The organism is Nocardia nova (assembly GCF_002933465.1).
Lineage (GTDB): Bacteria > Actinomycetota > Actinomycetes > Mycobacteriales > Mycobacteriaceae > Nocardia > Nocardia nova_B.
Window position 1 is genome coordinate 1 of record NZ_PSZE01000037.1, and the last position, 56,217, is coordinate 56,217.

56 protein-coding genes and 3 pseudogenes (1 of these 59 only partly in view) are annotated in these 56,217 nt (G+C 69.0%); 28 read left to right on the forward strand and 31 right to left on the reverse strand.

Annotation, left to right across the window (positions count from 1 at the left end):
• Positions 1-131: 131 nt before the first annotated feature.
• Positions 132-629 (forward strand): annotated as a pseudogene (locus C5E41_RS29500) (YczE/YyaS/YitT family protein); the annotation flags it as partial.
• Positions 630-686: 57 nt separating this feature from the next.
• Here the strand turns inward: C5E41_RS29500 and C5E41_RS34210 are convergent.
• Together C5E41_RS34210 and C5E41_RS29510 are read right to left on the reverse strand one after the other, a co-directional pair.
• On the reverse strand, positions 687-872 hold the full coding sequence (locus C5E41_RS34210) for a hypothetical protein (RefSeq protein WP_181063479.1): 186 nt from the start codon (positions 870-872) through the stop codon (positions 687-689).
• A 408-nt stretch (positions 873-1,280) separates the two neighbouring features.
• A complete protein-coding gene (locus C5E41_RS29510; protein ID WP_258081345.1) occupies positions 1,281-2,171 on the reverse strand; it encodes an SMP-30/gluconolactonase/LRE family protein in 891 nt (296 codons plus the stop codon).
• A gap of 545 nt (positions 2,172-2,716) precedes the next feature.
• Between C5E41_RS29510 and C5E41_RS29515 the strand changes: the two genes are divergently transcribed.
• On the forward strand, positions 2,717-3,145 hold the full coding sequence (locus tag C5E41_RS29515) for an HIT family protein (RefSeq protein ID WP_104378996.1): 429 nt from the start codon (positions 2,717-2,719) through the stop codon (positions 3,143-3,145).
• 577 nt (positions 3,146-3,722) lie between these two features.
• Positions 3,723-3,968, forward strand: coding sequence for a hypothetical protein (locus C5E41_RS29520; RefSeq protein ID WP_104378997.1), 246 nt, complete (start codon positions 3,723-3,725; stop codon positions 3,966-3,968).
• Positions 3,969-4,435: 467 nt separating this feature from the next.
• Here the strand turns inward: C5E41_RS29520 and C5E41_RS35490 are convergent.
• Positions 4,436-4,639: pseudogene (locus tag C5E41_RS35490) on the reverse strand (GDP-mannose 4,6-dehydratase); the annotation flags it as partial.
• Between the two features lie 42 nt (positions 4,640-4,681).
• Between C5E41_RS35490 and C5E41_RS35495 the strand changes: the two are divergent.
• The 6 genes and pseudogenes from C5E41_RS35495 to C5E41_RS35500 all read left to right on the forward strand — a co-directional run bounded on the left by C5E41_RS35495 (position 4,682) and on the right by C5E41_RS35500 (position 8,931).
• Entirely contained in the window at positions 4,682-4,804 is a 123-nt protein-coding gene (locus C5E41_RS35495) for a hypothetical protein (RefSeq protein WP_258081350.1), read from the forward strand.
• A 46-nt stretch (positions 4,805-4,850) separates the two neighbouring features.
• Positions 4,851-5,432 carry a hypothetical protein gene (locus tag C5E41_RS36320; protein WP_146097734.1) on the forward strand — a complete coding sequence of 194 codons (582 nt, stop codon included), beginning with the start codon at positions 4,851-4,853 and terminating at the stop codon, positions 5,430-5,432.
• Between the two features lie 138 nt (positions 5,433-5,570).
• On the forward strand, positions 5,571-6,782 hold the full coding sequence (locus C5E41_RS29530; RefSeq protein ID WP_104378998.1) for a glycosyltransferase: 1,212 nt from the start codon (positions 5,571-5,573) through the stop codon (positions 6,780-6,782).
• Positions 6,783-6,842: 60 nt separating this feature from the next.
• Entirely contained in the window at positions 6,843-7,511 is a 669-nt protein-coding gene (locus C5E41_RS29535) for an SDR family oxidoreductase (RefSeq protein ID WP_104378999.1), read from the forward strand.
• A 41-nt stretch (positions 7,512-7,552) separates the two neighbouring features.
• A pseudogene (locus C5E41_RS34595) lies at positions 7,553-8,002 on the forward strand (glycosyltransferase family 1 protein); the annotation flags it as partial.
• Positions 8,003-8,094: 92 nt separating this feature from the next.
• Positions 8,095-8,931 carry a DUF2795 domain-containing protein gene (locus C5E41_RS35500; protein ID WP_439956554.1) on the forward strand — a complete coding sequence of 279 codons (837 nt, stop codon included), beginning with the start codon at positions 8,095-8,097 and terminating at the stop codon, positions 8,929-8,931.
• 64 nt (positions 8,932-8,995) lie between these two features.
• On the opposite strand, the gene C5E41_RS29550 is transcribed toward C5E41_RS35500, so the two are convergent.
• From C5E41_RS29550 to C5E41_RS29570, 5 genes are all read right to left on the reverse strand, one after another.
• Positions 8,996-9,940, reverse strand: a complete 945-nt coding sequence (locus C5E41_RS29550; RefSeq protein WP_104379001.1) for an MspA family porin — start codon at positions 9,938-9,940, stop codon at positions 8,996-8,998.
• A 124-nt stretch (positions 9,941-10,064) separates the two neighbouring features.
• Positions 10,065-11,114, reverse strand: a complete 1,050-nt coding sequence (locus C5E41_RS29555; protein ID WP_104379002.1) for an ABC transporter ATP-binding protein — start codon at positions 11,112-11,114, stop codon at positions 10,065-10,067.
• Entirely contained in the window at positions 11,111-11,926 is an 816-nt protein-coding gene (gene modB, locus C5E41_RS29560; protein ID WP_258081346.1) for a molybdate ABC transporter permease subunit, read from the reverse strand. The genes C5E41_RS29555 and modB overlap by 4 nt, the downstream gene beginning before the upstream one ends.
• Positions 11,923-12,708: a molybdate ABC transporter substrate-binding protein gene (gene modA / locus C5E41_RS29565; RefSeq protein WP_104379003.1), complete on the reverse strand. Its 786-nt coding sequence runs from the start codon at positions 12,706-12,708 to the stop codon at positions 11,923-11,925. Before modA ends, modB begins: the two co-directional genes overlap by 4 nt.
• 5 nt (positions 12,709-12,713) lie before the next feature.
• Positions 12,714-13,115 carry a TOBE domain-containing protein gene (locus C5E41_RS29570; protein WP_104379004.1) on the reverse strand — a complete coding sequence of 134 codons (402 nt, stop codon included), beginning with the start codon at positions 13,113-13,115 and terminating at the stop codon, positions 12,714-12,716.
• 253 nt (positions 13,116-13,368) lie between these two features.
• On the opposite strand from C5E41_RS29570, the gene C5E41_RS29575 reads away from it, so the two are divergent.
• Positions 13,369-13,797: a GNAT family N-acetyltransferase gene (locus C5E41_RS29575; RefSeq protein WP_181063480.1), complete on the forward strand. Its 429-nt coding sequence runs from the start codon at positions 13,369-13,371 to the stop codon at positions 13,795-13,797.
• Between the two features lie 86 nt (positions 13,798-13,883).
• Positions 13,884-14,786 (forward strand): SDR family oxidoreductase, encoded by a 903-nt coding sequence (locus C5E41_RS29580; protein WP_104379006.1) that lies wholly within the window; start codon positions 13,884-13,886, stop codon positions 14,784-14,786.
• A gap of 34 nt (positions 14,787-14,820) precedes the next feature.
• Here the strand turns inward: C5E41_RS29580 and C5E41_RS29585 are convergent, their stop codons facing one another.
• The 6 genes from C5E41_RS29585 to C5E41_RS34215 all read right to left on the reverse strand — a co-directional run bounded on the left by C5E41_RS29585 (position 14,821) and on the right by C5E41_RS34215 (position 18,658).
• Complete coding sequence (locus tag C5E41_RS29585; RefSeq protein WP_104379007.1) at positions 14,821-15,195, reverse strand: DUF2255 family protein; 375 nt, start codon at positions 15,193-15,195, stop codon at positions 14,821-14,823.
• A gap of 70 nt (positions 15,196-15,265) precedes the next feature.
• Positions 15,266-15,949: a mycofactocin biosynthesis peptidyl-dipeptidase MftE gene (gene mftE / locus C5E41_RS29590; protein WP_104379008.1), complete on the reverse strand. Its 684-nt coding sequence runs from the start codon at positions 15,947-15,949 to the stop codon at positions 15,266-15,268.
• Positions 15,936-17,321: a mycofactocin biosynthesis glycosyltransferase MftF gene (gene mftF / locus C5E41_RS29595; RefSeq protein WP_104379009.1), complete on the reverse strand. Its 1,386-nt coding sequence runs from the start codon at positions 17,319-17,321 to the stop codon at positions 15,936-15,938. The genes mftE and mftF overlap by 14 nt, the downstream gene beginning before the upstream one ends.
• Before the next feature lie 101 nt (positions 17,322-17,422).
• Positions 17,423-17,632 carry a TOBE domain-containing protein gene (locus tag C5E41_RS29600; protein ID WP_104379010.1) on the reverse strand — a complete coding sequence of 70 codons (210 nt, stop codon included), beginning with the start codon at positions 17,630-17,632 and terminating at the stop codon, positions 17,423-17,425.
• A gap of 449 nt (positions 17,633-18,081) precedes the next feature.
• Complete coding sequence (locus tag C5E41_RS29605) at positions 18,082-18,492, reverse strand: hypothetical protein (RefSeq protein WP_104379011.1); 411 nt, start codon at positions 18,490-18,492, stop codon at positions 18,082-18,084.
• Positions 18,493-18,505: 13 nt separating this feature from the next.
• Entirely contained in the window at positions 18,506-18,658 is a 153-nt protein-coding gene (locus C5E41_RS34215) for a hypothetical protein (protein ID WP_181063481.1), read from the reverse strand.
• 384 nt (positions 18,659-19,042) lie between these two features.
• On the opposite strand from C5E41_RS34215, the gene C5E41_RS29615 reads away from it, so the two are divergent.
• The 3 genes from C5E41_RS29615 (at position 19,043) to C5E41_RS29625 (ending at position 22,569) form a co-directional block, all read left to right on the forward strand.
• Positions 19,043-20,272 carry a cysteine desulfurase family protein gene (locus tag C5E41_RS29615; RefSeq protein WP_181063482.1) on the forward strand — a complete coding sequence of 410 codons (1,230 nt, stop codon included), beginning with the start codon at positions 19,043-19,045 and terminating at the stop codon, positions 20,270-20,272.
• Positions 20,269-21,381, forward strand: coding sequence for a tRNA 2-thiouridine(34) synthase MnmA (gene mnmA, locus C5E41_RS29620; RefSeq protein WP_104379013.1), 1,113 nt, complete (start codon positions 20,269-20,271; stop codon positions 21,379-21,381). The genes C5E41_RS29615 and mnmA overlap by 4 nt, the downstream gene beginning before the upstream one ends.
• A 135-nt stretch (positions 21,382-21,516) precedes the next feature.
• Positions 21,517-22,569 (forward strand): methionine synthase, encoded by a 1,053-nt coding sequence (locus C5E41_RS29625; RefSeq protein WP_104379014.1) that lies wholly within the window; start codon positions 21,517-21,519, stop codon positions 22,567-22,569.
• Between the two features lie 30 nt (positions 22,570-22,599).
• Here the strand turns inward: C5E41_RS29625 and C5E41_RS29630 are convergent, their stop codons facing one another.
• From C5E41_RS29630 to C5E41_RS29665, 8 genes are all read right to left on the reverse strand, one after another.
• Positions 22,600-22,953 (reverse strand): hypothetical protein, encoded by a 354-nt coding sequence (locus tag C5E41_RS29630; RefSeq protein ID WP_181063483.1) that lies wholly within the window; start codon positions 22,951-22,953, stop codon positions 22,600-22,602.
• A gap of 70 nt (positions 22,954-23,023) precedes the next feature.
• Positions 23,024-24,271, reverse strand: a complete 1,248-nt coding sequence (locus tag C5E41_RS29635) for an AAA family ATPase (RefSeq protein WP_104379044.1) — start codon at positions 24,269-24,271, stop codon at positions 23,024-23,026.
• A gap of 38 nt (positions 24,272-24,309) precedes the next feature.
• Positions 24,310-24,699, reverse strand: a complete 390-nt coding sequence (locus C5E41_RS29640; RefSeq protein WP_104379015.1) for a hypothetical protein — start codon at positions 24,697-24,699, stop codon at positions 24,310-24,312.
• Positions 24,696-25,598, reverse strand: coding sequence for a metallophosphoesterase family protein (locus C5E41_RS29645; protein WP_030512919.1), 903 nt, complete (start codon positions 25,596-25,598; stop codon positions 24,696-24,698). The genes C5E41_RS29640 and C5E41_RS29645 overlap by 4 nt, the downstream gene beginning before the upstream one ends.
• Positions 25,599-25,642: 44 nt before the next feature.
• Positions 25,643-26,116: a cupredoxin domain-containing protein gene (locus tag C5E41_RS29650; protein WP_104379016.1), complete on the reverse strand. Its 474-nt coding sequence runs from the start codon at positions 26,114-26,116 to the stop codon at positions 25,643-25,645.
• Positions 26,117-26,179: 63 nt separating this feature from the next.
• Entirely contained in the window at positions 26,180-26,752 is a 573-nt protein-coding gene (locus C5E41_RS29655; protein ID WP_104379017.1) for an RNA polymerase sigma factor, read from the reverse strand.
• 86 nt (positions 26,753-26,838) lie between these two features.
• Positions 26,839-27,531: a Rieske (2Fe-2S) protein gene (locus C5E41_RS29660; RefSeq protein WP_104379018.1), complete on the reverse strand. Its 693-nt coding sequence runs from the start codon at positions 27,529-27,531 to the stop codon at positions 26,839-26,841.
• A complete protein-coding gene (locus C5E41_RS29665; RefSeq protein WP_104379019.1) occupies positions 27,528-28,046 on the reverse strand; it encodes an RNA polymerase sigma factor in 519 nt (172 codons plus the stop codon). The genes C5E41_RS29660 and C5E41_RS29665 overlap by 4 nt, the downstream gene beginning before the upstream one ends.
• Positions 28,047-28,263: 217 nt before the next feature.
• On the opposite strand from C5E41_RS29665, the gene C5E41_RS29670 reads away from it, so the two are divergent.
• The 4 genes from C5E41_RS29670 to C5E41_RS29685 all read left to right on the forward strand — a co-directional run bounded on the left by C5E41_RS29670 (position 28,264) and on the right by C5E41_RS29685 (position 32,557).
• Positions 28,264-28,800: a hypothetical protein gene (locus C5E41_RS29670; RefSeq protein ID WP_146097735.1), complete on the forward strand. Its 537-nt coding sequence runs from the start codon at positions 28,264-28,266 to the stop codon at positions 28,798-28,800.
• A 364-nt stretch (positions 28,801-29,164) separates the two neighbouring features.
• Positions 29,165-29,842, forward strand: coding sequence for a hypothetical protein (locus tag C5E41_RS29675; protein WP_104379021.1), 678 nt, complete (start codon positions 29,165-29,167; stop codon positions 29,840-29,842).
• A 28-nt stretch (positions 29,843-29,870) separates the two neighbouring features.
• On the forward strand, positions 29,871-32,039 hold the full coding sequence (gene ligA / locus C5E41_RS29680; protein WP_104379022.1) for an NAD-dependent DNA ligase LigA: 2,169 nt from the start codon (positions 29,871-29,873) through the stop codon (positions 32,037-32,039).
• Positions 32,040-32,041: 2 nt separating this feature from the next.
• Positions 32,042-32,557, forward strand: a complete 516-nt coding sequence (locus C5E41_RS29685) for a GNAT family N-acetyltransferase (protein WP_181063484.1) — start codon at positions 32,042-32,044, stop codon at positions 32,555-32,557.
• An 87-nt stretch (positions 32,558-32,644) separates the two neighbouring features.
• Here the strand turns inward: C5E41_RS29685 and C5E41_RS29690 are convergent, their stop codons facing one another.
• Positions 32,645-33,298 (reverse strand): amino acid-binding protein, encoded by a 654-nt coding sequence (locus tag C5E41_RS29690; RefSeq protein WP_104379023.1) that lies wholly within the window; start codon positions 33,296-33,298, stop codon positions 32,645-32,647.
• A gap of 397 nt (positions 33,299-33,695) precedes the next feature.
• Between C5E41_RS29690 and gatC the strand changes: the two genes are divergently transcribed.
• Together gatC and gatA are read left to right on the forward strand one after the other, a co-directional pair.
• Positions 33,696-33,992, forward strand: a complete 297-nt coding sequence (gatC, locus tag C5E41_RS29695) for an Asp-tRNA(Asn)/Glu-tRNA(Gln) amidotransferase subunit GatC (RefSeq protein WP_104379024.1) — start codon at positions 33,696-33,698, stop codon at positions 33,990-33,992.
• Entirely contained in the window at positions 33,992-35,464 is a 1,473-nt protein-coding gene (gatA, locus tag C5E41_RS29700; RefSeq protein ID WP_104379025.1) for an Asp-tRNA(Asn)/Glu-tRNA(Gln) amidotransferase subunit GatA, read from the forward strand. The genes gatC and gatA overlap by 1 nt, the downstream gene beginning before the upstream one ends.
• Positions 35,465-35,558: 94 nt before the next feature.
• Here gatA and C5E41_RS29705 read toward each other — a convergent pair whose 3' ends face one another.
• On the reverse strand, positions 35,559-36,008 hold the full coding sequence (locus C5E41_RS29705) for a MarR family winged helix-turn-helix transcriptional regulator (RefSeq protein WP_104379026.1): 450 nt from the start codon (positions 36,006-36,008) through the stop codon (positions 35,559-35,561).
• A gap of 127 nt (positions 36,009-36,135) precedes the next feature.
• Positions 36,136-38,805 (reverse strand): alpha/beta hydrolase, encoded by a 2,670-nt coding sequence (locus C5E41_RS35505; protein WP_258081349.1) that lies wholly within the window; start codon positions 38,803-38,805, stop codon positions 36,136-36,138.
• 167 nt (positions 38,806-38,972) lie between these two features.
• On the opposite strand from C5E41_RS35505, the gene C5E41_RS29715 reads away from it, so the two are divergent.
• From C5E41_RS29715 to C5E41_RS29730, 4 genes are read left to right on the forward strand one after another with little or no spacing between them, the layout of a single operon-like run.
• Positions 38,973-40,220 carry a sensor histidine kinase gene (locus C5E41_RS29715; RefSeq protein ID WP_104379027.1) on the forward strand — a complete coding sequence of 416 codons (1,248 nt, stop codon included), beginning with the start codon at positions 38,973-38,975 and terminating at the stop codon, positions 40,218-40,220.
• A 28-nt stretch (positions 40,221-40,248) separates the two neighbouring features.
• On the forward strand, positions 40,249-41,199 hold the full coding sequence (locus C5E41_RS29720) for an undecaprenyl-diphosphate phosphatase (protein WP_104379028.1): 951 nt from the start codon (positions 40,249-40,251) through the stop codon (positions 41,197-41,199).
• A gap of 7 nt (positions 41,200-41,206) precedes the next feature.
• The gene (locus C5E41_RS29725; RefSeq protein ID WP_036503935.1) at positions 41,207-41,866 is read left to right on the forward strand and encodes a response regulator; all 660 of its coding nucleotides are present in this window, start codon (positions 41,207-41,209) and stop codon (positions 41,864-41,866) included.
• 51 nt (positions 41,867-41,917) lie between these two features.
• Entirely contained in the window at positions 41,918-43,723 is a 1,806-nt protein-coding gene (locus C5E41_RS29730; RefSeq protein WP_104379029.1) for a serine/threonine-protein kinase, read from the forward strand.
• A gap of 53 nt (positions 43,724-43,776) precedes the next feature.
• Here the strand turns inward: C5E41_RS29730 and C5E41_RS29735 are convergent, their stop codons facing one another.
• The 6 genes from C5E41_RS29735 to C5E41_RS29760 form a co-directional block, all read right to left on the reverse strand.
• Complete coding sequence (locus tag C5E41_RS29735; protein WP_104379030.1) at positions 43,777-44,808, reverse strand: ATP-dependent 6-phosphofructokinase; 1,032 nt, start codon at positions 44,806-44,808, stop codon at positions 43,777-43,779.
• A gap of 180 nt (positions 44,809-44,988) precedes the next feature.
• The gene (locus tag C5E41_RS29740) at positions 44,989-45,864 is read right to left on the reverse strand and encodes a hypothetical protein (RefSeq protein WP_146097736.1); all 876 of its coding nucleotides are present in this window, start codon (positions 45,862-45,864) and stop codon (positions 44,989-44,991) included.
• Positions 45,865-46,027: 163 nt separating this feature from the next.
• Positions 46,028-46,948, reverse strand: a complete 921-nt coding sequence (locus C5E41_RS29745) for a hypothetical protein (RefSeq protein ID WP_104379032.1) — start codon at positions 46,946-46,948, stop codon at positions 46,028-46,030.
• Positions 46,938-49,568 carry a protein kinase domain-containing protein gene (locus tag C5E41_RS35805; RefSeq protein WP_439956501.1) on the reverse strand — a complete coding sequence of 877 codons (2,631 nt, stop codon included), beginning with the start codon at positions 49,566-49,568 and terminating at the stop codon, positions 46,938-46,940. The genes C5E41_RS29745 and C5E41_RS35805 overlap by 11 nt, the downstream gene beginning before the upstream one ends.
• A 66-nt stretch (positions 49,569-49,634) precedes the next feature.
• Positions 49,635-50,288, reverse strand: a complete 654-nt coding sequence (locus C5E41_RS29755) for a response regulator (RefSeq protein ID WP_063025578.1) — start codon at positions 50,286-50,288, stop codon at positions 49,635-49,637.
• Positions 50,289-50,406: 118 nt separating this feature from the next.
• Complete coding sequence (locus C5E41_RS29760; RefSeq protein ID WP_104379033.1) at positions 50,407-51,750, reverse strand: sensor histidine kinase; 1,344 nt, start codon at positions 51,748-51,750, stop codon at positions 50,407-50,409.
• Positions 51,751-51,934: 184 nt separating this feature from the next.
• Here C5E41_RS29760 and C5E41_RS29765 point away from each other — a divergent pair, with 184 nt between their 5' ends.
• The 4 genes from C5E41_RS29765 to C5E41_RS29780 all read left to right on the forward strand — a co-directional run.
• A complete protein-coding gene (locus C5E41_RS29765) occupies positions 51,935-52,255 on the forward strand; it encodes a hypothetical protein (protein ID WP_104379047.1) in 321 nt (106 codons plus the stop codon).
• Between the two features lie 82 nt (positions 52,256-52,337).
• Positions 52,338-53,060 (forward strand): ABC transporter ATP-binding protein, encoded by a 723-nt coding sequence (locus tag C5E41_RS29770; protein ID WP_104379034.1) that lies wholly within the window; start codon positions 52,338-52,340, stop codon positions 53,058-53,060.
• The gene (locus tag C5E41_RS29775) at positions 53,057-55,549 is read left to right on the forward strand and encodes an FtsX-like permease family protein (protein ID WP_104379035.1); all 2,493 of its coding nucleotides are present in this window, start codon (positions 53,057-53,059) and stop codon (positions 55,547-55,549) included. Before C5E41_RS29770 ends, C5E41_RS29775 begins: the two co-directional genes overlap by 4 nt.
• Positions 55,550-55,652: 103 nt before the next feature.
• Positions 55,653-56,217 carry the 5' portion of a DUF1109 domain-containing protein gene (locus C5E41_RS29780; protein ID WP_104379036.1) on the forward strand. Its footprint extends 53 nt past the window's final position, so only the first 565 of its 618 coding nucleotides appear in the window; the start codon lies at positions 55,653-55,655; its stop codon lies beyond the right edge, outside the window.

Here is a 56,217-nt window from a genome sequence, read left to right on the forward strand (position 1 = left end):
GGCCCGCTCCCGCGGCCTCACCGACCCTACCGACGAACAGGAGGACACCACCACTCCAGCACTGACCGCCTGACCCAACAGGATCACGCGGCAATCACCCCCATACACCACACATTTGGACTTGACCGTCCAGTTTCGGCGCTGTTACGGCGGTTACGGGCATCGCGGTACTGTTGGCCTGGGTTCCGCTGCGGCAACTGCCGGGCCTGGGCACGGTGAGCAATGTCGTGGTGATAGCCGTGTCGGTCGATGCCGGGCTGGCGTGGCTGCCGTCGTGGGACGCGCCGGCGGTGCGGGTCGGCGCCATGGGTGCGGCGGTCGTGCTGAACGCGGTGGCGAGTGTGTTGTACATCGGCGCGGGTATGGGTCCAGGTCCGCGGGATGGCCTGATGACTGGACTGGTTCGGCGCACCGGTCGATCGGTGTGGGTGGTGCGTACGGCGATCGAGGTGGTGGTGTTGGTGACGGGCTTCATCCTCGGCGGCAGCGTCGGTATCGGAACACTGGTGTACGCCTTCGGGATCGGTCCGCTGATCCACCTGATGATCCCTGCGGTGAACCGATTCTTGCCGGGATTCGTGAAGCCGACGCCTGTCGTCGGTGAGGCGGCGGAGGTTCCGGCTGCGTAGCCGGGCAGCCCGACCTCGGTGTGGCATTCGGTCCACCCCTCGCCGTGCGCTAAGGATTCAACTTCGCCACAGCAAGCTCACCCACGCCGCGGAGGCCGGTGCCTCCACCCCGGTGCTGATGGCGTTGTCCGGGCATGCGTCGGTGCGCAGCCCGGCGACGTACACCCGGGTCTCGGCCGAGGCGCTGGGACGGTGGCAGGCCTCGACAGATCCGACTGTCGCCTGCCAGGCTGAAGGGACCACCGGTTTGCGATGAGTATGGGAACGGGGTGGTTCCGGTCGCGGGGCCTGATGTTGATGGTGGCCGAGTATGGGTGGTTGGTCGATCCCGGGCTGGGTGTCAGGGGTGTGGCCAGTCGGTGTCGGGTCCGCCGGGCGGGCAGTACCAGCGTCCGTCGGGAAGGCAGGCTGTTCGCGGCGCCGCACCCTACGGCGACATCGTCGTACTCGTCACCGTTGCGCACACCGACCCCCGGATGCTGCCAGCGGCGCCGTGACGAGCGGCCGCGACAGTGGCGACACCACCGACAGGCCTTTCGCCGACAACGAGATCACGATCTCACGGCCGACTGGAACGACTGTTCGGACTTCTCATCAGTCACAACTGCATCCATCGTCCTCAGGAGTTACACCCGAGAACTACAGACCCGATTACGGGGTGAGTACCGGTTTCAGGTCGGTGTCGGCCGGGGGACGGAGCCGGCGCAGTGTGCCGTCGAATCCGGTCACGTACAGGGCCCAGTGGTCACCGTCGGGGGCGATCCGTACCGAGCTGGGGCCGTCCCATCCTGCTGGTAGTCCGGTATCGATCGTGCACATGGTTGCGGTGTCGGGGTCGACCCGGTAGATGAGGCCGGCCAGGTGCGCGGCGGCGTAGAGGTCGCCTGAGCGTGACATGGTCAGGTCGTCGAGGCCTGGCGGTCCGCCAGGGATTGTCGCGGCGACGGTCCATCGGTCGGGTGAGGCGAGGGGGATGTGGATGATCTGGCCGGTGAAAAGGTCGTCGGTGTAGACGAATTGGTGGTCGGGGCTCAGGGCCAGCCCTTCCGACCGTGGGACCGGTGACCAGTTCGGCTCCACGGTGGCGGTGTCGTGGTGGTAGCGCGAGACACCTGTGTCGGGGACGCCGATGTCGGTGCCGACCCATGTGGTGAGGATGTCGCCGTCGGGCAGGCGCAGCAACCCGTTCGGGACGGTCATCGTGGCGAGTGTGGTGATGTGACCGGTGGGGATGTCGTACCGGGAGACCGCGCCGTCGCGGCCGGTTGCCAGGTAGAGGTCGGTGCCGTCGACCTGCAGGCCGCGCGGCACCGGCAGGTCATCGAGGACCGTGCGGACCTGTCCGGCCTCGTCGATGTGGTAGAGGCGTGATTCGCCGGAGACGTAGAAGCCGCGGTGACCGTCGGGTGCCAGGTTTTCCAGTTGTTGCAGGCCTGAGGCGACGGTATCGGCTTGCCACCCACCACAGTTCGAGGCCGGCACGGCCTGTGCTGCAGGGGCCGTCGAGCAGAGGCCCGCAACGATCGCGGCAGCTGCGCACATGTTTCGTAGTTTGTTTCTCCCCACCTTCGTCATCGGCTCAACCTACGCCAGGCCGGTTCTGGTGAGCGAGTCGCCGCGTCCAGGTCGATCCGGGGGGGCACTCACCGGCTGGCGGGACGTCTCCGGTGACGATGACGAGCTCATGGACGTGTTGTCTCCGGTGAGGTGTTCGGCGTAAACCTCTGCGGGGCTTCGGTAGCCGTGCCGCCGGTCTGTCCGAGGAAACGCCGCACATGCTGCTGCGGCATTCCAAGGCCCCTGGCGATTCCACCGATCGACTCACCAGCCCGCCACCGTCTCCACAACTTGTCCCGACGAGTCCTCACGGCCACACGGCGGGCGACACTGTCGCGGGCGTTCTGATCATCGAGTCCATACCAAGGCGCAAGAGTGCACCGTCCGCGAACGAGGCCCGCTGTGAACTGGGGACTGTCATCGTCGGGACGGGCCTCAGCAGCGTGGCTGGTGTGCCCGCGGCGCCGTCGAGTCCACGCTGGCCGAAATAGCTTCTCGGCGTTTGTGATTTGCGATTAAGGTCGAGCCTCATGAGCGATCACTGTTTGTTCTGCGGCATGGTTGCCGGTACGGTTCCGTGTGCTCGGGTTGCCGAGGACGACAGAACCCTCGCTTTCATGGATATCAACCCGGCGTCGGACGGGCATCTTCTGGTCATCCCCAAACGGCACAGCAGAGACCTTCTAGAGATCCCCCCTGAGGATCTGGCTGCGGTGACATTGGCCACGCAGAGGATCGCCAGGGCTGCGGCGGAGGTGCTGGACGTCGACGGTTTGAATCTGTTGAATTGTTGCGGTGCTGATGCGTGGCAGACGGTGTTCCACTTCCATCTGCACCTCGTACCCCGGTATCTCGACAAGTCCAGGGACCGGCTGGTTCTCCCATGGCAGCCCGGAGTCCGGGGTGACGCCGACGCGATCAACGCCAGCGCAGCCAAGCTCAGTGCGGTTCTGGATTGAGATTCGGGGCACTGCAAATTGTGAGCGACATACGGCTGTGAGACGCCAGGGAATTGCGGTCCCGAACTGGCAGGTCGTGCCTTTGATCACATGACACGCTGCGCCCTGCTCGGGCAGGGCGCAGCGCATGTTCGTCTGTACGCCTATGCGCGGTGACCTGACTACCGCAGCATTCCTTCAGGTTCACCTCGCGCACCGCGTCCACCGGCGGGTTGCATCCACTGGCGGGCTGGTTGTTCACGGTGGTGTCGGGCGGGCGGCCCGTGACCCACTTATTGGGTGAAACGCACTGCACCGCGTGGCCATGTCGCCGTGTGGCTGAAATTTCCCGGAAAGAAGCTGGGGATTCAACGCAGCCGGCAGCACGTTCTTTCCACCCAATTCTGCCGATGGCGGGGGCGACGACGCTCTGCCCGGGGCTGAACATGCAGTGGCCGGCGGTGAGCGCTACCGCGTTGCCCGCCGCGTCGTGTCCGGCCGCGGTGATCACGTTAGGGTCTTCGGTCACGTGCCGAGGAATAGTCGCGATCGACTCGGGTAGTGCGGGAGACAAACGCGTCCGAACAGGAGGATCACGATGGGTAAAGAGAAGGAAACCGGGCAGATCACGGGCACCTTGGACAAGGACTACAACCTGGTCTGGTACACCGAACAGTGCATGAGCAACGCGCTGCGGATGGAGGTCTACAGTCGCGATGCCGAACGAGCCGGCGATGCCGAACTCGCCGACTTCTTCCGGCGCGCACAGGCCGAGAGCCGCAAGGGTGCGGATATGGGCAAAGAGCTCCTGGCGCAGCGACTCGCGGGAGCGGGCGCGCACTGAGGCGCTGCCGGTAGCAGTGCGGGGGAATCGGTGTCGTGGCCCGGGTGATCTCGTGGGTGAGCACCGGCCGCGAACGCCGCAGCCGGGCGCACGAAGGTGCGGGAGAGCGCCGTCGTGCTGCCCGGACCCGTCGTTCTCGGGACCGGCCGGAGCCGGGTCGTCGGATCCTGCCGGTTGAGCGATCGGGATATCAAGAGCTGGAACGATTTTCACTCGGTGTCGCGGGCGGAGTGCTCGCTCGCCGATGTTCGCCGCATGGCGCTGTCGATAGCCACGCGACCGTTTGTCGCCGTATCGGGCGGGTATCGGCTCGGTGACCGAGCGGTTCGGCGTACAGCGGCAGGAGGTCGGGAGAATGACGGACGGACGGGCAGGCCGGCCGGGCAATGGCGGCGAAACTCACCAGGAGGCGATCATCCCGGAGGAGGAAGTGCCGGTGCGCCCGGTCGGCAAGCCGGTGCTGAACCATCGGCGTACCGCTTCGCCTCGTCGTACACACTGCGCGGTCCGACGGGATTGACGTTGCCCCAATATGTCTCGCGCTGCGGATGTTCGGCCGGGTCACCATAGACCTCGCTGCTCGAGGCCAGCAGCAGCCGCGCTCCGCGACGATCCGCCAGGTCGAGCGCCGCCGCGGTGCCGTCCGCACCGGCCCGCAGCGTCTGCACTCCGAGGCCTTGGTGACCGCCTATCACCGCGACCGCGGGACCGATGTGGCGATCGCCCGCATCTTCAATACCTACGGGCCGGGCATGCGTGCCGACGACGGCCGGATGGTCCCAGCCTTCATCGAGCAGGCTGGCCGGGGAACCGCTCACCATCGCCGGCGACGGTGAACAGACGCGCTCGATCGCGCTGGCGGAGTCCGGCCATCGAGGTCCGGTGAACATCGGCAATCCGCAGGAGATGACGGTCAACGAGATCGTGGCGCTGATTCAGCGGCTCGGTGGCGGTCACTCGCCGATCCGATCGGTCGACATGCCGCTCGACGATCCGCGACGGCGGTGTCCCGATCGGTTCGGCCCGTGCGTTGCTCGGCTGGGACCCCACCGTCTCGCCGGAGGAGGGTTTGCGCTGGACACTGGCCTGGTTCGCGCAGCGGCGGGCGCGGACGCGGTTTATCCCATCACAGGCCGGGTAGTTCGCCGCCACAAGCCTTGCGACACCTGTGGGAGGTGTTCGATGCGCGTTCTGGGAATCAATGCGATATTTCATGATTCGGCGGCGGCATTGGTCGTGGACGGCCAAATAGTCATTGGTCGTGGACGGCCAAATAGTCGCGGCCGCCGAGGAGGAACGGTTCACCACGCCGCCGTGCTGACGCTGGACGGCCGTGGTGAGTCCATGTCGATGCTCGCGGGCGAGTATCGCAACGGCAAGCTGGATATTCTTGCGACGCAAGAGCTTCCGCATTCGCCGGGCCTGATGTACGAGGTGCGACCGGCTCGATCGTTCGACTTCTGAACCGGTTCGTGGTCGTCATGCCCGCGCGGAAGCGATGCAAACCGAGTGAATCGCAAACATTCGTGGCACGGCTCCGGCCGGCCATGGCGCTGTTCGAGAGCGCGGGATCCACCGGCGGTAACGCGGATCGGAGGAAGCGTGAAGATTGCGATGGTGTCCGAGCACGCCAGCCCCTTGGCTCCCCTGGGTGGTGTGGACGCGGGCGGGCAGAACGTGCATGTGGCCGAGCTCGCCGCGGGACTGGTCCGGTTGGGGCACGACGTGCGGGTCTACACCCGCCGGGACGACCCCGATATTCCCACCGAGGTGCTGGTGGGGGCGGGATACCGCGTGATCCGCGTGCCGGCCGGCCCGCCGCGGCACATCCCGAAGGACGATATCCTGCCGTTCCTCACCGAGTTCGCGGCATTCCTGCGACAGCGGTGGAGTGCCGAGACGCCGGATGTCGTGCACGCCCACTTCTGGATGTCGGGTATCGCCGCCGAACGCGCCGCGCGCGATCTCGCCGTCCCGGTGGTGATGACCTTCCACGCCTTGGGCACCGTGAAGCGGCGCTATCAAGGGCTCGCCGACACCAGCCCGCGCTCCCGCATCCAGTCGGAGCGCCGGGTGGCCGCCGGAGCGACACATATCGTGGCGACCTGTTCCGACGAGGTCCGGGAGCTGGGCAAGATGGGTGTGCCGCGCGAGCGGACGTCGGTGGTGCCCTGCGGTGTGGACCTGTCGCTGTTCACTCCCGACGGTCCCGCCGAGGAACCCGATCTCCCGCGGCGGATCGTCTCGGTCGGGCGCATGGTGCCGAGGAAGGGATTCGACACCGCGATCGCGGCATTGTCGGAGGTTCCCGATACCGAATTGGTGATCGCGGGTGGCTCGGACAGTGCCGAGGATGCGGCCGAGCAGGCGCGATTGCGTGCCGTCGCCGCGGAATACGGTGTGGCGCACCGGGTCCGGCTGCGCGGGCCGGTGCCGCGCGCGCAGATGCCGGTGCTGATGCGCTCGGCCGACGCTGTGGTGTGCACGCCGTGGTACGAGCCGTTCGGCATCGTGGCGCTCGAAGCGATGTCGTGCGCGAAGCCCGTGGTCGCCACGGCGGTCGGCGGAATGCTCGACACCGTCCTCGACGGCGTGACCGGACGCCTGGTCCCCTCGCGTGACCCCGTGGCTCTGGCCGAGGTCCTGTCCGGCTTGCTCGATACCCGCCAGGCGCGTCGAGCGATGGGGGAGGCGGGTCTGCAACGAGCCCGCGGACGTTATTCATGGGATCGGATCTCCAGAGATACCTCGGCGGCCTATCGACGGACCGCCGCCACGGCCGCCGCGGGCGACGTCGCGTCGTCCGCTCGCTGACATCAGGAGGAACTCGCGGACGAATCAACCGATTCGCCCCCTGGCAATGGAACTCGGCCGCTGGGCAATGTCATCATCACCGGTGGTGCGTCCGGCCTGGGCGCGGCGACGGTGAACGCGGTCCGCGCCGCCGGTGGCGTTCCGCTGGTCATCGATCGCGACCGCCCCGACATCGAAGTCGATTGGGAGCAAGCAGATCTCGCCGATTCGGCCGCGGCCGAGGAGGCGACGCGAGCCCTCGCCGACCGGGCCGGGGGCCGCATCGACGGGGTGTTCACCGCCGCCGGCATCGACGCCTGCGGCCCACTGGAGAAGGTCGACGCGGCCGCCTGGGAGCGAGTGGTGCGAGTGAATCTGCTCGGTACGGCGGCGGTGATCCGCGCCGCGCCGCCGGCGCTGCGCGCGTCGCGTGGACACGTCGTGACCTGTGCCTCGACCTTGGGTATGCGGGCGCTGCCCGATGCCACGGCGTATTGCGCGTCGAATTTCGGGGTCGTGGGATTCACCCGGGCACTGGCCGGCGAGATCGGCCTGACGCTGTTGATTCCAGGCGGGATGGACACGCACTTCTTCGACGACCGCCCGGAGCAGCACGTCCCCGGGCCCGACGTGCGGCTCGAACGCCCCGAAAACGTCGCCGACGCAGTCGTTTTCGCCCTTACCCGGCCCGCCGGATCAAAGGTGCGGGAAATGCTGGTCTGTGCTTCCATCGAATCGTCGTGGCCATGACCGCTGCCGCCGTACCGGTTCTGGATTCGCTGCGCGTGCTGGTGTGGCATGTGCACGGGTCGTGGATGACCTCCTTCGTCCACGGGCGTCATCGTTATCTGGTTCCGTCCGATCCCCAGCGGGGGCAGTGGGCCCTGGGCCGGTGCGGCCGTCCCTGGCCCGATGCCGCCGTGGAGGTCGCGCCGACCGACCTGGCCGACGAGCCGGTCGACGTCGTGGTCCTGCAGCGCCCGGAGGAATTCGACCTGGTGCGCGACTGGCTCGGCCGGGTGCCCGGCCCGGAGGTGCCGGTGATCTACGTCGAGCACAACACCCCACGCGAGCATGCGGCCACCAGCCGGCATCCGATGGCCGACCGCAGCGACGTGACACTCGTCCACGTCACCGGATTCAACCGGCTGATGTGGGACAACGGGCGCTGCCGGACGGAGGTGATCCCGCACGGCGTCGTCGATCCGGGATATCGGTACACCGGGGAACTAGAGCGCGTGGTCTGGCCCGCCTGGACAGTGCGGGCGATGTACTGCTGACGTGGCCGGCCGAGCGGGCGGTCGCCGCGCAGTTGCTGCCCGGCGTGCGTCGGGTGCTCGAATTCCGTGCCGGCTGGGTCGATTTCGATGCCCCGCCAGTCGATGCCGAATCGATTGCCGAACTGGTGAAGCTCGTCGAGACCCAGCAGCCGGACGAGGTGATCATCTTCACCTCCTTCCATCAGTCGCCGCTGCCGCTGGCGCTCGTGCTGCGAATGGCGGGAGTGGCCCGCATCTCCGCGATCAGTCCCGACTATCCGGGATCGCTGCTCGATGTGCGCCATCACGTGGACGACGATGTGCCCGCGATTCGGGCGCTGTCCCTGCCCGAGGCGGCGGGCTATCCGTCGTTGGGGCACCGGCTGCGGGTGCGCACCGATCTGCCGGATGTCTCCGCGTCGTCACGGGAAATGCCGAGGAGGCCGCGCTGGCCGCGCAGGTCGCCGCGGCGGCGAGCCTGCCCCGGCGGTCGGTGCTCGTCGGCGTGGTGGGGGCCGCCGCCCGAACCGGCCCATATCGCCCTGTGGGCGGGTCATATCGGCGATCCGCACGCCACCGAACCGGACCCCGGACTGCTGCGGATCGGGACCGATCAGGTCATCGCGGCAGCGACTCGGCAACTGCGATGTTTCGGCTCCGATTCCGGTGGTATCGCCCCGTCGTTCCATTCCCGAACGGACAGTACCGAGAGAGGAGAAACGATGAGCCAGAAGGTGAATCCCATTCAGGTGCACAAGTATCTCTCCGGCGTGGACTATCCGTGTGACCGCCGCGATATCGTGCGCGCGGCGCGGAAAAACGGCGCCGGCGCGGAGATCGTCGACGCGCTCGAGAGCATGCCCGACCGTATGTTCGACGGACCGAACGCGGTGAGCGAGGCCATGTCCTGACCTGAATGCACCTGGGCCGCCCGCACTGCGGGCGGCCCAGGCTGTGTTGATGGGGACGTTCGCTTCAGAACGTGAATTGATCGCCGTACGCGGTGGTTTGGACCAGACCCGTCGGCGTCGACACGGTGGTGGAGACGAACGGGACGGCCGCAACCGGAGACGCGCATTGGGAGACGTTCAACGCGGCGTTGTTGAAGGCGATGTGGTAGGGGAACGTGGTCGTGTTGTCCAGGGTGGCCGTCGCGGTGGTGGCGGTGGTGACCTGACCGGGACCGATGTTGGCGTTCAGATTCTCGGTCAGGCCCAGGGACCCGCCGACGCTCGGTCCGAGGTCGAAACCGGGCGGCGATACTCCGGGCAGCCCCGCACTGCCGGACGTGGTCGGCAGGCTGGGGGTGGTAGGCGTTGTCGTGGGCGGGGTTGTCGTGGTGGGCGTTGTCGTGGTGGTGACCGTCGTGGTGGGAGGGACACTCGTGCGGACGGCCTTGGTCTGGGTGGTCGTCAGGGGAGTGGTCGTGGTGCGGGCGGTCGTGGGGGAGGTGCTGTTACCGCTGGTGGTGGTCGTGGTCGGAGTGGCGCTACCGGTGGTCGCGATGGGGGCGGCGGCGGTCGTCAGGGAAGGTGGCGTGAACGTCGGGGAGATGCTCAGTTGCAACCCTTGGTTGGGCGCGATTCCCACGTTGAAGCCGCCGGCCACGCTGATCCCGCACCCGAGCAGGAATCCCGCGACCGCCTGACCCGAGGTGATCGGACCGCCCTCGGCGTTGACCGAGAAATTCCCGGACAATTGCGCGGCATGCGCGAACGTCATGAGATAGTTCGGGGTTCGGTCACCGGGCGGGTTCACCCCGATGTTGTCCACCGACGCGGTCAGATGGACTCCCGAACCTGTCACGTCGGTGCCGGGTGGCTGGGCGTGACTCGTTTCGCTTCCGCCGGTCCATAAGATCGACGCGACGGCGGTAACCGCGGCGATACCCGTCGCGGCGGCGATGAGAGGACGTCGCATTAGCTGGATCCTGTTCCTCGATGGCACGGCAGCAGACCCCGAACAGCTATCGACTGGCAAGCATAATGCCGGAACCCCCGCGGCCCTCGGATTCGACACGCGCCACGCCGCCTACCTCGAGATTTCAAGCGGGGTAGACATGGATCTCGGTCGCCTTGACTGCGGCCCACACCCGCATACCCGGTTGAATACGCAGGTCGGCCACCGCCGCCGCGGTGATGTCGGCCAGGACAGGTGGAGTTCCGTCGAGGCGGACGCGGGTGAGGTTGGCATGGTGTTCCAGGCCGTCGACGGTCACCGGCCACGTATTGCGCGGGCTGCCGCTGGGTTGCTCGGGGTGCAGGCTCACGGCGGTGGGTGGGAAGGCGAGGAAGACGCGGCCCGTGGTCGGGGCGGCGACGGTGAGGTGCCCGCCGTTGTCGATCTCGACACCGGCGCCGTCGGCGGTGCCGCGAAACAGGTTGAGCCCCATCAGATCTGCGACATAATCCGACCGCGGCCGCCGAGCGACCTCGGCCGGTGCGCCCTGCTGGACGATCGCGCCCTGTTCGAGGATGACGAGCCGGTCCGCCAGCACCATCGCGTCGAGCGGATCGTGGGTGACCACTACGGTATGGCCGCGATAGTCGCGCAGGTGGTGGGCGAGGTCGGCGCGCACCTGCCCCCGGGTCCCGGCGTCGAGCGCGGCCAATGGTTCGTCGAGCAGCAGCAGCTGCGGGTCGGTGGCCAGGGCACGCGCGAGTGCCACCCGCTGCGCCTGTCCGCCGGAGAGTGTGCGCGGTGTGGCCTGCGCGTGCTCGGCGAGACCGACCCGGTCGAGTTGCTCGGCGGCGCGGCCCCGCGCCGGAGCGCGCCGCATGCCGCGGGCCCGCAAGCCGAATGCGACGTTCTCGAGCGCCGAAAGATGCTGAAAAAGTAGGTAATCCTGGAATACGACGCCGACCTGTCGCTGTTCGGCCGGGACGAAAATTCCCGGAGGTTCGTCCCAGACCCGGTCGGCGACGGTGAGGCGTCCACCGGTGAGCGGTTCGAGTCCGGCCAGCGCGCGCAGTGCCGTGGTCTTCCCGGCGCCGTTGGGCCCCAGCAGCGCCACCACCTCGCCGGGTGCGACGGTGAGCGACAGGTCGAGGCGAAAGCGCTCGCGGCGCACCTCGAGTTCGGCCCGCAGCGTCATACCGCTCCTCGAATCCAGCGCTCGCGCAACGACACCAGCACCGCGACCGACACCAGCAGCAGCACCAGGCTGAGCACGATCGCGGCGTCGGGATCGGTTTCCAGCGCGAGATACACCGCCAGCGGCATGGTGGTGGTGCGGCCGGGGAAATTCCCGGCGAAGGTGATGGTCGCGCCGAATTCGCCGAGCGCCCGAGCCCAGCACAGCACGCCACCGGCGGTGACGCCCGGCAGGATCGCGGGCAGGGTGACGCGGCGGAAGGTGTACCAGGGGGTCGCGCCGAGGGTGGCGGCGGCTTCCTCGTAGCGGGTGTCGGTGCTGCGCAGCGCGCCCTCCACCGAGATGACCAGAAACGGCATGGCGACGAACGCCTCGGCCACCACCACGCCCGGCGTCGTGAACGGCAGCGAGACGCCGAACCAGTCGTACAGGTACTGCCCGAGCAGCCCGCGCCGGCCGAACACCAGCAGCAGTGCCACACCTCCGACCACCGGCGGCAGTACCAGCGGCACCGTCACCAGGGCGCGGATCAGTCCTCGGCCCGGGAGGTGCGCCCGCGCCAGCAGCCACGCCAGCGGGATGCCCAACAGCAAGCAGATTACGGTCGCGCAGGTCGCGCAGATCAGCGAAAGCCGCAGGGCGGTACCGACTTCCGCGCTGAACAACCGGTTGGGCAGGCTCGCCCACGGGGTGCGTACCAGCAGACCGATCAGCGGGATCACCAGCAACGCCAGCGCGCCGAGCGCGGGCAGCACCAGCACGACCGGCCGCCGTCCCGATACCGCCCATCGCCGCGTTCCCGGCCTGCTCACGGGGTGTCGAATCCCGCGGCGACGAACACCTTCTTCGCCGGATCGGAGTGCACGTAGTCGACGAAGGCGGCGGCCGCGGCGGCGTGGGGGGCCTTGGCGAGCGGCGCGATCGGATAGGTGTTGATCACCTTCGCCGATTCCGGGAAGTCGATGCCCTGCACCTTGTCGGCGGCCGCTTGTACATCGGTGCGGTAGACCAGTGCGGCGTCGACCTCGTCCAGGGTCACCTTGGTGAGCACCGCCTTGACATCCTGCTCGCGGGTGTCGGGCCGCGGGGTGATTCCGGCGATCTGGAAGACCTTCTCCGCGGCCGCACCGCACGGCACCTGCACCGCGCACAGCGCGATCCGCGGCTGGGGCCTGCCGAAGTCGGTCAGCCCGGTGATCTTGCCCGGATTGCCCTGGGGCACTGCGATTTCCAGCCGATTGCTCACGAACGTCTCCGGTTTCGCGGTGACCTCACCGGCGTCGACCACCTGCTGCATCTCGGCCGGGGCGGCGGAGGCGAAAACATCGGCCGGCGCCCCCTGCTCGATCTGCTCGGCCAGTGCCGAACTGCCGCCGAAACTGTAGACGACCTTCACGCCCGGGTGGGCGGCCTCGAAATCGTGTCCGAGCTTGGTGAAGGTCTCGGTGAGCGAGGCCGCCGCGAAAACGGTGACCGTTCCCGAGAGTTGGCCCGTCGCGGACGTGGTCGCCGCGTCGTCGGAACCGCATCCGGCCAGGCCCACGGTGACGGCCACGACGGCCGCCGCGGCGCCGATGGCGCGCAAGATCTGCATTCTGGTCAGCTTTCTGGGATTTCGACCACGACGTGGGTCGATTTGACCGAGGCGACGGCGATACTGCCGACCTCGAGACCGAGTTCGTCGACCGATTCCCGGCTGATCAGCGAGACCAGCCGGAAAGGTCCGGCCTGCATCTCAACCTGCGCCATCACCGTGTCCTTGACGATGCGGGTGACGATGCCGCGCATCCGGTTGCGGGCCGAGGCGGCGACCGTCACGCCGGGTTCCTGCGCCTCGGCGTGCTGATCACGCAGCACCTCGGCCAGATCCGCGCCGCGCACCCCCTTGCGGCCGCTGTCGAGCCGGATCTCCGGCAACCGTCCCTGATCGATCCAGCGCCGCACGGTGTCGTCGCTGACCCCCAGCAGCGCCGCCGCCTCACTGATCCGCAGATTCGTCACAATATGAAGCATATTGCCGTGAATGCGGTTCGCAAGCGCACGGTTGCATACCGGTTACCCGATTCTCGCCGGGACGCGCCCTCGTCCGTGCGGTCCGGCCCCTCACGGAAACGCGAGGGCTGACGCATGCTCGGCGATATGCCCTCTCTCGCCGGAATTGTCTCCGCCACGACCCGATTCGCGAACCGCCGCGGCGTCTATGCCGGTCGGCGGGCGACGAAAGTCCAACGAAGTTCCGGAATACGGTGCCCGGATGACGATGATTCGAACCGGCCGTGATCTCGCGGCGGATACCCGGGTGCACTCGCTGTTGTCGGTGGCCGTGGGTGATGCCCAGACCCGCCTCGACGCGGTACTGCGCCGATATCGCGACGATCCGGCGACCGGTCTGCTGGTGGTGTTTCTGGCGGACGAACCCATCGGCGTGGCCGGATACGAACGGTGTGCGGACCGGATCGTCCTGCTTCATATCGCGACATCGCCGCGCGGGCGCGGGGTCGGCCGGCGGTTGGTGGCGCGAATACGCGCGGACGATCCCGCGCTGCCGATCGTCGCCGAAACGGACCGCTCGGCGCTCGGCTTCTACGCGGCGCTCGGATTCACCGCGACCGCGCTGGGCGAGAAGTACCCGGGCGTCGAGCGATTCCGGGTTTGCCTGCCAGCAGGTGATGACAGCAACTGACATCGCGGTGTAACGTGATGGCAGTCGCTGACATCGGCGGCCGCCGTGCGAGAGGTGCGGCGTATTCCTCGCGGGAAGGTCTTTCCATGCGCGTATTCATCACCGGGGCGTCGGGACATGTGGGGTCCGCGGTCGTGCCCGAATTGCTGTCAGCGGGACACGAGGTGGTCGGACTGGCACGATCGGGTGCCTCGGCCGCGGCGTTGGAGGCCGCGGGAGCGCAGGTGCAGCGCGGAAATCTGGACGATCCGGAGGCGCTGGCCGAGGCGGCGGCCGGGGCCGACGGCGTGATCCACCTGGCGTTCAAACACGAGAACATGATCGCCGGGGACTTCCTCGGTGCGGCGGATGCCGATCTGCGGGTCGTCCGGGCGTTCGGCGAGGCCCTGGCCGGGTCGGGTAAGCCGCTGGTCAGCACGTCCGGAACGGGTCTGCTCGCGGCCCTGGGACGAACCGGCACGGAGGCCGATTCGCTGCCCGCCGGCCCGCGCATCGACTCCGAGAACGCGGTGATCGGATTCGCCGAGCGCGGAATCCGATCCAGCGTGGTCCGGCTGCCCCCGACCGTGCACAGCACCCTCGACCACCACGGTTTCGTCCCCACCCTGATCGCCACCGCCCGCGAGAAGGGCGTGTCCGCCTACGTCGGCGAGGGCGCCAACCGCTGGCCCGCCGGCCACACCCTCGACGCGGCGAACCTGTACCGCCTGGCTCTCGAATCCGCCCCCGCCGGCACCCGCCTGCACGCCGTCGGCGACGAAGGCATCCCGCTGCGCCGCATCGCCGAGGTGATCGGCCGCCACCTGGATGTCCCCGTCGTGAGCATCGACGCCGAGGACGCCCCCGCTCACTTCGGTTTCCTCGCCCCCATGGTCCAGCTGGACAACCCCACCACGGCCGCGGCGACCACGACCCTACTCGGATGGAAACCCTTGCACCCCAACCTCATCGAGGACTTGGAGGCGGGCCACTACTTCACGGGACGGTAACCGGTAAGCAACGGCCGGCCGGCGGCCACCCGAGCTACCCGACCGCGTCCATGCGCAGAGTGGTGTTCTCGGCGGCGGGGGCCAGCATGGATTCGAGGGCGGTGGGCTGGTCGCGGTACTTCGACTCGTAAGCCTCGCGGACGCGGTCGTTGGTGTGAGAGTCGGTGACCGGGTGCAGGGTCACGTCGGTTTCCACGCCGTGGGCGCGGACCCGCGCGCCGCGGGTGTGCATGGCGTGGCGGTACCACCCGCCGGATCGGCCGTCGGCGGAGCGGATGTAGAGATCGTTGTCGACGCGCACCACCCAGATGGTGGTCCAATCCCGCAGTGCGCCGTTCTCGTAATAGCTGGTGATCTGCAGTTCCTCGCAGGATCCCAGCCGATTGAGCTGAGCGGCGGTCCAGGCCATGTCGGTACCTCCATCGATCGCGATGCAGTGGTTCGCCCAGGCTAGGCCGATTCGCGGCGATGCGGCTGCCTCAGCGCGGTTCGGGGAAAGTCTCGGCGACCGCGGCGATCAACGCGCCGGCCCAGCGGTCGAGGATCCGCGCGCCCTCGGCGGGGTCGGCGGTGGTCGGATCGCCGAGTATTCCGTTGGCGCTCACCGCTTTCACTCCACCGGACCGCAGCCGCGGCATCAACTCGCGCAGCGGCTGGGTGGTGCCGGGTTCGGCGCGGTGCATCGTGACCCGCGCCGGGGCCAGGTGGAGCATGACCGAGGTTTCCCCGTGTCCGGCGTGGGTGTCGTCGGCCGGACCGGTCGGCGACCACACCAGCGTCGGACGGCCTTCCACGGTGAGGAGGCGTTGGGCGGCCCGCAGTGGCTCGAGGTTTCCGCCGTGCCCGTTCACCAGGATCACGCCCGCGAATTCGTCTGCCGAGCGCACCAATTCGACGATCAGCAGTTCCAGGGCGCGGTGCCCGATCGAGAGTGTCCCTGGGAATCCGGCGTGCTCACCGCTGGACCCGTACGGAATCTCGGGCGCCGCAACGATATCCGGACGCGTGGCGACCAAGCGGCGGCACAGTTCTACCGCCACGGCGGTATCGGTGCCCAGCGGCAGATGCGGTCCGTGTTGTTCGGTCGCGCCGAGCGGAATCGCCAGCAGCGGGGCGCGGTCGGCCTCGGCGAGGTCGGCCGAGGTCAGATCAGCCAGACGCATCACTGTCTCCCTCGATTCGATACAGCAGCGGCACCACCGGCTCGGCGGTCCGCGACCGCAGGCATCCGGCCCACACTCCCATCCCGTAGGCGAGATCGTCGGCGATGCGCAACAGTCCGGCCCGCGGATCCCGGCCGGCCGCCACCGCGCGGGCCATCACCGGCAGGTAGGCCGCGAGCAGCAACCGGCGGCCTCGGCGGCTGAACAGCGCTGCCGGCCACCAGATTCGGCGCAGTGCGTCGGCGAGCTGACACACCGCGGACACTTCGGCCTCGCCGACCACCGTCGCGGCCATCGACGCCGGCAGCCCGGCGGCTCGCAGCCGCCGCAGCTGCCGCACCGGTTCGACGGCAGTCGCGATGCCGAGCCCCGGGCGGCCCAAGGCGATCGTGGCCCAGCGGAACGCGGTGCTGCGGGGCAGGCGCGCGCAGTGCAGGTGTCCCGGATGTCGCCGCGCCAGTACAGCGGCCGAGGTGCCGTAGTCGTAGCGCTGGCGCAGCCATGCCCGCAGCGTGGTGCGCGGCTCGTGCCGGACCACCGAATCGGGTTGATACCGAACGACTTTCCCGTCGCCCACGAGCCGCCAGACCAGGTCGACATCCTCGCCGTAGCGCAGGCTTTCGTCGAATCCGCCCGCTCGTTCCCACGCCGACCGGCGCACGACCAGCGCCGCGGTCGGGACGTAGGAGATGCGCCCGCCCGGCCGCACCACCGCCGGTTCGCCACCCATATCCAGGCTCGACCGGTGGGCCTCGTAGCTGCCGAGCGCGCCGTGTTCGAAGGTCCGCACCCGAGGGGCCACGGCCGCGACCGCGGAATCGTCGAACAGCGGCAGGAGCGGGGCGAGCCAGCCCGGATCGGGCACGATATCCGAATCGAGAAAGGCGATCAGTTCGGTAGCGACCGCGCGGCATCCGCTGTTGCGGGCGGCCGCCGGGCCGCGCGCGGCCGGGTGCCGGATGATCGTTACGGCCGGTGTCGCGTGCGTGCTGTCCCCGTCCTCGGCGACAGCACCGGTGATCGGCTCGGCCGAACCGTCGTCGACCACGATGCGGGAGCTCACGTCGCCGGTCGCGGCGAGCAGCCGGGTGAGTCCGGTGAGGTTGTCCTTGACCGGGACCACGACTGTGACATCGGCCGTGGTGTGCCGGCCCCGCTCGGCGGTCGGGTGTGCGACGCCCGCCGCCAGCATCCGCTGTGCCAGCGCCTGCGCGCTCGCGGCACTGCCGACCGGCTCGCCCGCGAACCACCCCCGCACTCGGCGGGCGCCGGCGGGAGACAGGCGCAGCATTCGTAGCGGACTGCCGCCGAGCAGGACTCGTCCGTCGGGCGAGGACCGCAGTCGCGCGTCCGGACGCAGCGTGACGGTCACAATGGCACAACCTCCATCGGCACGACCCGGCCGGCATCGGCCGCATCCTGGAACGAACCAGACCAGGCTACGTGTGCCGCCGGCGAGCGTCGCCGGTGGATCTATTCGATGCCGAGGGTGACCTCGGTCGATTTGATCAGCACCTTGACCGTCGAGCCCGCGGTGAGGCCGAGATCGTCCACGGCATCGCGGGTGATGGACGAGGTGATCTCGTCCCCGCCGGTGAGACGGACCCGCACGACTGCCATGGCCTCACCGCGAGTGACCGAGACGACCGTGCCGTCGAGTTGATTCCGGGTGCTCAGGCGCATGCGGCGACCATACGCCCGCGACCTGCTCCGGCGAGGGAGGGCGGAGTCGGCGCGTTCAGCCGATCTCGTTCAGCCGATCTCGTCGCGGGCCGGCGCGATCGACGGCAGTTGTTCGATGCGGGAGGCGAATTCGGTGCCGATCGGTGGCAGCCGCACCACATGGTCCGCCCGGCGTCCAGCGGGGCGCGGATCGTGGCCGCGATGGATTCCGCGCGGGCGTGGGCGACGAGTGCGTCCACCACCCGGGTCACCGGCTTCGTCGATTTCGGTTGCCGGATAACCCCATTCGACGAGTGTGGCGCGAAACGACGGCCGGGGGCCATGTTCTCACCACCTCGCGGGCGGTCGCGCGTATGTTCCGCGGGCAGGGCGCCGTCGGCGATATCGGCGGCCAGGGCGAGCATCTTCGGACCGTTCGCGACGGGTATCCCACCGAACGGTGAGACGAATCACAACCAGGACAGCAGTCGATGCCACAGGCTGCGGCGCACGTGCGCTTCAGCGGTCATGGGCTGGGCTCGTGAGGGCGCGGGCGGACCGGGTTCGGCGGCCGAGGCCGGGTCCGGGACGGCCGGGGACGCGGCGGCCGCCTCGGCGTCGCCGTTTGGTCCGGACGGCCTCGCACCGGGTTCGGCCATCGACGCCGGTTCCGCGCACGGAGCCTGTGACCAGGCGAGATGGGGCGGGGAGTGGGGGCCGTCCGGCGGCATCAGATGGGTGAGGCGCGGCAGTTGCACGGTCGGGTCGTCCAGGTCCCGGCGCAGTTGGTTGCAGAACTGCTCGACCGAGCCGTAGCGATCGACGATCTCCTCGACCAGCAGGGCCGCCGACGGAGTTGCCGTGATCAGTTTGCCGCTCACCGTTCTCCTCATCTCACAGCCCGGACACGATCTGCCGCATACCGGGCTCAACCGTCATATGTCTGCGAATAACCCCCAGCACATCCGCGGCGAGTCGGGAGATATCGGAATCGCTCTCGTTCGGGCGCCATCCGGACCCCGCCGCGGTGATCGTTCTGTCCGTCACCCTAGTCAGAAAAGCGGTTATCCGCAAACTTTCCGCGAGCGTGCCGGTGGCGCGAAACAAACTGCTGTCCAGTCGTTTTCGAATGGTAGTGTTCGTGCGGGAGTGCCTCGGTGGTTTGTGACGAGCAGAGGTTCTGGTCTCAGCAAATATTGAGCACATGCTTGGTCGCTGGCTGCCCGGTTTGTCCGCCGGGAAATCGCGGCCCCACCGCCGGTGCGCCGGAGAATTTCCGTGGCCATCGGGAGTGGCCATCGGGAGTGGCCATCGGGAATATCGGGGGAGTGCCGCCGGGTTGCCGATGTGGGTGAAGCGTAGGTGGTGTGCAGAAGGCGGAAGGATGCCCCCAAGGTGTGCAGGTCAACGGTGGGATAGGCTGGATCGGTCATGATGTCGGCATTCCCGGGTCCGGTCGCAGCGGCGCCCAAGACGGTCTACCTCGATCACGCGGCCACGACACCCATGTTCCCGGCCGCCGTCGAGGCGATGACGGCTGTACTGGGCACGGTCGGTAACGCCTCGTCCCTGCACGGCTCCGGCCGCACCGCGCGGCGATTGCTGGAGGAGGCGCGCGAATCCGTCGCCGCCGATCTCGGGGCGCGGCCCTCGGAAGTGATCTTCACCTCGGGCGGTACGGAAAGTGACAATCTCGCGGTCAAGGGCATCTACTGGGCTCGTCGCGACGCCGATCCGCGCCGCACCCGCATCCTGGTGAGTTCGGTCGAACACCATGCGGTGCTCGACGCGGTGGACTGGTTGCAGCAGCACGAGGGCGCGCAGGTCACCCTGCTCGATGTCGACTCCGAGGGCATCGTCTCGCCGGCGGCGCTGCGCGAAGCGCTGTCGACGCACGCCGCCGATACCGCCCTGGTCAGCGTTATGTGGGCCAACAACGAGGTCGGCACGATCGAGCCGATCCTCGAATTGGCTGCCGTCGCACAGGAATTCGACATTCCGATGCACAGCGACGCGGTACAGGCGGCCGCCCAGCTCCCCATCGATTTCGCGTCGAGTGGCCTGGCCGCGGCCAGTTTCGCCGGGCACAAGGTCGGCGGTCCGCACGGATGCGGGGTCCTGCTGCTGGGCCGGCAGGTGGGCTGTGTCCCGCTGCTGCACGGCGGCGGCCACGAGCGCGATCTGCGCTCGGGCACCTCCGATGTGCCGGCCGCGGCCGGATTCGCCGCGGCACTGCGGCAAACCGTACGGGAAATGCCCGCGCGCACAACGGAATTGGTCGATCTTCGTGATCGTCTGATCGCCGGTGTGCGGGACGCGATTCCCGGCGCCGTCCTCAACGGCGCTGCCGGTGAACGGCGCCTGCCCGGAAACGTCCACTTCACCTTCCCCGGCTGCGAGGGCGATTCCCTGCTGATGCTGCTCGACGCCGCCGGGATCGAGTGCTCGACCGGGTCGGCGTGCAACGCCGGGGTGGCCGCGCCGAGCCATGTACTGCTCGCGATGGGTGTGGAACCGCGCCAGGCGCGCGGTTCCCTGCGGTTTTCGCTCGGCCACACCACGACCGGGTCCGAGATCGACAGAGTGCTGGAAGTTCTGCCCTCGGTGGTGGAACGGGCCGAAGCGGCCGGACTGGCCGGTGCGAAAGGAGGTACACGATGAGAGTGCTGGCAGCGATGAGCGGCGGCGTCGATTCCGCCGTGGCCGCCGCGCGTGCGGTCGACGCCGGCCATGAGGTGGTGGGGGTGCATCTGGCCCTGTCGGCCACCCCCGGAGCACTGCGCACCGGATCGCGGGGCTGCTGTTCCAAGGAGGACGCCGGCGATGCGCGCCGCGCCGCCGATGTGCTCGGAATCCCGTTCTACGTCTGGGATTTCGCCGACCGCTTCAAAGAGGATGTGATCGACGACTTCGTCGCCGCCTACGCGGCCGGCGAGACGCCGAATCCGTGCCTGCGCTGCAACGAGAAGATCAAGTTCTCGGCTCTGGCCGACCGCGCCGCCGCGCTCGGGTTCGATGCCGTGGTGACCGGCCACTACGCGCAGCTGTCCGACGGTGTGCTGCGCCGCGCCGTGGACGCCGACAAGGATCAGTCCTATGTGCTGGCCGTGCTCACCGCCGACCAGCTGTCGCGGGCGATGTTCCCGGTGGGTGACACGCCGAAGCCGCGCATCCGCGAAGAGGCCGCCGAGCGCGGTCTCGCCGTCGCGAACAAGCCCGACTCCCACGACATCTGCTTCATCCCCTCCGGCGACACTCGTGCGTTCCTCGGCGCCTCGATCGGTGTGCGTCCCGGCGCCATCGTCGACAGCGACGGCCGCAAGCTGGCCGAACACGAAGGCGTACACGGATTCACGATCGGCCAGCGCAAGGGGCTCGGGCTGCCCGGCCCCGCCGCGGACGGCCGCCCCCGCTACGTCACCGAGATCGACCCGGATTCCGGCACCGTTCACGTCGGCCCCGCCGAAGACCTGTACGTGTGGACGGTGCGGGCGGACCGGGCCGTGTGGACCTCCGGTGAGGTGCCGTCCGGACCGTTCGACTGTGTCGTCCAGGTGCGTGCGCACGGCGGCATCGCCCCGGCCGTCGTGGAGGCGGTCGACGGCGGTCTGATCGCGCGGCTGCGCGAACCCTTGACCGGCGTGGCGCGCGGGCAGGCCGTGGTGGCCTATCTGCCGGACCCGCTGGGAGACCAGGTGATCGGCAGCGGCACCATCAGCGGTACCGGACGTGAGCGCGCCGGAGAGCTGGTCGCGGATTCCGCGCGGTGAGCGCGGGCGTCGTCCGATCGCGGGCGACGTCGGGGGTACGGCCGGCTCCGCGTCCGCGCTCGGATACGGTTGCGCCGTGCGTGACCACTCCGGGCGGCCGCGGACGTCCGGCGCGGTGATCGAGATGGGTGACATATGACGAGCGAGAAGCGATCCGACGCACGGCCGAGTCTGCGGGGAGGTATCGCCACGGGTGTCGGTTCGTGGCCGGGCACCGACCCTCGTGAGGCCGCCGCCACCATTGTGGGGGAGCTGCCCGAACTCGCCCATCTACCCGAATTGCCCGGGCGCGGTGCGGGTTCCGATATGGTCGGACGGGCCTCGGCGTTGCTGATCGACATGCAGTTCGACACCACCACCCGCGGATACCGATTGAGCGCCCGCCTCGGAGCGACCGCGCGCCGCGCGCACGATCTACTTCGCACCGATCTCGACGCGCTCGAAGAAGCCTGGGAGACAGCGGGTCTCACCGGCGCCGGCCGCACCCTCAAGGTGCAGTCGGTCGGACCGCTGACGCTCGCCGCGCGGGTCGAACTGGCGAACGGTCATCGCGTGCTCACCGATTCCGGTGCGGTGCGCGATCTTTCGGAATCACTGGCCGAGGGCCTGTCCGATCATGCCGCCGAGGTGGCCGAACGGCTGGGCGTCGATGTCATCGTGCAACTGGACGAACCGTCGCTGGGGGCCGTGCTGGAAGGAAGTCTGCACGGCGCCAGCGTGTTGAACACCGTGCGCGCTGTTCCCGAGCCCGAGGCGCTGCACATTCTCGACACGGTCGTCACCGCTCAGTCCGGCCCGGTGCTGATCCACAGCTGCGCCGATGCGCCGCCACTGTCGTTTCTGCGCGAAAGTTCGGCTGCCGCAGTAGGTTTCGATATGGCGGCCATCGCCACCGGCAACCTCGACGCCGTCGGTGAACTACTGGACGCGGGCAAGTATCTCGCTCTGGGATCGGTCCCCACGACGGCACCGGCCACCCCGCCCACCTGGCGGCAGCTCGCCGAACCGGGCGTGCGCCTCGTCGACCGCCTCGGCTTCCCACGCCGCACCCTCACCGACCGCATCCTGGTCACCCCGGCGTGTGGCCTGGCCTGCGCCCCGCTGGCGTGGGCCCGCCGTGCCCTGGACCTGTCGTCCGACGTGGCCCGCGCCTACGCCGACGACCCGGAGTCGCTCATTCTCGAATAGGGCGCGGCGGGGTGCGTGCCCGCGCCGGGATCACAATTCCGCGGACGGCCCCGGGGCCGGATGGCCGATCTGCCAGTGCTGAGGCTTACCTGGCGGATAGACGACCGGGAGGTCTTCGCCGGGGAACGGCCACTGGTTGACGTCCCAGGCGAAGCGCCCGTACACGGTCTCGGCCGCGACGCTGGGCCCGGAAATCGTGCCGGTGATCGTCACGAACTGCTCGCCCTGCGCGGCCGGGCGCGGGCTCACGCCGGTGATCCGCAGCGTCCCGGCCTCCTGGGCGGCGCGCTGGAATCCACCGAAACGACCTCGGCCGCGAAAGTTCATCAGCAGCGCGACCAGCGCGCCGGCGATCAACACGATGAACACGATCTGCAGCAGCATGCCTCCATGCTAGGCGGACAAACGGGACAGCCCCGATAGGCCGCCGTCGCCGGGGTGCGCTCCCGCGATCTCAGCCGGCGCTGAGCTCGCTGGTGCCGGTCGAGGTGCGCCGCACCTGCCACACCCGGGTGCGCCGGGACTGCGAGCGCCCGTTGCCGCGGTCGATGAGCGTGCGGTTGCGAGTGGTGAAGATCAGCTGCGCACCCCGGGAGTTGGTCTCCGGATTCTGGAACAGCTGGATTACCCGGTCGGCGGTGTCGCCGGTGAGGTGGGTGTCGATATCGTCGACCGCCAGGACCCGGCCGGTGTCGAGCGCGTCGAGCACGGTCGGCAGCAGGCGCAGCAGGGCCAGCGTGGCGGTGGATTCGTCGGCGATGTCGAAGGCGGCGCCGATGCCTTCGTGGACCACTCCGAGCCCGACCCCGCGGCGGGCGACCATCCGCGCGTAGAGGGTGTCGCGGGCCGCGCGCAGATTGCTCAGTTCCCGCTCGAGGGCGACGGGTTCCACGCCGAGGGTTTCCCGCACCCGCAGGGCGTGCGCCGGCGAGGCGGCGCACGCATCCGATTCCTTTGCCATACCGGCGATTTCGCCGTCGATGTCGCGCAGGTAGTCGGCGTACATCGGATCGTTCTCGGCCAGGAGCAGATCCTCGATGCCCAGTTCGGCCGAGCGCAGTAGCATCAGCAGCCGCGCGGCGTTGTCGGCGGAGCGGGAGATGTGGCCGCCGAGGCGCTCGGCGATGCTGTGCGGGTCGGCGGGCCCGCGCTGGACGTCGAGCTGCGCGGAGAACCAGCGATAGGCGGGCACCAGCGCCTCGGCGTACATCTGCCCGGTCAGGCTCAGCAGCAGGGCATTCGGCCGCACCAGCGGCACCAGGGTGGTGATGCCGAAGCGCGCCGGTTCGAACATCGGCCCGATCCGGATCTGCTCGCCCTCGCGCTCGAAGACGACGCGTTTGCGGTGGTGCGGATGCGTATGCAGCCATTCGGCGGTGACATCGGCGTTGTCGAGGCGGAACCCGTAGGTGTAGGGGGTGCCCTCGGCGACGAAGGTGGCGACGAATTCCGAAGGCCGGTCGGCGAATCCGAGATGCGGCGTGCGCACCGGCCCGGCGTAGGGATCCCAGCCGGTCACCGAATGCAGGACCGCGTCGCGCATGTGGGCCAGTGCGTCGACGAGACCGGATTTCCCGGTCGCCGGCGCGCCGTGGACCGCGGTGACGGGAGCGGGCAGCGCGCCGGCCCGGCTCGACACCAGGCGGAGTTCCTGTGGTTCGGCCAGGGATCGGTGATTGGTCACCTGAAAACTACGCAGCACCCGAGCCATCCTGCCGTCCGCCGGGCGGCGCCGCGACATCAGGTGCGAAGTTCCCTCCGGTACAGCGAAGCCAGGCAGACCACGAGGGTGACGATCTCGGCGACGACCGCGACCATCGCCTGCGGTGCCGGCTGCCAGCCGGTTTCGGTGAATCCGAACAGTCCGCTCGTTCGCGACACCACGAAGCCGGCCAAGGAGGCGGCGCTGAGCACCGCCGCCGCCGCGCGCAGGCTCCACGGACCGACGAGAACCAGTGCGGCCAGTGCGAAGGCGGCGGCGGCCTGGATGGCGAACGACGGGCCCACGTATTCGATGTAGCGGTAGCCTCGTGCGTAGAGCTGGGTGTGCACGACACCGGTGGTGACGAGTCCGGCGCTGATCGCCAGGCGCGCCGGGAACCGCGACGGTACGGAAGACAGCACATTCATCGGAGTGTCTGCTCCTTGATCGCGAGCATTTGCCGGCCCTGCTGGTAGCTCACTTCCCGGATCCCCAGGGCGTCGTGGAGCTTTCCGGCCGGCAACGTCACCGGTTTGGGCGCGGGCCCGTCGCCGGGGTGCGGCAGGGGATAGGCGGTGGTCGTCCCGCTGAAGAAGGTGATGTTTCCCTCGGTCTTGGTGAAGAGTTGATGCACATGGCCGTTGAGGCAGGTGACCGAGGAGAACCGCCGCAGCAGGCTCAGTACTTGCGCGGCATCGTCTGTGCCCCAACCCCATTGGGGATACATCGCGAACAGGGGGATATGGCTGAAGACGATGATCGGGGTGTCGGCGGACAATCCCGCCACGTCGGTGCGGACGAAGTCGATCTGATCCTGTCCGAGATGGCCCAGATTCTGCGCGTTGAGCGTATTGACCAACCCGATGACGTGCACCCCCGCGATGTCGAAGCTGTACCACCCGTCACCGCGGGTGCCCTTGCCGAACACCGAGCGGTAGCGCTGTCCGCCGTCGTCGGTCGAATCGTGTTCGCCGGGCACGGTGAAGATGTGCGGTGTGGACAATCCGGACATCATCTGGCGGACCTGATCGAATTGCGCGGGCGTGGCGAGGTGTGTCAGGTCACCGGTGTGAATGACGAAATCCGGTGTGTATCCGAGGGTATTGACCTGATCGATCGCCTCGGTGAAGGTGTCGGTGACATTTGCGTTGGCGGTGCCCTGGAATCCGATGTGGCTGTCGCTGATCTGCGCGAATCGCAGGGTGGGGCGTTCGGCGGTGGCGGGGGCCGCGCCCGCCACATGGGAGATGACCTCGCCGCCGACCACGGTCAGGCCGACGGCCGCGCCGAACCAGGCGCTGTGGCGTAGCAGCTGGCGCCGGGTCATGGCGTGCGGATCGCGCGGATCGGTGTGCTGTGGGAGTTGTTCGGTCACGGGGTCACCACCACTGTCGCGTGCATGAAGGGATGGATCGAGCAGAAGTAGGCAAAGGTGCCCGGCTGGGCGAAGGTGAAGCTGAATGTGGCCCCCGTGCCCATTCCCGGGGAGTGGAACGAGCCGTCGCGCGCCACCACCGTATGCGGTTCCTCGTCGCGATTGGTCCAGGTCACGGTGGTGCCGGCCCTCACGGTCACGGTCTGCGGGCCGAAGGCGAAATTGTCGATGGCGACGGCGTTCGGTCCGGCCACGGCGGCCGGCGTGCGAGGCGCATTCGACATTCCGGGCATATTCGGCATCGGTTCCGGGCCGCCCGGGGTCATACCCAGACCGGGGTCCTCGGAGCGGACGGTGGGAGCGGGTGGGCTCGCCCCCTTGTCGCCGTGGGTCGCGCACGCCGTCAGTGTCATGACGCCGAGGGCGACCGTCGCGGCGGCGGTGAAATTCACAACGAGGTGTCGTGGCATCGGATCCGGCCTCCATCCGTACCCCGCGGAGTGCGGGGCTTCACCGACAGATAGGCGACCGGGTTACAGGCCGAGGTCGATGTTCAGTTCCGACGCCGCGCGCAACGCCCGATGCTGCAGCACCTTCGCATTGGCCACGCTGATGCCGAGCGCGGCGGCCGATTCGCGCACCGACAATCCCTGCAGGAAACGCAGTTCGAGAATCCGGCGGTAGCGTTGCGGGAGTTCGCCCAAGACCGCGCGGACGTGTTCGGGTGCCCTCGACGCGGCGGAATCGGTTGGCGTCGAAACGGTCTCGTCCGGAATGTCGTCGTCGATGACCGTGATCTCGCGGCCCATCCGCGATCGCCAGTGCGCGGCCAGGACCGTGCGAGCGGTGGTCCGCAGATAGGCGCGCACCTCGGCGACGCTCGCGGTGATCCGCAGCGGTTTCAGCGCGGCCACGAACACCTCCGCGGTGAGATCCTCCGCATCCGGCTTGTTGCCGACCTTGCCGAAGATCAGCGCGTAGACCCAGCCGACGTTGTCCCGGTACACCTCTTCCCAGCTGGGATAGCGATCTTGCGGTACCAGTCGCAGGTCGCGGCGCCGGGGCTCCTCCGGCGATCGCCACCCGGCCGTGGATCGCCCTGCCATCCCAACCACCCTCCTGCAGCCCGGTGACGCACGCGCCTGTCAGGGATAGATACGGGATGTGGTTACATGCGGTTCGGTGCGCGCTGTCAGGCCGGCTTCTCCGGTGCGAACACCTCGATCGAGCCGTTCGCTTCACGGACCTGCAGCCGCGGCAGGGGGGCGGGCGTGCGGGGCAGCTCGTGGGTCACGACCTCACCCTCGAAACCGAAGGAGGTCGAGTGGCACGGGCAGCGCAGCCGAGCCGCCGCCGCGTCCAGCCACAATTTGCACCCCTGGTGGGTACAGATTCCCGACAGCGCGTAGACGACCCCGTCGCGGCGGCGGAGGAAGCCGTTGACGGCGCCGAGGTCGAACGGTGTGGTCGCGCCGTCGGGCAGTTCCGCACTGGCGAGGACCGGTTGCCAGGTTCCGTGGGACGGCACGAGGGTCTGCTGTGCGGCGGGAACTTTCGGCTCGCCGGATCCGCTCAGCACCGTGTGGTCGATCACCCCGCCCGCCGCGGCCGCGGCCGCCACCGACGTGCCGATCAATACCATGCGCCGCGTGGGACGTCGCGTGCGCGCACCCGGATCGGCGGTGGGCTCGTCGAGGTCCTCGGCCAGGCGGTGATGCAGCCGGGCGATGAACTCCTCGTCGGGGCTGCCGGCACCGGTCCGGGCCGCCCGCAGCGCGATCGCGGCACGGATCTGGGCGGCGTCGTCATCGTCGGGCCGGAAACCGCGCGGGCTGCGGCCGGCCAGGATGTCGTCGACGTAGCGCTCCACATCTTTGCTGCTCACAGCAAGCCTCCTGATCCGGGACGGGCGGCCGATCGCAGCGCCGAGCGCTGGCGTGCCTCGGCCTCGGGAACGCTGACACCGAGCCGCGCCGCGGTGTCGGCCATCGAAAGTCCTTGCAGGAAGCGCAATTCCAGGATGCGCCGATCGGGCTCCGGCAGTTCGGCGAGCAGGTCACCGGCCGCTGCCGGCGTGGACGAGGTGCTGCCGGGCGGCTCGGTGTCGATCACGGTGATTTCCCGGCCGACCCGGGAGAGCCAATAGCGGGCCAGGACCGCACGCGCGGTATGTCGCAGCAGTGCCGGAATCTCCGATGGTTCCGCACCCAGGGGCGATGGTTCCAGCGCTGTCATGAACACCTCCGTCGTCAGCTCTTCGGCATCGGGCGCGGCGCCCACCTTCGCGAGCATCAGCGCGTACACCCAGCCGACATTGCCGCGGACGATCTCCTCCCAGTCGGCGTAGCCGTCCCCGGATGGCGGCGCCGGTGTGGGCGCCGACTCTGGCTGCCCGCTCATCTGCCGCCGCCCTCCTCTCCGATGTCGCCGCACTCGAGTCCATCTCGGGCCGATCGGGTGTGCGGACACTGTGCCGCCGTCACAACTGTGCCGCCATCAATTAGATAGCAGGGCGGTTACACATACCACCGGTTACGCGCCACGAGTCGCGCCGAGTGCCACGCCGCGTAACCCCCGCTCCTATCTGCAGACACAGCGACTGCGAGGAGTGAAGAAGATGAACGTGGCATTCGGGGTGCGTATCGCACGAGTAGTGGCGGCAGGCGTTGCCCTCGCCGGTGCGATCGCGACGGCCACACCCGGCGGCGCTGCCGGGGCGCCGGACCGTGCGGCCGTCGATCCGGTTGCCGCGCAGTGTCTTTGGGCCGACACCGCGCATTCGCGCGGAGATACCGTCACGGCGGGCGGGTGGAGTTACAGCTGCGGAACCGACTCCGCCGGCGCGCCGCGGTGGATTCGCGGGGCGGCGGCGGCCGGTCCGAGTACGGTGCCCACTCCGGGAGCGGCGAACGCGCCCGCCGGACATTTCAGCGCGGGGGCCCGGCAACCCGGCACCGAATACACCGACTACTGCGTGGGCGAGCAGTTGATCGAAGGGCGCGACAACGTCTACGAAGTCACGTCGAGCGGGGACGGTCTGCTGTTCTGGCGGCCCGCCGCAACCCTGGATTCATGGACGTTCGACCCTGGCGCCCATCCGGCGCCGCCCTCCGCGCGCGGTTCGAGCCTCTGCCGGGACAGTCAACTCCTCTGAATCAACTCCTCTGAATTCGACGTCACCGTGTTCGATTCGTCCGAGTGCGTCGGCGCCGGAATCAGGCTGGCGCCGGTCGAGCGTGGGCGGCCCGGCCACGGTCTTCCGGACGCTGCCCAGCCGTGGGCCGCGGCACATCGGCGAGTGAACTACCGGCGGGCGGGTAATCGCACTGCCGAGCGAAGTTGTCCGGTGCGGCGGCCCTCGGCGCGGCAGCCCAGACGGCTTCGGCGCGGCAGCCCAGACGGCTTCGGCGCGAAAAGTGCGGCGGCCGGGCGGTAACTTTCGTCCGGTTCGTGTCGGCGGGACAGGAATCGGCGCGTTCTCCGTAAGGTCGCCGGTGTCGAGGAAAGGGGCGGTCCGGATGTTCGATCGGGTAGTGCAGAAGTCGGTGGAGACGTTCGTCCGGGCGGGGGCGGGGGTGCGGGAACCGCTGGCGGCGAAGTACGTCGGCCGGTTGCGGCGTAAGCATCCGGAGCGGACGCCGGAGGATATCGAGCGCGGCCTGCGGTGGCGCTATCTGGGCGCGGTGACCGTCAGCGGCACACTCGCGGGCCTGTCGGCGGCGGTGCCCGGGGTGGGCACGATCATCGGGCTGGCGGCCAGCGGTGTGGAATCGGTCTTCTTCATGGAGGCCTCGGCGTTCTACGCGGTCTCGGTGGGCGAGTTGCACGGGATGCGAACGATGTCGCAGCGGCAGCGCCGGGCGCTCGTGGTGGCGGTGGTCCTCGGCGAGGGTGGGGCGCGGTTGCTCGGCAAGGGCGCCGGGCAGTCGGCGAAGGATTGGGCCTCGGCGGTGGCGGACAAGCTCCCGGTGGTCCGCTCGATCGACAATCCGATGGCCCGCACATTCATCGTCGGGTTCATCGCCAAACGTGGGGCGTTGCTGTTCGGCCGGGCGCTGCCCGCCGGCCTCGGTGCGATCATCGGCGGCACCGGCAACTACGCGCTCGGCCGGGCGGTGCTCGCGAACGCCGATCGCACCTTCGAATCGGCGCCCTCGTCCTGGCCGGACGACGTCCGGGCCGCGGTGAACGCCTGATTCCGACGTGCCCGAACGGTCCGCGAGCATGTCGGTGGGCTGGGCTAATGTGCCAGAGGTGAGCGAAACCGGAATCGAGGACGCGCGTGCCGCGGAGGCGGCCGACACCGCGGAGGCGGCCACGGCCGACGAGCGCACCGAATGGCAGCAGCTGGCCGAGGAGGTCCGCGAACACCAGTTCCGGTACTACGTGCGCGATGCGCCGATCATCTCCGACGGCGAGTTCGACACGCTCCTCCAGCGCCTGCTGGCGCTCGAGGAGGCGCATCCGGACCTGCGCACACCGGATTCGCCGACGCAGCTGGTCGGCGGCGGCTTCGCCACCGAATTCACCGCGGTCGACCATCTCGAGCGCATGCTCTCGCTGGACAACGTGTTCGACGAGGACGAGATGCGCACCTGGATCAGCCGGGTGGTCGCCGAAACCGGGGCCGATACGCACTTCGTCTGCGAGGTGAAGATCGACGGTGTGGCGCTGAACCTGGTCTATGAGAACGGCCGGCTGGTGCGCGGTGCCACCCGTGGCGACGGCCGCACCGGTGAGGATGTCACCCTCAACGCGCGCACTATCGAGGACATTCCCGAACAGCTCACGCCCACAACGGAATTCCCGATTCCGGACCTGCTCGAGGTCCGCGGTGAGGTGTATTTCCGGCTCGCGGACTTCGAGAACCTGAACGCGGCGATCGTCGCCGAGGGCAAACCGCCCTATGCGAATCCGCGCAATACCGCCGCCGGATCGCTGCGGCAGAAGGATCCGGCGGTCACCTCCCGGCGCCGGCTGCGCATGATCTGCCACGGCTTCGGCCGGATGGTCGGATTCAGCCCGTCCTCGCAGTTCGAGGCGTATCGGGCGCTGGCGGCCTGGGGCCTGCCCGTGTCGGCGCACACCGTGCGCGTGCAGGGGGCCGACGCGGTGGTCGAACGCATTCGGTATTGGGGTGAGCACCGCCACGACATCGAGCACGAAATCGACGGCCAGGTGATCAAGGTCGACGAGTTCACCCTGCAGCGCCGCCTCGGCAGCACCTCGCGTGCCCCGCGCTGGGCCATCGCCTACAAGTACCCGCCGGAGGAGGCCACCACCCGCCTGCTCGACATCCAGGTCAACGTCGGCCGCACCGGCCGGGTGACGCCGTTCGCGGTGATGGAACCGGTCACCGTCGCCGGCTCCACGGTCGCGATGGCCACGCTGCACAACGCCTCGGAGGTCGAGCGCAAGGGTGTGCTGATCGGCGACACCGTCACCATCCGCAAGGCCGGAGATGTCATTCCCGAGGTGCTCGGCCCGGTGGTCGACGTGCGCGACGGCAGCGAACGGCGCTTCGTCATGCCCACCCACTGCCCGGAATGCGGCACGGAACTCGCTCCCGAGAAGGAGGGCGATGCCGATATCCGCTGCCCGAACCAGCGGCACTGCCCCGCGCAGCTGCGGGAGCGGGTGTTCCACATGGCCGGGCGCGGCGCGTTCGACATCGAGGCGCTGGGCTATGAGGCCGCGATCGACCTGCTGAAGTCGGGCGCGATCTCCGACGAGGGCGATCTGTTCGACCTCACTGAGGAGAAGCTGCTCGGCACAACGCTTTTCGTCAACAAGAGCGGCACCCTCTCGGCCAACGGCAAACGCCTGCTGCAGAATCTGGACGCCGCCAAGGACCGTCCGCTGTGGCGGGTGCTGGTGGCGCTGTCCATCCGCCACGTCGGGCCGACCGCGGCGCGTGCCCTGGCCGCCGAACTGGGGAGTATGGCGGCGATCGAGGAGGCGTCGGCCGAGGCGCTGGCGGCCGTCGACGGCGTCGGCCCGACCATCGCGGCCGCGGTGAAGGAATGGTTCACCGTCGACTGGCACCGCGCGATCGTCGACAAATGGCGTGCGGCCGGGGTGCGGATGGAGGACGAGCGCGACGAATCCATCGAACGCAACCTCGAAGGACTGTCGATCGTGGTCACCGGCTCCCTGCAAGGGTTTTCCCGCGACGAGGCCAAGGAAGCGATCCTGGTACGCGGTGGCAAGGCCGCCGGATCCGTCTCGAAGAAGACGGCCTTCGTGGTGATCGGTGATTCCCCCGGGTCCAAAGCGGCCAAGGCCGAGGAGCTCGGTGTGCCCATCCTGGACGAGGACGGGTTCCGCACGCTGCTGGCGGAGGGGCCCGATGCGGTGCGGCCGGAGTCGGATACCGAGGACGAATCGGACTGAGGATGGATCAGGTGGATATGGGGGTGCGGATTCGCGCTGCCGGCCCGGACGATTTCGCGGCGATCGCACTGCTCACGGTCGACACCTATGTCGGCGAGGGGCATGTGCATCCCGAAAGTCTCTATGTGGCAGAACTTTCCAATACCGAGACCAGAGCGCGCGAAGCCGAGGTCCTCGTCGCGGAGCGCGACGGAGATCTGCTCGGTTCATTGACCATCGCGCGTCCCGGCACCCCGTACGCGGATATCGCGCGGCCGGGCGAACTGGAGTTCCGCATGCTCGCGGTCGCCAAGCGTGCCCGCGGCGCCGGTGTCGGCACCGCTTTGGTCCGGACCGTCGTCGAGACGGCCCGGGCGGAAAGCTTCGCCGCTGTGGTGCTGACCACGATGCCCGGGATGGCCGACGCACGCCGCATCTACGAGCGGCTGGGATTCGGCCATGTGCCGGAACGGGATTGGCACACCGACGCCGGGCTGCCGCTCACCGTGATGCGGCTCGAGCTCACGCGCGGGGCGTAGACGTATCCGGCGCGAGGCGGGCAGGGGCGGGTACGGCGCGGCTGCCCACCGCTGCTCTTCGCCGAGATGTGCTGCGCCGCAATCGGTTCAGCTCAGTACGGTGGCGACGATACCCGCCAGATAGCCCAGCCGCGCGATCTCGGACGGACGGAAATCCGGCCCGCCGGGGCGGCCGAGCAGCAGCGCCTTGCCGGTATTGCCGAGCGGGGCGGCCGCCAGCTTGGTGTCCATGTCCCGCCAGATCTGCGGGACCCAGTCGGCCTCGGGATCGAGGGCGGTCGGCTTCTCGAGCGGCATCCACGGCACACTGCCGGCCTGCGTCTCGGGTGCGCTGGCGCTGCCGACCAGACGCTGTCCGCCGCCGTGCGGGCCCAGATCCATCACGGTGCTCCATCCGACCTGCAGGACGCGCGGGACGCCGTCGACCAGCACCTGTAGCCGGTCGTCGCGGGCGGTGGCGACCTGGTCGATCAGCTCCAGCTCGCGATGGGTATCGAGTATGCCGGAGTAAGGACGCAGCGAATCGACCCGCACATCGGCGAGCGATTCTGCCGCGGTGATCAAGGTGTCGGGCAGTGCACCCGAAGGAACTTCCACCACCAGATCGTCGATCGCATATCCTGCGCCGCGTTCGACGACATCCAGCGAGAGGATGTCGGCGCCGACGGAGCCCAGCGCTACTGCGAGTGAACCGAGACTTCCTGGGCGATCCGGAAGCTGCACGCGAAGCAGATATGACACGTGCTTGCCTTCCTTTCCTGTGCGACCGAGACTTTCGGACGTATACCCGAGTCTCGCAATACTTACACCCCCTGCTTCCAGCAAACGATTCGAAGCGGAGGTAGTGAGGTACACCACATCCATTGTCGGCCGAACCCCGGGTGCCGTGCCAGTGCCGTTCCGATGACGTTGTGATGTCAACCGTGTGTCCGGCGAGCACCGGAACGAACAGCGCAGCCCGACCGTGACCGGATGGCTACAACGCCGACCCATTAGGCTGTGTTGTCCGAGCCTAAACGGTGAGGCCCTGCGTGGTGACGCATCCGCTGCCGCCTCCGGGCCACGACCCCATTAGGCTGTTCCATGCGCAGCACCCTGCGCCATCGACACGCACCAACCTGCCGAAAGGGGATTCGCGGTGTCCGCCATCTCCCGCGACGAGGTCGCACACCTCGCCCGGTTGTCCCGGCTCGCCCTCACCGACGAAGAGCTCGATCTGTATGCCGGTCAGCTGGATTCGATCCTGAGTCACGTGCAGGTCATCACCGAGGTCGCCGCCGACGTACCGGCCACCGCGTCGCCGAACCCGACCGCCAACGTCACCCGCCCGGATGTGGTCGTTCCCGGGCTCAGCCCGGACAAGGCCCTGTCCGGCGCCCCCGCGGTCGATGAGCAGCGGTTCATGGTTCCGCAGATCCTGGGAGAAGGCGAGTGATGAGCGGCGATCTGACGAAACTGTCCGCGGCCGAGCTGGCGGAGAAGATCCACGGCCGCGAGGTGTCCTCGGTGCAGGTCACCGAGGCGCATCTGCAGCGCATCGCCGAGGTCGACGGTGAGCTCAACGCCTTCCTCCACGTCGCCGGTGAGCAGGCGCTGGCGACCGCCGCCGAGGTCGACGCCGCGATCGCCGCGGGCACCGTGGCCTCGCCGCTGGCGGGAGTTCCGTTGGCGCTCAAGGACGTTTTCACCACCACGGATATGCCCACCACCTGCGCGTCGAAAATTCTCGAGGGCTGGGTGTCGCCCTACGACGCGACCGTGACGGCCAAACTGCGCGCCGCCGGCATCCCGATCCTGGGCAAGACGAACATGGACGAGTTCGCGATGGGTTCGTCCACCGAGAACTCCGCGTACGGCCCGACCCGCAACCCGTGGGACACCAGCCGCATCCCCGGCGGTTCCGGCGGCGGTTCGGCGGCGGCCCTGGCCTCCTATCAGGCGCCGCTGGCGATCGGCACCGACACCGGTGGTTCCATCCGTCAGCCCGCCGCGGTCACCGCGACCGTCGGTACCAAGCCGACCTACGGCACCGTTTCGCGTTACGGCCTGGTCGCCTGCGCGTCGTCGCTGGATCAGGGCGGCCCGTGTGGTCGCACCGTGCTCGATACCGCATTGCTGCACGAGGTGATCGCCGGTTACGACCCGAAGGATTCGACCTCGCGCGATGTGCCGGTTCCGGCGCTCGTGGAGGCCGCTCGCGCGGGTGCGCGCGGCGATCTGACCGGCGTGAAGGTCGGCGTGGTGAAGGAGCTGCACTCCGACAGTTATCAGCCGGGTGTGCTCGCCTCCTTCGACGCCGCGGTGGCGCAGCTGAAGGATCTGGGCGCCGAGGTGGTCGAGGTGTCGTGCCCGCACTTCGAATACGCGCTGGCGTCCTATTACCTGATTCTGCCGAGTGAGGTGTCGTCCAACCTGGCTCGCTTCGATGCCATGCGGTACGGCCTGCGCGTCGGCGACGACGGCACCCACTCCGCGGAGCAGGTCATGTCGCTCACCCGCGAGGCGGGGTTCGGCCCGGAAGTCAAGCGCCGCATCATGATCGGCACCTACGCGCTCTCGGCCGGATACTACGACGCCTACTACGGTCAGGCACTGAAGGTGCGCACCCTGATCGCGCAGGACTTCGACAAGGCCTACGAGACCGTCGATGTGCTGGTCTCGCCGACCAGTCCGTTCACGCCGTGGAAGCTGGGGGAGAAGGTGAACGATCCGCTGGCGATGTACCTGTCGGACCTGTGCACCCTCCCGACCAACCTGGCCGGGCACTGCGCGATGTCGGTGCCGTCGGGGCTGTCCGCCGACGACGGCCTGCCGGTGGGCCTGCAGATCATGGCGCCGGCGCTGGCCGACGACCGGCTCTACCGCGTGGGCGCCGCCTACGAGGCCGCGCGGGGCCCGATCGCCTGAGCGCGGGCAACAGGCGAGCTGGTTCCCGGCCCGGATGCGCGGCGGCGTACCGAATAGGTGACGCCGCCGCGCGCGGCCGGACAGCAGCGCCGGGTTACGGGCGCGGCCACGGGCGGCCGTCGAAGCGCTCGATATCGGTGTTGAAGCGCTGCAGATAGTCGGCGAATCGCGCCACGTCGTCGGGGGACCACCCCTCGAGCACGCGGCCCAGACCTTCGATATTGGCATTGCGTTCGGCGTCGAGGTTCTCCTCGCCGGCCGGTGTGATGCGGAATTTGCGGGCCATCCCGCCCCCGGGATCGGGAATGCGCTCGACGTGTCCGGCGCGCAACAGCGCCGCGGTCTGCCGGTTGAGGGTGGAGGCGTCGAGACCGAACGCCTCGCTGAGCTGGCCGATCGACATCGGGCCTTCGATGGCGAGCCGGCTGAGCAGCAGGTAGGCGCTGCGATCGAGGCGGGTGCCGTCGCGGCGATAGCGCGGGTGAATGGTGTAGCGGCCGAGCAGCATGGTCTCGAATTCCACCAGATTCGTGGGCTTGTCCATGCCGTCCTTCCGCCGTTTTACAGTTCTGACCTGCGAGAACCGGTATAGCACACGGCCGGGGCCGGGCGGGCACGGTGGTCGGCTGGCGGGAGCCGGTACGTGACCGCCGTGGCTGTCGTACTCGACGTCAGCAGCTCCCGAGGGCGGTGCCCTGGTCGGAGCCGTAGCGGTGGCCGTGGCCGGGGCCCGGGGCGAGGGCGGAGAGCATATCCGCGGTGGTCTGCACCCAGCTCAGTCCCGGCAGCCACCTCGGATGTGGTGCGTCGTGCCGGGTGCCGGTGAGATCGGGTGCGCGCCAGAGCAATCGCGGTGACCACTGCACCACGGGATCGGAGGAGTTGGCGAGGACGGTGGCCCCGCCGCGGTGCACGGCCGATGTCGGTGGGCCCGCCCACAGTGCGGCGCAGACCCGGGCGCTTTCGTCCCGGTCGTCGGCGAAGATCGCGCTGCCCGCGGTCGCGCCCAGGCTCTGGCCGTAGACGTACAGCTTCGGCGGATGGGCCATGCCGGCCAGGCGTCGTTCGATCCCGGTGAACAGCGCCCGTGCCGAGCGCTCGGCGTCGGCGCGGGCGAACAGGAAGGTCGCCCAGCTGGGAGTCTGCGAATACTGCATGCCGACCAGCGTCGCATCGCCGTCGAACCGCTCGTCCAGGCCGCGGGCGGCGTTGGCGTCGAGCCAGCCGGATCCGGTCGGCACCATCATCACGAGGTGTGCGCGGTCGAATCCGCCGGACCGTTCGATCTCCCGAACCGCCAGCGCGACACGGGAATCGAGATCCGGTGCGGACTCCAGACCGATGTAGACGCGCACCGATCGGCCGCGGTCGGCGACGAATTTGCGCCCCTCCGCTCCGAGCGAGGCCCAGCTCACTTCCGAATCCGGGCTGCCCGAGCGGGTGTAGGACACCGGTCGCACCACGGTGGGATCCATGGCCGCGTCGGCCGAGGCGAACGCCGACCGCTGCCAATTCACGACCGCCGGAAGCAGGGCGAACTGGCAGGCCAGGACGGTGGCCGTGACCAGTGCCGTCGCCCGCAGTCGTCCCGCATACCGTGCCGCCCACCGTAATCCGCGCCCGAGGAGCACGATCGGAACGACCACCGCGACGAGGCCGATCGCCCAATGCAACCAGTACCGCGCACCGGCCGGCGGGAAATCCATGGCCGCCCGCAGCCGGTTCTGCCAGTACCAGGCGTGGATGAGCGCGGCACCGGCCGCGGCGCAGGACGCGCTCACGATCGCATGTCGGAACCGCCTCATTCGCGCCCGCGTATCGATCCTCCAGTGCGCCAGCACCTTCCGGCCGAGTCCCGCCACACCCAGCGCGACGAGCACCAGCAGCGCGGTGAGCAACGCCTGCGCGATCGAGGTGCGCGGAAGGAGTCCGGGGGCCAACGAGGCGGAAACGCCCGACGCCGAAGCCATCAGGGTCCCGGTTCGAGGCGTGCCCACGGTGACGAGCCGCCGAAGCGTCGCGCCGAGTGCGAGCCGCACCCGCTCGGACGAGCGGGGAGGCAGCGTCGCGGCGGTCGCTTCGCCGGGCGAGGGTGGTGCGAAGCATGTCCGTACGGTGGCATCGGAGTCAACCGACGACGAATTGCTCTGCGCGCCGGTCGAATCGGCGGGATGGTGTGAGTGCTTCGGCGTCGATCGGTGACCGCCGTTCGTGCCAGTGCCAGTGCCCGCCGTCGCTGTCACCGGAGTGCCGAGCCACGGGCCGATCCCGTCGACACCCCGCACGGTCATGCTGCGCAGCTGAATAGCCTTGCGCGACAGCCACTCGCGCGCTCCCCGTACAGTCCGCGACACCGCTGCGCCGATGCGTGCGGCGGGGAGAACGCCCCAGTCACGATCGCCGGTACTCCCACCCGAGCGCCCGCTGCACCTGTGCCCGGCTGATGCGCCGCGACTCGAATCCGACCACGGCGCCCACCGATTCGCCGGTGGCGCTGTTCGTTGTCCCCCCCGTCGCGGCCGGATGGTTCGGCGCACGATGGCGAACAACGCCGCCACCATCAACAGCAGCATGGCGAGCCGGGCGAGGACGTGGGCGATCTGCGGTCCGAGTTCCGTTCCGGAAAGCTGCCGGCCGAACAGGTATTCGGGCATGGGCGCGGCGTAGTTCTGGCGGCGGGAGTTCAGATCCACCGCCGCGGTAGCGACGGACGCCATCGTGGTGCAGCGAGCGCGGGCGAACAGGTCGTCGCGCGTATCGCAGGCGGCGAACATCCGGGTTGCGAGGGCATTGTCGATGGCTCGGCGCGCCCAGGCGCCCAAAGGGTGGCCGTGAACTTCGGCGTAGCGCAGCAGGTCGTAGCCGAGGTCGTGGGCCTTGCAGGCGGTGTCGAATTCGGCGGGCAGCGGAATCGGCGAGGAGCACTCACCGGACGGGTCGACCGGCATACCGGCCAGCTGAACCGGCCGATAACCCTGTGTCGCAGCGAAATCCGCGGGAATCACCGCCAGCTCCGGCCGGTTACCGGTCAGCGCCCGCACCGCATCGCGCGCGGCCGAATTCTCCGGCGCGGGCCCGATCTCGGCCGCCCCTGCCCCCGGCGACAACGACACCAGAATCGCGATCACCACCGCGACAAGGGCGACGAATCCGGCGATCGCGCGCAAATATCCACGCCGCCGATGCCTTACGCCGCGCTCGCGCGTCCTGTCCCGACCCGGCATCGCGGGCGACGACGTACCGTCGTGCCCGCGCCGCGCACGATGGCCGTCGACACCCGGCCGGGCGTCGACCACCGTGCCCCCGCCGGCCCCGCACGACCCATCCGCAATATCGCTCATGGCGGTCGAAGGTAGGAATCGGGAACCGGCGCGCACCTCACGCTGCGGATCGATTTCGGCACCGCTACCGGGGTGCGCGCGGTCGGCCGTCTCATACCGGGGTAGGGGGCGCGATGTCGATCCCGGGGGTGAGGACGGAGCGCCGGGAAATTCCTAGGCTCGTCACCATGAGACGGGCGATACGAGTGGCGCGGCAGGCGCGGGCGGCGGCGCGAACTCCGGGCCGGGCGCGGCTGTGGTTCGACGTGGCGACGGTGGTGGTCGTGGGCACGCTGTTCGCGGTCGGCTGGCCCACCCTGCACCTCACCCATCAGGTGCCTGCCGCCGCCCAGCCGTTCATCGCCGCGCTGGCGGTCTTTCCGCTGGCGCTGATCCGCGTCAACCCGGCGCTGGGCTGGTCCATCTCGGCCGGTGCGGCACTGTTGATCGCGCTGGCCATCCAGCATCAACCGGGCAATGATCTGCCGTACCAGGTCGTCCACATTCTGGTGCTGTTCGCGTTGCTGTTCGCGGTGGCGGTGCGGGCGCCCATGCAGATCGTGCTGATCGCGTGGATCGCGTCGTCACTGCTGTTCGCGACCACCATGGCGGGCACGAGCTCGTTCGCGGAGGCGGGGTTCGGCTGGCCGCTGGCGATGACCGGGCTGGTCGGTTTCGGTCTGCTGGTGCGCTGGCTGGTGCTGTCGCGGCAGGCGCTGGTGCGGCAGGAGGAACAGAACGAACTGGAACGGGCTCGCCGCGCGATCCTCGAGGAGAAGACTCGCATCGCGCGCGATCTGCACGACGTGGTCGCCCACCACATGTCGATGGTCGTGGTGCAGGCGCAGACCGCGCCCTATCGGGTGCCGGACGTGTCGGAGGCGGCCCGCGCGGAGTTCGACTCCATCGGTGCGTCCGCCCGGGAGGCGCTCAACGAGATCCGCAGCATGCTCGGCGTCCTGCGCAGCGACGGTCAGCTGCCCGAACACGCCCCGCAGCCGGTCGCCGCGGACGTGGTGTCGGTCTTGGACGGTGTGCGCCGCGCGGGTGTGCGCATCGACTGGACCATCGACGGGCCGCTCGCCGCGGTCCCCGATACCGTCGGCCTGGCGCTGTACCGGATCGTGCAGGAGTCGCTGTCGAATGTCTCGCGGCATGCGCCGGGCGCGGCTGTCACCGTGACCGTGACTGTGGCCGCGCAGGTGGTGGAGGTGCTGATCGCCAACGATGCCGGGACGGGCGGGGCGCCGGTGGTGAGCTCGGACGGCAGCGGTATCTCCGGAATGCGGGCCCGGGCGGAATCCATCGGCGGCATGCTCGCCGCCGGCCCGCGCTCTGAAGGTGGCTTCCAGGTGTACGCGCGGTTACCGATCCCCGTCGCGGAAGGAACCGTCGAGACACCCGCCGCGACTGCCCTGCCGGGCGCGCGGAACTGAGTCCGCGGTCGTGTAAGACTTAGCGGCGATGCTCACCTATTTCCAAGCTATCGTGATCGGTGCGCTGCAGGGCGTCACCGAATTGTTCCCCATCTCCAGCCTGGGCCATTCCGTGCTGGTACCGGCCTGGCTGGGCGGCAGCTGGGAGAAGCTGGTCACCGAGGGCGACTCCGACAACGGCACCCCGTATCTGGCCTTCGTGGTCGCCCTGCACGTGGCGACCGCGCTCGCGCTGCTGGGCTACTACTGGCGGGATTGGCGCGACATCATCGTCGGCTTCGTGACCACGCTGCGCACCCGGCGCATCGAGACCTCGTCGCAGCGGTTGGCCTGGCTGATCGTGCTGGCGACCATCCCGGTGGGTGTGCTCGGCCTGCTGCTGGAACATCCGCTGCGCACGATGTTCGCGACGCCGATCTACGCGAGCATCTTCCTCACCCTCAACGGCGTGGTGCTGATCGTCGGCGAGGGCCTGCGGCGGCGCAATGCACCGTCGCTGGCCGAATACGGTCGCCGCTTCGCCGCGGACGAGGCCCGCGCCGACGCGCAGGCGCGCGGGGTGGCGCTCCAGGAGGATCTCGAGGTCCCCTCCGACGAGCGGCTGGCGGCGCTGTCGGTCAAGGATGCGCTCGGGATCGGCCTGGCTCAATCCGGTGCGCTGCTGGCCGGATTCAGCCGCTCCGGCCTGACGATGGTCGGCGGTCTGCTGCGTGGACTCGACCACGAGGACACCGCGAAATTCGCCTTCCTGCTCGCCACTCCGGTCATCCTGGCCGCGGGTGTGCTGAAGCTGCCGGAACTGGCCGGTCCGCAGGCCGCGGGCATCCACGGCCAGGCGCTGGTGGGGGCGATCGTCGCCGGCGTCGCGGCGTGGCTCGCGGTGCGATTCCTGGAGCGGTTCTTCAAGTCCCGCACGCTGCTGCCGTTCGCGGTCTACTGCTTGGTGGCGGGGCTGCTGTCGATCATCAGATTCATCTGAGGCGGGTATGCCCATCACCGTATTGATCGCCGACGATCAGGCGATGGTCCGGCAGGGGTTCGGCGCGCTGCTGGCCGCCCAGCCCGATATCAGCGTCATCGGCGATGCGGCCAACGGCGCGATCGCGGTGGCCGAGGCCAAACGGCTGCGACCCGATGTGGTGCTGATGGATGTGCGCATGCCGGAGATGAACGGACTCGAGGCGGCGCGCGCCATTCTGGCCGCCGGATTCGATCCGCCGGTGCGCGTGCTGATGCTGACCACCTTCGATATCGACGATTACGTGTACGAGGCGTTGGGCCTGGGCGCCAGCGGATTCCTGCTCAAGGACGCACCCGCCGACGAACTGGTCCGCGCGGTCCGGGTGGTCGCCGAGGGGCAGGCGCTGCTGGCTCCGACCGTCACCCGCCGCCTGATCGCCGATGTGACCCGCCGCCGCGCGCGCCCCAAACCCGCCCCGGCCCTGAACGCGCTGACCCCGCGCGAACGCGAGGTCCTCGAGCTGATCGCCAAGGGGATGTCCAACACCGAGATCGCCGAGGCGCTGTTCGTCGCCGAGCAGACCGTGAAAACCCATGTGTCCAAGGTGTTTTCCAAACTCGATCTGCGCGACCGCGCGCAAGCCGTGGTGATCGCCTACGAATCCGGCCTGGTCACGCCGGGCTGAGCGATCCGGGTAGGATCCCCACCTGGTACGTCGCCGGAAGGGGGAACGTAGGTGTTGAACAACGGTGACGTGTTCGCCGGCTTCACCGTGGAGCGACTGCTCGGTCAGGGAGGGATGGGGTCGGTCTATCTGGCGCGCCATCCGCGTCTGCCCCGGCTGACCGCGCTGAAACTGCTGAATCGCGAGCTGTACACCGATGCCGAGATTCGCGCGCGCTTCGAACGCGAGGCCGACCTGTGCGCACAACTCGACCATCCCGGCATCGTCGCCGTCTACGACCGCGGCGTCGAGGACGATCAGCTCTGGATCTGCATGCAATACGTGGACGGCGTCGACGCCGCGACGGTGAATCCGCTGACGCTGCCGCCCGAGCGTGCGGTGCAGATCGTCGAAGGTGTCGCCGACGCACTGGATTACGCGCACGGCAACGGTGTGCTGCACCGAGACGTGAAGCCCGCGAACATCTTGCTGGCCCGGGCGGTGAGCGGCAAGGGGGAGCGGGTCTTCCTCACCGACTTCGGAATCGCCCGCCTGCGTGAGGATTCCACGCACCTCACCCAGGCCGGCATGTTCACAGCCACCCTCGCCTACGCCTCGCCGGAACAGATGACCGGTGTGGAACTCGACCACCGCTCCGATCAGTATTCGCTGGCGTGTGCCCTGTACTGGCTGCTCACCGGAACCGGGCCGTTCGACTCCGAACATCCCACCGAGGTGATTCGCGGCCACCTGCAACTCCCGGTCCCGCCGGCCAGTGCGCGGCGCGCCGGACTGTCCCCGGCGATGGACGGTGTGATCGCCCGCGCCATGGCCAAGCGGGCCTCCGAAAGATTCGGCAGCTGTATGGAATTCGCCGCCGCGGCGCGAGCCGCGCTGACCGCGCCCGCGGGGATGCCCACGGTGAGCGGTGCGGCTCCGACGCCGATCAGGCCCGGCGGTCCGGCCCCCGTCCCGCCGAACTCGGCGCGGGTTCCTGCCGGCCCGCATCCCGGCACCCACACACACGGGTATCCGCCGCCGAACAGCGCCCGCGTGCCTACCATGGTTCCGGTTGGGGGGCAGCATTATTCGCCGACGACCGCTGGACCGCCGAGCGCCCCGTCCGCCGCGCCGAGTCGGGGGCCGGCGCCGGCCGCGACACACTCTCCCGCAGGACCTCCTCCTGGAATGCCCTCGCCCGCACAACCTTCTCCCGCAGGATGTTCCGCGCCGCCGCCGGGCTACCCACCCGCCCAGGGATATCGGCCGCAACCGCCGAAGCGCTCGGGGGCGATGGTGGCCGCGATCATCGTGGCCGTGCTGGTAGTGGTGGCCGTCGTCGTCGCGATTGTCGTGGTGGTGCTGCAAAAGAACTCGAAGGGCAATGATTTCGCCGCTCTGAAGTCGACGTTCCCGCAACTGGTGAAGCCCTCGGGCGCGGGACGCGACGGCACCGGATACGACGGCCAGTCCTGTTTCCGCGAGACCGATGGCAAAACCCTGCGCACACCGGGTGACGCCGCCGATCTTCGTTTGGGGTCGTGGACCGCCGCGTGGGACTGCTGGGGAGCGGTGGGCAAGCCCGAATACGCGGTCCTGTCCTACGACTCGTCGTCGGATGCGCAGCGCGTGATCGCGGGGTTGCCCGCCAACCGGAAGGGGTCGGGCGTCGCGGGGAGCGACGTGAGATACGACAGCTACATGTGGAAGACGGCCGACTCCGCGATCCCCAACGAATTCTGGAAAGTCATCGCGTTCCGGGACTCGGCGCGTTCGCGGTATCTGATCGTCGCGCACAATCAGTACTGGCCCAGTTTGCAGGAGGGCAAGACGTACCAGGAATTCGACACCTGGTGCAATGACATGCCCATGGCATAGAGCCGACATGCCCATGGCATAGAGCCGCGCCGTCACCGCAGCGCCGGCCTCCCTCACCCGAAGAACGCGGCGGCCTCCCCGTGCCGATCGCTCGGCACCAGCTTGAGCTGTTTGGTGGCCTCCGCCAGCGAGACCAGCGCGATCTCGGTGCCGTGCAACGCCACCATCTGACCGAACTTGCCGTCGTGGACCGCTTCGGCGGCGTGTAGCCCGAACCGGGTCGCGAGCACCCGGTCGTAGGCGGTGGGCGTGCCGCCACGCTGGACGTGGCCCAGCACCGTGGTACGGACCTCCTTGCCGATGCGGCGTTCGATCTCCACGCCCAGCTGGTGCGCCACCCCGGTGAACCGCTCGTGGCCGTATTCGTCGACCCCGCCCTCGCGCAGATGGAACGAGCCCTCGGCGGGTTTCGCGCCCTCGGCGACCACGCAGATGAAGTGTGAATCACCGCGCTGGAAGCGGCGTTTGATCATGGTGCACACCTCGTCGACGTCGAAGGGCACCTCGGGGACGAGGGTGAGGTGGGCGCCGGAGGCGATGCCGGAATTCATCGCGATCCAGCCGGCGTGGCGGCCCATCACCTCCACCAGCATGACGCGCTGATGCGATTCCGCGGTGGTGTGCAGCCGGTCGATGGCGTCGGTGGCGATGGCGACGGCGGTGTCGTGGCCGAAAGTGGTGTCGGTGCAGTCGATGTCGTTGTCGATGGTCTTCGGCACGCCGACCACCGGCACACCTTCGTCGGAGAGCCAGTGGGCGGCGGTGAGGGTGCCCTCCCCGCCGATCGGGATGAGGGCGTCGATGCCGTTGTCGTCGAGGGTGCGTTTGATTCGCCCCAGTCCCTCGAGCAGCACGTCGGGATTGGTGCGGGCGGTGCCGAGCATGGTGCCGCCCTTGGTCAGCAGCCGGTCGGTGCGGCCGTCGTTGTGAATGTGGATCTTGCGATCCTCCAGTAACCCGCGCCAACCGTCCTGGAAGCCGACGATCGCGTCACCGTAGCGGCCGTTCGCCGTGCGAACGACAGCTCGGATGACCGCGTTCAAGCCTGGGCAGTCCCCGCCTCCGGTCAAGACTCCGATGCGCATGCCGCTATCTTGCCGCGCCCGGCCGCGCGGCGCAGCCCCACCCCCGTTAACCGGCGGTTACAGCAACCGGTTAGCACAGACAGCGGTCATTGCAGCCGCGCAGGAGGTCGTTGCGCGGGCGCGCAGTGGTGTCATTGCGCGGGCGCGCAGTGGTGTCATAGCGCGGCCCGCGCAGTGGTGTCATTGCGCGGGCGCGCAGTGACCGGCCGGAAGGTCGTCGAGATGTTTGGTGAGCAGCGCCGCCACCTTGTTGAGAATCTGGGTGCCGTCGTCGAATGTTCCCGACGTCGCTTGCGCGGCAAGGGAAATGGCGACATCACCGTTGGGCGTGGTCAGCAGGCCGAATTGGCGGACCAGGTAGTTGCCGCTCGGATCAGGGCCCCAGCCGCCTTTGAAACGGGTGCTGTCCAAATGTCCGAGGCCCCACTGCTGGCCCCAGACCACCCTGCCCATCAGCGTGGTCACGGTGTCGGCATCGGGCAGGCAGGGCAGTCGCGACGCCCAGCGCACCTGGTCGGCCAGTGACCACTCGGCCTGGCCGAACGCCGAGTATTCGGCGCGCGAGCGAGTCGCGGGGACGGTCGTGGTGGTGTCGCCCCCTTCACGCAGCACCGCCTGCACCGCCTTGGCCGCCGCGTCGGGGGCGCCCAGCGACTGCCACAGCCCGTCGGCCGCGGAATTGTCGGACTCGGTGATGGCCGCCGACATCTGATACGTGCTGGTGTTGCCGTTGGTGCGCAGAACGGCAAGTGTCAGTGGGACTTTCATGGTCGACCAAGACGGCCCGGTGGTCCAATCGCCCATCTGCGCGGTGCGCTGGCCCCCGACGGCCATGATCGCCATGCCGGCGTGCCCGTCCAGACTCGGTCGCAGCGCGGTGAAATCGGCTGCCAGCGAACCCGGCAGCGCGAACATCGTGACGGGGGCGGAGGAGGTGCTCGGCCGGGTCGTCATGGTCGGTGTGAGGGTGTCGGAGGCGTTCGAGCAGGCTGCCGGGCTCAGTAACAGGCTCGCTCCGAGCAGTGCCACCGCGCAGCGAACAGCGCGAAAAGCCATGGCCCGCTTCGTGCTCGGCCGGAGTGGTGCGTGCACCCGTTCACCTCCACATCGCGCGAATGGCCCCGCACGGCACCATCCGTCAGACGAGGAATTGTGTGCGGTCGCGGCCCGCCGGTCAAATGCGCCGACCGTCGACGGCGCATATGAGACGACTGCGCATTCACCGCTCGCATGCTCCGCCGTGCAGTTCGTGCACATGTTCGGACAACAGCGCCGACATCCGGTTCATCATTTCGACAGCGTCATCATAGGAGCCCGAATCCGGTTGTGCCGCAAGGGCTACCGCGAGCTGGCCGGACCACGTCGGCACCAGTCCGAATTGGCGGACCAGATATGCTCCCGTGTCGTCGTCAGGTCCCCAGCCGCCCTTGTATTCGGCGCCGACGAACGAACCCAGTCCCCAGCTCTGGCTATCGGTGATCTGCTGCATCAGATCCACCACCCGCGAGGCATTGTGCAGGCACGGCAGCCGGGCGGCGAAGCGCAGCTGATCGACCAGACTCCATGGGGTGGCGCCGAAGACCATGGGGTCGTCGATGGATTGGCGCGCGTCCGGATTGTGCCGGTCGGCGACATCGGTGGTGGTGTCGCCGGCCTCGCGCAGCACCGCCTCGACCGCTTCGGCCGCGGGTTCACCGCCGCCCAGCGCGATCCAGAGCGCTTGGGCCGCATCGTTGTCCGAGGCGGTGATGGCGGCCTGTGCCACGTCGGCCAGTCCGACCGGGTCCCGGCGCAGCGCCGCGAGGGCAAGCGGCACCTTGATCGTCGACCAGGCGACCCCCGTGGTCCAGTCGCCGAGCGTGATCACGTGGTCGCCGCCCACAGCCATCACCGCCAGGCCCATCCGGCCGGGTAATTGCGCGCGCAGGTTCGCGAAGCCGGCCACCAGACCGCTGGGCGCGCTGGGCGTCGAGTCGGGAACGGGTGCCGGACGCACCATGTCGGCGGGCGGCCGGGACAGGCCCGGCTCGGTGCTGACCGCGGCCCCGTGTGCCGCGCACGCCGAAACGAGAAGTGTGACAACTGCCAAGAACAACCGCCGCCGACCCTGGCGCCCGGTGGGCGTGGGGTCAGTAGACATAGACCACCGCGTTGTCACCGCCCGTACAGGTGACGACCTTGCCCGAGCTGGTGCAGGTCATCGGATAGGACCGGCCCGTCACCGGACTCACCGCGATGATCGAGGTGCTGGCCTCGGTGGTGGCCGCGCTGGTCGCGCCGTGGGATTCGGCCGCTTGCGCATACGCCTTGCGCACCGCTTCCGCGAAACCGCAGGAGGTCACCGAGGAACCGGTCGCGGTCTTGGCGAACGAACCCTGGGTTGTCGAGGTCTGCGAGCACGGGGTCGCGCCGACCGGAAGATTGGCCGACGTGCTGGTCGTGGTCGGCGCCGCGGTGGTGGTCGGCGCGGAGCTGGTCGCCGGTTGCTGGGCGGTCACCGCCGGGGCGGTCGGGGCCGCCGCGGTGGCCGGGTGGTCGTTGTTCGACGACGAGCCGAAGACCTGCCAGCCGACCACGCCGAGGCCGGCCAGGACCGCCGCGCCCAGCACGCCGAGGACGACCGGAACCGCGATCGATCGCGATCGCTTCGCGGGGCGCGGATCGTCCGAACCTGTTGCCGCCAAGGCATATTCGTCTTCCGAGTACTCGTCTTCAGAGTACTCGTCGTCGGTATAGCCGTCGTCGTAGCCGTCGTCCTCGTACCGGGCGTCGTCGCTGTACCGGGCGCCGTCCTTGTGCCGAGCATCGTCGTTGTAGCGAAGATCGTCGTCGTAACGGGTGTCGTCGGAGCTCTCGCCGGCGGCGATGTCGAGGAACTGCGTGTCGTCCGCTGCCTTCGCGGCGGCGCCGAACTGCGAGACATCGAGGAACCGGGTGTCCTCGGCGCCGGGCGCGCCATCGGTGCCGCCGGTTCGGAACTGCGAGATGTCGATCAGTTCGGTCTTCTCGCCGGGCTGCAGGTCGGTGTCGGAAAGGGTGGTGTCGGAAAGGGTGGTGTCGGAAAGGGTGGTGTCGGCACCGGATCGCGCGCTCGCCTCCGGCCGGGTGCTGAACTGCGCCAGGTCGAGCAGTTGGGTGCGGTGTTCGGAACCTGGTGCCGAATCCTGCTCGGCGCCGAGTTGTTCGGTGCGGTCGCGAGTCTCTTCGCTCCCGATTGCGCCGTACGCGCGGATCGGTTCGGCCGCGGACTGCCGGGCCGGTTCGGCCGCGCGCGACACGACTGGTTCGGCGGCCGAGCGCGCCGCGCCGGACGCGGGCGGCTTGCGTATCGGCAGGCTCGGCAGAGTCGCCGGCTTCGACTGCGCCGCAGGGGTTTCGGCGGTCAGCGTGAAGTGGAATTCGCTCGGCTCGACCAGCGTCGGATCAGTAGGGCGGATGATCGGTAGATCGCCGGACGTATCGCGCTCGTCCTTACTCGGCGGCGGGATGATGCGCAGCGTGCCCGTGGTCTCGTACGCGCGCGACGTGGCCGCGGGGGCGTCGGTGCCGGCGGGCCGGTCCGCACCGGCCGCGTCGTTCGGAACCGGGGCGCCGCCTGAAGCGGCAGCCGAAACAGGCTGTGCCACACCGGCATTCGCGGTGCCCGCAGCGCCGGCGGCCTCGCCCGCGGCGGTGTCTCCGGCGGCGACGGGTCCGCGTGGCTGGAAGTTTGCCGCAATCGTCGGTCCGTCCGGTCCGAACGGCTGGAACGTCGTCGGCTCCGGCGTGCGGCGGTAGTCGTTGTCCCGCGCCGCCGCCACATCGAGAGGGCTGGGACCGGAGGGCCTGTTCCCGCCGCGCGGGGCATTCGCGAGCAATTCCGCGCCGAAGACCTTCGGCGTCCCGGAATCGAACGGCGCGGCATTCGACTCGGCGGGCATACGTCCGCCCAGTCCCAGCGCGGCGCGCGCGGCGGCCGCGAACTGTCCGGCGGTCTGATACCGGTCCACCGGCGCCTTCGCCATCGCGCGCGCGATCACCCCGTCGATGGCTTCGGGCACGCCGGCCCGTGCGGCGCTGGCACGCGGCGGTGGTTCCGACAGATGCGACCGGATCAGCACACTGACGCTCTCGGCCGGGAAGGGCGTCGCGCCGGTCAGGCATTCGTGCAGGACGCAGGCCAAGGAATAGATGTCGGCACGGGCGGTCACGGGCCCGGAGTCGAATCGCTCCGGCGCCATATAGGTGTAGGAACCGGCGGCGTGGCTGCCCGTGGTGTGCGGGTTGTCGCCCTCGTCGCGGGCGATGCCGAAATCGGTGAGATACGCGAAATCGGCCGGGGTGACGAGGATGTTGCCGGGCTTGACATCCCGGTGGACCAGCCCGGCGGCGTGTGCCGCATCCAGCGCGGCGGCCACTTGCTCGACGATCGCCACCGCGCGGTCGGCATCGAGCGTTCCCTGCCGGCGCAGCAGCGTGCGCAGGTTCTCACCGCGCACCAGCCGCATATCCAGAAACAGGGAGCCACCGGTCTCACCCCAGTCGTGGATCGGGATGACGTGCGGTTCGGCCAACCGGGCCGCCGCCTGCGATTCGCGGCGGAAGCGTTCCTGATACGTCGCGTCCCGCGCGAGTTGTTCGGGCAGGATCTTGAGCGCGACGACGCGATCCCTACCGGTATCGAACGCTTCGTACACCTCGCCCATACCACCGCGACCGAGCAGCGAGCGCACTTCGTACGGGCCGAATCTGGTGCCGACCCGTGACCTCGGCACTTCCACCGGTGAACCTCCAACTCCTGGGCAAGGTGGCCAACCTGCCCGGCGCCGCACCGGGTTGCCTGCCCCTCAGAACGCCGATTCTCCGGGTGCGACCACGCCGTGGTCAAACGCGAAGACGATCGCGGCGGCCCTGTCCCGTAACCCAAGCTTGCCGAAAATGTGTCCGACGTGGCTCTTTACCGTTACTTCGGAGATGCCGAGTTCGCCGGCGATCTCGGAGTTGACGCGCCCGCGGCCGATCAGTTTGAGCACCTCGAGTTCGCGCGCGGTCAGCTCCGCCATGCGGGAGCGGGTGTCGGTCGGGACCGGCCGCGCCGTCCGGTAGGCCGACAGCACCCGGCCGGTGACGGACGGGTCGAGCCAGGAGCCGCCCTCGGCCACGGTGCGCACCGCGCGGATCAGATCCTCGGCGGGGGAGTCCTTGAGGATGAAGCCCGCCGCACCGGCCCGCAGCGCACCAGAGAGCAGATGGTCGTCGTCGAAGGTCGTGAGCACCAGCACCGGCGGCGCGTCCGCGCGGGTCCGCAGCCGCCGGGTCGCATCGATGCCGCCGACCCGCTTCATCCGCAGATCCATCAGCACCACGTCCGGCCGGTATTCGGCCAAGGCGGCCGGCACCTCGTCACCGTCGCCGCATTCGGTGACCACGAAGCCGTCGCGGCGGCGCAGGATCCTTCGCAGCCCGCCCCGCACGAGTTCCTGGTCGTCGACCACGAGCACGGTGGTGGTCCCGGTATCGGTGTCGGCGAGCGGAGTCTGACCCGGATTCACGTGCCCTCCTGTGTTCTACGGGACCCCCGCACCCGGTCGGACCGGCGAGCGGCTGCGCCGGTATGTCTCACCGGTCCTCCTGGCGTTTGCGGGTGAGCGAGGTGATCGCGTCGCGCACCATCGTCAGGGGATCGTCGAGTCCGCTCACCGGGCACACCTCGTCGGGAGCGAGTGGGATGCGGGCGCGCACCTGCCAATATTCGCCCGATCGGCCGGCCGACAGATCGCCGTTCAGGGTCGCGGTGCGCTGGCGCATGCCGTTGATCCCCATCCCGCGGCCGATGCGCGGCGCCGGGCCCTGCGGCAGCGTATTGCGCACGCGCACGGTCACTTCGCCGGGGGTCACGGCTATATCGAGAGACGCTTGCGCACCTGGCGCGTGCTTGGCGATATTGGACAGCGATTCCTGGCTGATCCGGTACAGCGCCAGACCGGTCGAGGCGGACACCGCCGCGGTGTCGCCGGTGAGGTGGTAGGTCACCGACAGTCCGGCGCCGACGAAATCGGCGACCAGATCGGCGATATCCTCGAGGCCCGGTTCGGGCGTCATCGCGGACGGGCGCTGATCGAGCAGGCCGACGGTGTGCCGGATATCGGCCATCGCCTGGCGGCCGAGGCGTTCGGCATCGCCCAATGCGTCGATGGCCTCGTCGACATCGCGATCGGTCTCCAGGGCGTGCCTGGCCGCGGTCAGGTGCAACAGCGTGACGCTGAGGGAATGGGCGATGACGTCGTGGACCTCGCGGGCGATCCGCCGACGTTCGTCATCGGCCGCCTGCGCGGAGCGAATCGCCTGATTCTCGCGCTCCTGATCGAGCGACTGGCGCTGGAATTGTTGCATCAGGCCGACCATCCAGCCCAGCACGATCGCGACCACGTACACCTGTACCAGTTCGGCGGAGCCCAGGGCGTAGAAGATGACGATCTCCGCGACGGCGGCGATCATCCAGAACAGGCTGATCCGTTTCGGCGCGATCGCCCCGATCATGCCGACCATCACGGTCAACACCAGCGGTGAACAGTCGGGTGAGACCGGCTGCAGCAGGAACAGCGCCTGGGCGGTGAGCGCGGACAGGCCGAACACCGCCGGTTTCGGGGGCAGGTCGAAGAAGAACAGCAGGGGATAGCAGGCGAACAACAGCGTCGCCGCGAGGAAGGGCACCCCGGTCGAGAAGTACTGGCTGCGCAACGCCGCGGCCGCGACCGCCGCCACCACGACCGCGATATCCGCGGTCACGACCACCGAGACGGGATAGCCGTAGGACATCTCCTCGACCCGCCGCCGCAGCGTACCGGCCGGATCGTGCACGAGGTCCAGGAGGCGACGCGCGACCCGCCCCAGCGCCGAGCGGGTCCGGCCCAGGCGCCGCGACGATACCTCCGCACGGTCGTCTGCGCTGGTCAGATCCATAACAGTCAGGCTAGTCGCCGACGGGTGGTCGCTGCATCGTTCCCGGAAAGGGCCCGCGCTCCTACCGTGGTAGGACCCGAAGTCTCGTCTGCGGCACGACGTATCCGGCGGGACGCGTCCGTAGCGTGAGTCGCACAGTGTCCGGCGCAACGGTTCGGACACCCGGCCCGAGGAGATGGGTGCGATGACTTGGCAAGACCAGCACGCTCGTACCGCGATCCTGCACGAGGTGCTCGCTCGCGCGGCCGTAGATCCGGCCACCCCGGGACTGTTCTACGACCTGCCCGACTGCGATCGGCTCTTCGGCGGTCCCGCCGGAGTGCTTGCCGCCCTGCGGTATCGGTGGGACAACCATCTGCACGCCAAGCTCGACCAGGCCCAGCTGCAGGGCCAGTCGCCGGGCGAGGCCTATCTGGAACTGGCCGCGGAACAACCCGTACTGCGTGCCGTACTCGACGCACACGAGGTCCGGCATTGGCATCGCGAGCCGGCCCTGGCACGCTGAGCGACGATCCGACCCGGTTGCGGCGCAGTCGAACCCACGTTGTCGCCGCAACCGACAGCAGAAAGAGGGTGGGGCGACCGCCATGTTGGAATTGACCGACGTCGTCAAGGAATACCGGGTGGGTGAACAGCGGGTTCGCGCTCTAGACACCATCAGTCTGCGCATCGAGGCGGGGGAATTCACCTCGATCATCGGCCCGTCCGGATCCGGTAAGAGCACCCTGCTGCATCTGCTCGGCGCGCTGGATTCACCGGATTCGGGTTCCATCACCTTCCAGGGTGCGGAGATCGGCTCCCTCGACGACAACCGGCAATCGGAATTCCGCCGCCACCGCGTGGGTTTCGTCTTCCAGTTCTTCAACCTGCTGCCGACCCTCTCGGCGTGGGAGAACGTCGCGGTGCCGAAACTGCTGGACGGCACCGGATTACGCAGGGCCAAGCCGCGGGCGCTGGAACTGCTCGACCGCGTGGGCCTGGCCGATCGCGCCGACCATCGGCCCGCCGAACTGTCCGGCGGTCAGATGCAGCGGGTGGCCGTCGCTCGCGCGCTGATCATGGATCCGCCGCTGATCCTGGCCGACGAGCCCACCGGCAATCTGGATTCCAAGACCGGCGCCGCCATTCTGGAACTGCTCGGCGACATCTGCGGCGCGGGCAATTCGGTGGTGATGGTCACCCACGACATGGGCGCCGTCGAATACTGCGATCGCGTGATCACCCTGCGGGACGGGCGAATCGGTTCCAACGAGCTGGTGTCCGCACGCCGCGGCGAGGTTCGCGACGGTGACGAGGTGGTGCACGCGTGATCACAGCCGGCTGGGATCGGTTGCGGCTGTTCAACATCGGAGAGCTGTTCACCCACAAGGGCCGCACTGCCACGTCGATGGCGGTCATGGGGGTATCGGCGGGTCTGCTGGTGGCGGTGCTCAGCATCTCCGGTTCGGTGACCGGTTCGGTGGATCGGCTGACCTCGGCGCTGGGCGGTAAGGCGCGACTCGAGATCTCCGGCATCACCGAGAGCGGATTCGGGCAGGACCTGGTGCCGCAAGTGCGCGCGGTCCCCGGAGTCGCGGCGGCGGTGCCGATGATCCGCACCGGCGTCGGCAACCCCGCCGACCGCATGCTGCTCATCGGAGCCGATGCGTCGGTATCGGCGCTCGGCAGCGATCTCGACGGGGCGATGAGCGGGCAGGCGGCGAAACTGCTGTCGGTGCCGGGTGGAATCCTCGTCGGCGCGGGACTGGGCCGGCACGAGGGCGAGACCTTTTCGCTGGGCAACCGGCAGGTGACCGTGGCCGGAGTACTCGACGACGCCACATCGCGCAAACTCAACAGCGGGCACATCGTCATCGCCACCCTGCCCGTCGCACAGCAACTCGCCGGCCGGGCGGGCATGGTCGACTCCGTTCAGATCGTGCCGAAGCCGGGTATCGATGTGGGGAAGTTGCGTTCGGCGCTCACCACCCTGGTGAACGGCCGTGCCGTGGTGGCCGATCCGAGCCTGCGCACCGCCCAGGCGAGCGGCGCGATTCAGCTCGTCCGCTTCTCCACCACGATGGCCTCGGCCGCGGCGCTGATCGTCTCGGGCTTCCTGATCTACAACGCGATGAGTATGGCTGTGGCCCAACGCCGCCCGACGCTGTCGCTGCTGCGCGCGATCGGTGGGCGGCGGCGTCCGATGGTGCGTGATCTCGTCGTGGAGGCGGCCGTCATCGGAGTGATCGGTGGCGCGATCGGTTCGGTGGTCGGGATCTTCGCCGGGCGCATGTCGATCGACACGATTCCCTCGGCCATGGTGGCGGCGGTGGACACCCGCACCGAATACATGGTGCCCGGCTATGCCATTCCGTTCGCGATCGCGGCCTGTGCACTGGCCAGCGTCGCCGCCGCGTCGATCGCCGCTCGGCAGGTCTACAAGGTGCAGCCCATCGAGGCGCTGGCGCCGGTGGGAGTGTCGAAGGCCGATTCGGTTGGGCCCTGGTTGCGCTGGGGTGCGCTGGTGGGCGGCCTGGCCATGGTGGGCGGTGCCATCGTCATCGCCCGCGCCGATCTGGGCCGGGCCTCGCTCGCCGCGATCTCGCTGTCCATCGCGGGCGCGGTCGGCCTATGTTTCGCCGCGATGGGCCCGATCGTGCGACTGGCGGCCGCGGTCGCCCGGATCTTCGGCGCGCCCGGCGCCCTGGGGGCCACCACCATCGAGCGGGCTCCGCGGCGCGTGTGGGCCACGGCGATGACGGTGATGATCGGCGTCACCGCGACCGTCGCGATGGGCGGTGCGTCGAGCAATCTGGTCGATTCGGCGACGGACTCGTTCTCCGATCTAGGCCGCCGCGACGCCTACGTCAGCCCCACTTCGCTGGCCGAATTCCCCACGGGACCAATCCTTCCGGCGGATGTGAAGGAAACCGTGCGGCGGGTTCCCGGCGTCGCCGACGTGGGGTCTGCGCAGATGGCCTTCGCCACCGTAGGCAGCGATCGGGTGATGCTGCAGGCCTATCAGCCCAATATTCGGTCGTCGGTCCTCGCGGATCTGGGACCCGATGTATCGCAGCAGATGTCGACCGGCGAGGGTGTCGTGCTGTCGCGCGATGTGGCGCGCTCGCTGGGTGTCGGCGCGGGCGCGCAGCTCGAGCTGCCCACGCCGACGGGCATCCATTCCGTGCGGGTCCTGCGGGTGATCCCGTACTTCTCGGCGCTGTCGGGCATCGTGCTGATGGATCTCGACGTCCTGCGGCAATGGTACGACCGCCCGGGAGAGACGATCCTCGGCGTCAACTTCGCACCTGGTGTCGACAAAGACCAGGTGATCGACGCGATCCGCGCGGTGGTGCCGCCCGCCCTGCACGTGGACACCGGTGCTCAGGCGCTCGCGGCGGTATCTCGAGGGGTGCAGCAGGGTACGTCGCTGTCCGGTTCGATTTTGTGGATCGTCGTGCTGGTTTCGACCGCGGCGCTGCTGAATACGCTGATGTTGTCGGTTTTGGAACGCCGCCGCGAACTCGGCATGCTGCGCGCCATGGGCACCAGCCGCCGATTCCTGTTGCGCACGGTGCTGACCGAGGCCGCCGGCATCGGATTGGCCGGTGCCGCACTGGGATTGGTGACCGGCGCGGCCGTGCAGTATCTGGCCACCGTGGCGATGGGGCACGCGATGACCCTCGATGTGGTGTACCGCCCGAGTCCGATGTTGCTGGTCTACGCCGCCGCCGCGCTGGTCCTGGCCCTGCTCGGCTCGGTTCCGCCGTCGCTGCGCGCGGCCCGCATGCCGATCGTCGAGGCCATCGCCGTCGACTGATCGTGTCAGGAGGGGGAGTCCCACGCGGCCGGGCACGTGGGACTGCTCCCGTTCCGGCCGGAAGACGGTGGGTGCGGCGGCCCGTTGCCAGTAGGTTGGCGAGATGGACGAATCGGACGCCGTCGGCCCGCCCGCGTCCTCGCCGGGGCGGGGTGCGAAGCCACCCGGTTCGATCACCACCGTCGTCGCCGTGCTCGCCGTCGCCGTGCTGGTCTGCCTGCACTACGGCTGGTGGCCGTCCCGATTCGGCAGTATGCGATGGGCCGATCCCTTGCTCGCCGGCGCAGCGGCTCTCGTCCTCCTCGGCATTGCGGGTTTGCTGTGGGCGATCCGCACGCTGTATCTCCTCGGCCGGGACCGCCGATGGTCGTGGTGGGTGCTGCCGGTGCCACTGACCGTGCTGGCGGCCGGCCTGATGGTGATTCTCGCGCCGCGTACGACGTTCGACGAGACACGACCGGAATTCGAACGCGTTGCCCGGGAACTGCTTGCCGGGCCCGACACCGTCCGGAGCGATGTCGAGGTGGGACGCTTCGACATCGCCTATGCGCGCGTGGGTCCGGCCGGCGAGGTCTACTTCGTCGAGGCAGGTGGACTCGGGCTGGATGCGAGCAGCGGGTGGGTGTACTCACCGAAGGGCAGTCCGGCCGGATTCGACGATTTCTCGG

Bases quoted from the DNA above. Each gene is read 5' to 3' on its own strand.
- C5E41_RS35505 (WP_258081349.1), bottom strand. From the start codon at position 38,805: ATGAGCGATATTGCGGATGGGTCGTGCGGGGCCGGCGGGGGCACGGTG.
- C5E41_RS29705 (WP_104379026.1), bottom strand. From the start codon at position 36,008: ATGGACAAGCCCACGAATCTGGTGGAATTCGAGACCATGCTGCTCGGC.
- C5E41_RS29615 (WP_181063482.1), top strand. From the start codon at position 19,043: ATGATGTCGGCATTCCCGGGTCCGGTCGCAGCGGCGCCCAAGACGGTC.
- C5E41_RS29555 (WP_104379002.1), bottom strand. From the start codon at position 11,114: ATGACGCTGCGGGCCGAACTCGAGGTGCGCCGCGAGCGCTTTCGCCTC.
- C5E41_RS29720 (WP_104379028.1), top strand. From the start codon at position 40,249: ATGCTCACCTATTTCCAAGCTATCGTGATCGGTGCGCTGCAGGGCGTC.
- C5E41_RS29575 (WP_181063480.1), top strand. From the start codon at position 13,369: ATGACGATGATTCGAACCGGCCGTGATCTCGCGGCGGATACCCGGGTG.
- C5E41_RS29510 (WP_258081345.1), bottom strand. From the start codon at position 2,171: ATGTGCGCAGCTGCCGCGATCGTTGCGGGCCTCTGCTCGACGGCCCCT.
- mnmA (WP_104379013.1), top strand. From the start codon at position 20,269: ATGAGAGTGCTGGCAGCGATGAGCGGCGGCGTCGATTCCGCCGTGGCC.
- C5E41_RS29675 (WP_104379021.1), top strand. From the start codon at position 29,165: ATGTTCGATCGGGTAGTGCAGAAGTCGGTGGAGACGTTCGTCCGGGCG.
- C5E41_RS29670 (WP_146097735.1), top strand. From the start codon at position 28,264: ATGAACGTGGCATTCGGGGTGCGTATCGCACGAGTAGTGGCGGCAGGC.
- C5E41_RS29520 (WP_104378997.1), top strand. From the start codon at position 3,723: ATGGGTAAAGAGAAGGAAACCGGGCAGATCACGGGCACCTTGGACAAG.
- C5E41_RS29740 (WP_146097736.1), bottom strand. From the start codon at position 45,864: ATGGCTTTTCGCGCTGTTCGCTGCGCGGTGGCACTGCTCGGAGCGAGC.
- C5E41_RS29765 (WP_104379047.1), top strand. From the start codon at position 51,935: ATGACTTGGCAAGACCAGCACGCTCGTACCGCGATCCTGCACGAGGTG.
- C5E41_RS29625 (WP_104379014.1), top strand. From the start codon at position 21,517: ATGACGAGCGAGAAGCGATCCGACGCACGGCCGAGTCTGCGGGGAGGT.
- C5E41_RS29650 (WP_104379016.1), bottom strand. From the start codon at position 26,116: ATGCCACGACACCTCGTTGTGAATTTCACCGCCGCCGCGACGGTCGCC.
- mftE (WP_104379008.1), bottom strand. From the start codon at position 15,949: ATGCGTCTGGCTGATCTGACCTCGGCCGACCTCGCCGAGGCCGACCGC.
- C5E41_RS29585 (WP_104379007.1), bottom strand. From the start codon at position 15,195: ATGGCCTGGACCGCCGCTCAGCTCAATCGGCTGGGATCCTGCGAGGAA.
- C5E41_RS29735 (WP_104379030.1), bottom strand. From the start codon at position 44,808: ATGCGCATCGGAGTCTTGACCGGAGGCGGGGACTGCCCAGGCTTGAAC.
- C5E41_RS29725 (WP_036503935.1), top strand. From the start codon at position 41,207: ATGCCCATCACCGTATTGATCGCCGACGATCAGGCGATGGTCCGGCAG.
- C5E41_RS29685 (WP_181063484.1), top strand. From the start codon at position 32,042: ATGGATCAGGTGGATATGGGGGTGCGGATTCGCGCTGCCGGCCCGGAC.
- C5E41_RS29515 (WP_104378996.1), top strand. From the start codon at position 2,717: ATGAGCGATCACTGTTTGTTCTGCGGCATGGTTGCCGGTACGGTTCCG.
- C5E41_RS29630 (WP_181063483.1), bottom strand. From the start codon at position 22,953: ATGCTGCTGCAGATCGTGTTCATCGTGTTGATCGCCGGCGCGCTGGTC.
- C5E41_RS29645 (WP_030512919.1), bottom strand. From the start codon at position 25,598: ATGACCCGGCGCCAGCTGCTACGCCACAGCGCCTGGTTCGGCGCGGCC.
- C5E41_RS29715 (WP_104379027.1), top strand. From the start codon at position 38,973: ATGAGACGGGCGATACGAGTGGCGCGGCAGGCGCGGGCGGCGGCGCGA.
- ligA (WP_104379022.1), top strand. From the start codon at position 29,871: ATGTCGGTGGGCTGGGCTAATGTGCCAGAGGTGAGCGAAACCGGAATC.
- C5E41_RS29655 (WP_104379017.1), bottom strand. From the start codon at position 26,752: ATGGCAGGGCGATCCACGGCCGGGTGGCGATCGCCGGAGGAGCCCCGG.
- C5E41_RS29770 (WP_104379034.1), top strand. From the start codon at position 52,338: ATGTTGGAATTGACCGACGTCGTCAAGGAATACCGGGTGGGTGAACAG.
- C5E41_RS29550 (WP_104379001.1), bottom strand. From the start codon at position 9,940: ATGCGACGTCCTCTCATCGCCGCCGCGACGGGTATCGCCGCGGTTACC.
- gatA (WP_104379025.1), top strand. From the start codon at position 33,992: ATGAGCGGCGATCTGACGAAACTGTCCGCGGCCGAGCTGGCGGAGAAG.
- C5E41_RS29665 (WP_104379019.1), bottom strand. From the start codon at position 28,046: ATGAGCGGGCAGCCAGAGTCGGCGCCCACACCGGCGCCGCCATCCGGG.
- C5E41_RS29600 (WP_104379010.1), bottom strand. From the start codon at position 17,632: ATGCGCCTGAGCACCCGGAATCAACTCGACGGCACGGTCGTCTCGGTC.
- C5E41_RS29745 (WP_104379032.1), bottom strand. From the start codon at position 46,948: ATGTCTACTGACCCCACGCCCACCGGGCGCCAGGGTCGGCGGCGGTTG.
- C5E41_RS29580 (WP_104379006.1), top strand. From the start codon at position 13,884: ATGCGCGTATTCATCACCGGGGCGTCGGGACATGTGGGGTCCGCGGTC.
- C5E41_RS29760 (WP_104379033.1), bottom strand. From the start codon at position 51,750: ATGGATCTGACCAGCGCAGACGACCGTGCGGAGGTATCGTCGCGGCGC.
- C5E41_RS29640 (WP_104379015.1), bottom strand. From the start codon at position 24,699: ATGAATGTGCTGTCTTCCGTACCGTCGCGGTTCCCGGCGCGCCTGGCG.
- modA (WP_104379003.1), bottom strand. From the start codon at position 12,708: ATGCAGATCTTGCGCGCCATCGGCGCCGCGGCGGCCGTCGTGGCCGTC.